We start from the raw sequence: 51465 nt of genomic DNA on the forward strand, positions 1-51465 counted from the left end.
GCCTCCGCAGGCAAGCCGCCCTTTGACTGTCGAAGGTTTCGGCCAGTTGCGGACAATCGGCTACCGCCGAGACCGGCATATCGCTCCGGGTTGCGGCCCGTGAGCGCGAGGCGTCCAGCGCCCGGTCGAGTGCGAAAATCAGCGCGATCGCGATAGCCAGCAGGACCGCGACCTGGGTTGCGGACAGGCCAGCGGCCTTGGGCCAGATACCTTCGCTTCGTTGCGAAGGGGTGTGTGAACGTGGCATGGATGCTTCTCCACGGTTCGCCCCCCAATGCCTGTTAGCTCGAATGGCGCATCGACGCTGTGAAGTGCTTCACATCGCCGAATGTTTTTTCCGCCCGTGAATAGCGGTGCCGATGATGGTGCAATCAATTGCCGTTCAGCGGAATTCTCGAAGCCGCAATATTCGCGATCGCGTTTAGCATCAATTTTTTGCTCGCCGCGGCGCGTATTTCGCGATTAAGCTGGTCGCCGCTGGTAGAAGAAAAAATTGCAGCGGGGAGTCCATTTTTGACGCGTGCATCCTCTTCCTATCGGCTGGAGCCGTTGCGCCGCGTCGATGCCGGCGTTCTCGACGTCGCCTATTACGAGGCGGGGCCGGCCGACGGTCCGGTCGTGATGCTGTTGCACGGCTTCCCTTACGACATCCATGCTTATGTCGATGTCGCCCCTGACCTGGCGGCGCAGGGTTGCCGCGTCATCGTTCCCTATTTGCGCGGTTACGGACCGACCCGGTTCCGCGACAAGGCGACGCCGCGCTCGGGAGAGCAGGCCGCGTTGGGCGCCGACCTGATCGCGCTGATCGATGCGCTCGGTATCCAGCGCGCGGTTTTCGCCGGCTACGACTGGGGCGGCCGCGCCGCCTGCGTCGGCGCCGCGCTATGGCCGGAGCGCTGCGCGGGGCTGGTGTCGCTCAACAGCTACAATATTCAGGATATCGCCAGAGCCATGGTGCCTGCCAGCGCCGAGCGCGAGGTCCCGCTCTGGTACCAGTATTATTTCCAGATCGAGCGTGGCCGCGCCGGCCTTGCCGCCAACCGGCGCGAGATCGCGAAAATTCTCTGGCAACAATGGTCGCCGAACTGGGCTTTCGACGATGCGACCTTCGAACGCTCGGCCACAGCCTTCGAGAATCCTGACTATGTCGACGTCGTGATCCACAGTTACCGCCATCGCTACGCGCTGGCCGAAGGCGATCCGCAATATGCGGCGCTGGAACGTCAGTTAGCGGCGCAGCCTGCGATTTCCGTTCCCGCCATCACCCTGGACGGAGCCGGCGACGGCGTGTTCCCCGCCAATGACGGCACCGCGACCGCGGCGAAATTTACCGGCCCGCGCAGCCATCGGGTGATCCCGCGCGCGGGGCACAATTTGCCGCAGGAAGAACCGGAAGCGTTTGCGGCAGCGGTGATGGAGTTGATCAAGTCGTAGGAAAAAATTGACCACCGTCATCCGCGAGATAGTTCGGCAGGCGGGCGCCTGCGTGGTGGGACGACAAATTCTTGCCGGAGACGCGGAGACCGGACGACGAATCTCAATCCCGCCGCGGGCTGATCTTCCAGGTCACCGCGATGATGGCGGCGGTGATCAGGCCGCTGATCAGGCCGGCGATCGGCATTGCCAGCGCCAGCACGGCGGTGGCGGCCCAGCCGATCGAGGAGAAGGCTTCGGCGAAGGTGGCGAACCGCGACGAGGTCTGGCGGCGGCGGAACTGGCTGCGCCTTACCTGCACACGGAACCAGTGCTGGATCGCGGTCGCCGATCCCGCCGCGACGATGATGCCGAGCGTGGTGACAGCAGCTTGCAGCGGCGCGGCATAGGCCAGCGCCATCAACAGCGGCGCGAAGATCAAGGCGATCGCGATCAGCACCACCTCGATCTTGGCGCGGGTGACGCGTGACGCCGGCAACGGCGCGGTTGCCACCAGGTCGGGGGCGTCCTCGCCCGAAATCGTCAGCCAGGCGAGGCCGCCCGCGAGCTGACCCGCGGCCATCACGATGACAGGCGTGATCAGCACGAGGGCGGCGTCGCTGTCGGCGAAGCTTTTCCACAGCAGCAGCGCTGGCGGCACCAGATAGAGGAGCTGCATCAGGCTCTGCGACAGCAGCCAGGGATCGCGCTTCAACAGCACGAATTCCTTCCAGCGCAGCGCCTGCTGCCGCGAACCGGCGCGAAACGCCTTTGCGCTGAAACCTTGCCGGGTGGTCGCGGGGTTGGCCGAAGCGCTGACGACGGTATCGGCGAAGCGCGGCGAGAAGATCGCCATGACAGCGCCGAGCAGCACGAGGCTGCCGGCCAAAAGACACAGCAGCGCTTCGCCGTCGCCAAGCGCGGCGCGCGCCGGCCACCAGACGACGCTGTCGAGCGCCGGCGCGAAGACCGCCGCGCTGTCCGACGTCAGCACCGCGAACCGCGCCAGCGTGCCGTAGGACAGGATCGCGGCAATCTGTAACGCAATGACGAAACCGGCACCGATCACGGCGGCGAGGATTTGCGCCACCAGCCGGGTGCGGCTCGGGCCGATCAGGCGAAACAGCACGACCGTGACCGCGATCGCGACCGCCGCGGCGCTCAGGCCAATGGCGACGACCACGCCGAACGCGGCAAGCCAGCGCCAGCCGCCTCCGATCACGAGAACATCGACGAACGGCGACGACAATAGAAGCGCCATCGCCGTGACCTGAAGCGCGATCGCCGCGATGCGAACCGAAAACACATTGGCCAGGGCGACCGGCGACGACATGATCAGATCGAGATCGGCGCGGGCGTAAAATACCCGCGTCACCGATTCGATGGCCTGCGACAGCATCAGCGCCCATGCCAGCAGGATGGTCGCAGTGATGACGATCAGGGTGGATTTATCCAGGGGCTCCTGCAGGTCGGCATACCGGCCGATCACAGCGTAGGCGGGCAGGTGCATGATCGCTGCAAGAACGATCAACCCGAAAATGGCTGTGCGCTTGCGGCCCTTGCGGCCGGCGGTGAGCATCGCCAGCCCCTCACGCCATGCCAGCCGGATTTCGTGCCGGGCAAACCAGGTCAGATCCGCTGACGAGCTCATGCCGCGGCGGCCTCGGTGTCGACCAGCGCGATGAACATGTCCTCGAGGCTGGTGTCGTTGCGCCCGTTCTGCTGGCGCAATTCGCTCAGCGTCCCCTCGGCGATCAGCCGGCCCGATGCGATCACCCCGATCCGGTCAGCCATCCGTTCCGCCACTTCCAGGATATGCGTGGTCATGATCACGGTGCAGCCCGATCGCACCCGGTCGCCGAGCAGGCCCTTGACGTGGCGCGCCGATACGGCGTCGAGCCCGGTGAGCGGCTCGTCGAGGATGATCAGGCGCGGGTCATGCACCAGGGCTCCTGCCAGCGCCACCTTCTGGCGCATGCCCTTGGAGAAACCCTCGCAGCGCTCGTGCAGATGCGGTTCGAGGCCGAGCGAAACCAAAAGATCGCGCGCCGATGGTTCGGAAACCGCGGGGTCGATGCCCCACAGCCCGGCGACGAAGGCGAGATATTCCAGCGGGGTCAGCTTGTCATAAATCATCGGCTCGTCCGACACCCATGCCGTGATCTGCTTGGCGGCGACGGGATCGGCCAGCGCGTCGATACCGAGCACCGAGACCGAGCCGGCATCGGGCCGCAGCAGGCCGGCCACCATTCGCAGCGTCGTGGTCTTGCCGGCGCCGTTGGGCCCGAGCAGCGCATAAAACTCGCCGGTTCGGACGGTCAGATCGAGCGCATCGACCGCGAGGCGGTCAAAACGCTTCGTTAACCCTCGTAACGCCAGCGCGGATTCGTCGGGCTTCATGTCGGGGCGACCCTGCCGTTGCATCGGATCGCACCATGGACCGAAGAACTTTCGGCGCGGTGAATCGAGGGCGGCAAATCCCGCCGGTGCGCGGTCTGCCCGTGACTGTGCAAAGGCGGTTGCCCGGGACTGCGGCATTTGTCCGCAACCGGCCCGCCGGGACGGCAGCCAGCGTTAAGTTGACAGGGATCAGTGCTTTGGGCTGTATACGGCCAGGTGTTCGCGAGTGCTTCGACACTGTCGATGCGGGCAGCGACTAGACACAAGATGCGGCAAAGGTGACCGATAGAGTCGCCGCGCATCGGGGGAGGGATATCTGCAATGCTGGACTTCGTTCAGCAGTTGGTGAGCGGTATTGCGCTCGGCTGCGTCTACGGCCTAATCGCGCTCGGTTTCGTCCTGGTATACAAGGCGACCGAAGTCGTTAATTTTGCGCAGGGCGACCTGATGATGCTGGGCGGATTCTTCGCCTTCACCTTCATCGGCATCCTCGGCCTCAATTACTGGCTTGGTTTCGTCGGCGCGGTCATCGCGATGGCGCTGTTCGGCATGCTGGCGGAGCGGGTCGTGGTGCGCCCGATCCTCGGTTATCCGCAATTCTCCATCATCATGGCGACGATCGGGCTCGGATACTTCCTGCGCTCCATGGCCGGCATCATCTGGGGTACCGACGACCTCAAGATCGAGACGCCGTTCAGCCAGGGCGTGCTGCGGATCGGCAGCCTGGTACTGGCCTATGACAAACTCTCCGTCATCGCGGCGACCATCATCCTGTGCGCGCTGCTGTATCTGTTCTTTAACCGGACCACGCTCGGCACCGCAATGCGGGCGAGTTCGGAGAACATGCTGGCGGCCTATTATATGGGCATTCCGGTCAAACGCGTGGTGTCGATCGTGTGGGCGATCTCGGCGGCGGTGGCGACCGCGGCCGGCGTGCTGCTGGCGCCGATCACCTTCATCCACTCCAATGTCGGCCTGGTGCTGGGGCTGAAGGCCTTTCCGGCGGCGGTGCTCGGCGGCTTCGGTTCGATCCCCGGCGCGGTGGTGGGCGGCGTGCTGATCGGGGTGATCGAGAGCATGGCCGGTTTCTACCTGCCGCAGGGATGGAAGGATGTCGCGCCCTACCTCGTTCTGCTGATCGTATTGCTGCTCAAGCCCGAAGGCCTGTTCGGCCATCACGCGCGCAAGAAGGTTTGAGGATCAGCCATGCGTTTCATGTTCAAGACCGACTATGAAGACGACATCAAGCTGTTTCCGCACGGCGGCTATATTGTCACCTACGGCATTTTGCTGGCGTTCCTGGCGGTAGCCCCCTTCGTTCTCTCCAGTTATCTCGTCAGCCAGATGGTGTTCGTCTTCATCTACGCCACCGTCGGCGTCGGGCTGATGATCCTGACCGGCTTCACCGGGCAGGCATCGCTTGGCCATGCCGCCTTCCTCGCCATCGGCGCCTATACCGCGGGGTATCTGCAACAATACAACGTGCCGTTCCCGGTATATTTCCTGGTTGCGGGCGTGCTGACCGGCACCGTCGGGGCCATGGTCGGGTTCCCGGCGCTGCGGCTGCAGGGCATCTATCTGGTGATTGCGACGATTTCCTTCGCTTTCATCATCGAGGAAATCCTGGCGCGCTGGGAAAGCGTCACCCATGGCAACGAGGGCATGCGGGTCAAGGCGCTGCAATTCCTCGGCACCACGGTGTCGCGCGACAGTCCCTCTTTCTACTTCCTCTGTCTTGCCGTGCTGGCAATCACCATCCTCGCCACGCTCAATTTGCTGCGCTCGCCGACCGGCCGCGCCTTCGTCGCGATCCGAGACAGCGAGACCGCGGCCCGCAGCATGGGCGTCAACGTATCGCTCTACAAGGTCAAGTCGTTTGCGATCTCGGCGGCGATCACCGGCTTTGCCGGCGTGCTGTTCGCCCACAAGCTGTCCTTCATCAGCCCGGAAATGTTCACGCTGCAGCTCTCGATCGAGTTCATCATCGTGATCCTGATCGGCGGCGCCTTCAGCCCGCATGGCGCCGTGCTGGGCGCGATCTTCATCGTCATGATCGATCCGTTCCTGACCTACCTCAAGGACGACGTGCCCGGAATGATCGCCGCCGTGGCCGCGACCTTCGGCGCCGGTGCCGAGATGGCCGCGACGATCAAGACCAATGTGGCCGCGTTCGCTTCCGCCAACGGGCTGAAAGGCGCGATCTACGGGGTCATCATCGTGGTGTTCGTGCTGTTCGAGCCGCTCGGGCTTTACGGACGCTGGCTCAAGATAAAGCTCTTCTTCCAGCTGTTCCCGCTCTACAAGCGCGCCACCTTCAAGCGACAGAAGATTTACGTCAAATCGGAGCGTAACCGATGAGCTACTTCCGCGCCGAAAACCTGTCGCTGCATTTCGGCGGTCTGAAAGCGGTCGACGCGGTCTCCTTCGCCGTGGAGAAGGGCGAGATCCTGTCGATCATCGGTCCCAACGGGGCCGGCAAGAGCTCGATCTTCAACCTGGTGTCGCGGATCTACAATCCGACTTCGGGCCGGATTTTCTTCGAGGACCAGGACATCACCGACGAGCCCGCCTTCGGCATCGCCAAGCTCGGCATCGCCCGCACCTTCCAGAATATCGAACTGTTCGAGAATGCCACCGTGCTGAGCAACCTTCTGGTCGGCCGGCACCGGCACTCCACCACCCAGCTCTGGCAGGAACTGCTGTTTCTGCCGAGCGTACGCGCGAACGAGAAGGTCCATCGCCGCCGGGTCGAGCAGGTGATCGAGTTTCTCGATCTCGAGCCATACCGCGACAAGCTGATCTCGGGGCTGCCCTATGGCGTGCGCAAGGTGATCGAACTGGCGCGGGCGCTCTGCACCGAGCCGAAGCTGATCCTGCTCGACGAGCCGTCGTCCGGGCTGAATGTCGAGGAGACCGCCGACATGTCGTTCTGGATCCGGGACATGAAGACCGAGCTCGGCATCACGGTGCTGATGGTCGAGCACGACATGACGCTGGTGAACCGGGTATCCGACCGCGTGATCGCACTGAACTACGGCAGGGTGCTGGCGATGGGGTCGCCGGCCGAGGTGCAGCGTCATCCCGACGTCGTCGCCGCCTATCTCGGCGCCTAGAGGATGATGCCATGAGCACTTCCGACATCATTCTGAAGCTCAGCAATATCGAGAGCTATTACGGGCCGATCATGGCCATCCGCGGCATCAGCATCGAGGTGCCGCGCGGCAAGATCGTGACCCTGCTCGGCGCAAACGGCGCCGGCAAGACCACGGTGCTGAAAACCATTTCCGGCATTCTCGATCCGCAGAAGGGTTCGATCGAGTTCCTCGGCAAGCCGATCCAGCGCATGGAGGCCGACAAGATCGTGCGGCTCGGCCTCAGCCATGTACCGGAGGGGCGCGAGGTGTTTCCGTTCCTGAGCGTGCGCGAGAACCTGATGATGGGCGCCTATCCGCGCAAGGATCGCGACGGCGTCGCCGGCGACCTGGAACTGGTCTACGGCTATTTCCCGCGGCTTCGGGAGCGGATCGACCAGCCGGCCGGGCAGCTGTCGGGTGGCGAGCAGCAGATGCTGGCGATCGGGCGGGCGTTAATGAACCGGCCGACGCTGCTTTTGCTCGACGAGCCGTCGCTCGGCCTGTCGCCGATCCTGGTCAAGGAGATATTCACGATCATCAAACGGGTCAACGAAGAGCAGGGCATGTCGATCCTGCTGGTCGAGCAAAACGCCAAGATCGCGCTGGAAACCGCCCATTACGGCTATGTCCTGGAAATCGGCCGGGTGGTCATGAACGACACCTGCGAGCGGCTGATGAATTCCCCGGACATTCAGGAATTCTATCTCGGCGCCAAGGAAGAGGGCGCACGGGGCGAACGGCGCTGGAAAAAGAAGAAAACCTGGCGCTGATGCGGGATTGGCTTTTGGGGAAGATTCGGCGTTAAATACGGGTTCTGTCGCGCGGAAAAGACTGGCTGCCAAGGCCGGCACAAGCAGACGGGGCCGAGAGGCGAGAGGGAACGACGTATGACCAGACCCGCAGTGTTGACTGTGGCGGACACGATCGCGAAGAGCTTTCTGTTGGCGGTGGAAACCCGTGGCGACAAGCCCGCGATCCGCGAGAAGAAATTCGGCATCTGGCAACCCACCAGCTGGCGGCAGTGGCAGCAGATATCGAAGGAAATTGCCTACGGATTGCACGCCATCGGCTTCCGGCCGGGCGACGTCGCCTCGGTCGTCGCCAACGCCGTACCGGAATGGGTGTATGCCGATATGGGCATCCTGTGTGCCGGCGGCGTTTCCTCGGGCATCTATCCGACCGATTCGGCGGTCCAGGTCGAATACCTGGTGAACGATTCCTCGACCAAGGTGATCTTCGCCGAGGACGAGGAGCAACTCGACAAGATCCTGTCGTGCCGGGCGCGATGCCCGACCTTGCAGAAGATCGTCGTGTTCGACATGGAAGGTCTTTCCGGCTTCATCGATCCGATGGTGATGTCGCTTGCCGAGTTCATGGCGCTCGGCAGCAACCACATCAACGATCACGCCGCGCTGTGGGACGAGATGATTGCCAGCCGCAGCGCCGGCGACCTCGCCATCCTGGTCTACACCTCGGGCACGACCGGCCCGCCCAAGGGCGCGATGCATTCCAACCGCAGCGTGACCCACCAGATGCGTCACGCCAACGACCTGTTTCCGTCGAGCGACGCCGAAGAACGCCTGATCTTCCTCCCGCTCTGCCATGTCGCCGAACGGATCGGCGGCTATTACATTTCGCTGGCGCTGGGATCGGTGATGAATTTCGCCGAAAGCCCGGAAACGGTGCCGGACAATCTTCGCGAAGTGCAGCCCACCGCGTTTCTGGCGGTGCCGCGGGTATGGGAGAAATTCTATTCCGGCGTCACCATCGCGCTCAAGGATGCGACCCCGCTGCAGAACTGGATGTATCGCCAGGCACTGGGGCTGGGATATCGCCTGACCGAGTACAAATTGCAGGGCGATACGCCGCCGCTGCCGTTGCGTCTCGCCAATCAGGCGGCCTACTGGCTGGTGTTCCGCAACATCAGGCGCATGCTGGGGCTGGATCGCTGCAGGCTGGCCTTTACCGGTGCGGCGCCGATCGCGCCCGACTTGATCCGCTGGTATCTCGCGCTCGGCATCGACATGCGCGAGGTCTATGGCCAGACTGAAAACTGCGGCGTCGCCACCGTGATGCCGCCGGATCGCATCAAGCTCGGCTCGGTCGGCAAGGCCGCGCCCTGGGGCGAAGTGAAGGTTTCCCCCGAAGGCGAGATCCTGATCAAGGGCGACTTCCTGTTCATGGGGTACCTCAACCAGCCGGAAAAGACCGCGGAGACCATCGACGCCAAGGGATGGCTGCATACCGGCGACGTCGGCTCGATCGACAATGAGGGCTTCGTCAAGATCACCGACCGGATGAAGGACATCATCATCACCTCGGGCGGCAAGAACATCACGCCGTCGGAGATCGAGAACCAGCTGAAATTCTCGCCCTACATCTCCGACACCGTCGTGATCGGCGACAAGCGGCCGTTCCTGACCTGCCTCGTCATGATCGACCAGGAGAACGTCGAGAAATACGCCCAGGACCACGACATTCCCTTCACCAATTATGCCAGCCTGTGCCGGGCGCCGGAGATCCAGGCTCTGATCCAGCGCGAGATCGAGACGGTGAACGTCAATTTCGCGCGGGTCGAAACCATCAAGAAGTTCTTCCTGATCGAGCGCCAGCTGACGCCCGAGGACGAGGAACTAACGCCGACCATGAAACTGAAGCGCAGTTTCGTGAACAAGCGCTACGCGGCCGAGATCAACACCATGTATGGCGAGCGCGCGGTGGCGTAAGCGGCGGCGACATCAGGAAAAGGCGAAGGATCTAAAGGCCCCGGCCTTCGCTCAACACGGGCCAAACGAAAGAGGAGACTGCAATGTCGAAATCGTTCAAGGCGCTGGGCCTTGCGGTGGGCGCCCTTGCGCTGACCCATCTGCCGGCCGCAGCGCAAACCAAGGTTACCAATGAAGGGATCTCGCCCACGGAGATCGTCATCGGTACCCACCAGGACCTGTCCGGCCCGATCAAGGTCTGGGGCGTTCCGGTTTCCAACGGCATGAAAATGGCGGTCGAGGAAATCAACGCCGCCGGCGGCATTCACGGCCGCAAGATCAAGCTGGTCCTCGAGGACTCCGGCTACGATCCGAAGCGCGCTGTGCTGGCGTCGCAGAAGATGGTCGAGCGCGACAAGATCTTCGCGATGGTCGGCCCGATGGGTTCGCCCACCGTGCTCGCCGCGCAGGACGTCCTGTTCGATGCCGGCGTGCTGCAGCTGTTCCCGCTGACCGCGGCCGAATTCACCTTCAAGTTCGACCCGGCCAAGCCGCAGGAAAGGCTGAAGTTCAACAACCTGCTGCCCTACGTCGAGAGCACCCGCGCCGCGGTGAAATACATGATCGAGACGAAGAACTTCAAGAAGCCCTGCGTCATGCATCAGGACGACGAGTACGGCAAGAACGTGCTCGACGGCTTCACGCAGCAGGTTACCGCGATGAAGCTGACGCCGGCCTCGATCACCAGCTACAAGCGCGGCGTGTCCGACTTCAGCGCGCAGATAGCCAAGATGAAAGCCGACGGCTGTGACATGGTCGTGCTCGGTACGGTGATCCGCGAGACCATCGGTGCGATGGGCGAAGCCAAGAAGCTCGGATGGGACGTGACTTTCCTCGGCGCCACGCCCACCAACGTGCTCGAAGTGCCGGCACTGGGCAAGGAGACGGTGGAAGGCCTTTATGCCGCGTCAGGCTTCGAAATTCCCTACGAAGACACCGCCAAGGGAAAAGTGAAGGACTGGCTTGCCAACTACAAGAAGATGTTCGGCTCCGACGCCAACACCCAGGCAATCATCGGCTACAATACAGTGACGACGTTCGCGCATTATGTGAACAAGGCCGGCAAGGATCTGACCGGACAGAAGCTGCTCGATGCGCTGGAGTCTGGCGACAAGTTCCAGGATATCTTCAACTCGCCGCCGACCGTGTTCTCGAAGACCAACCATCTCGCCACCACCATCACGCAGGTCCAGCAGATCAAGAACGGCCGCTGGGTGCTGGTGAAGGAAGGCCTGATGTTCTGAGGCTGGCTTCCCGCTAACGACGAAGGGCTGCGCGAGACGATCGCGCAGCCCTTCTGTTTTGTTCTGTCATTCCGGGGTGATGCAAAGCATCGAACTATGGTGCGCAATTGCGACCTGAGAATCTCGGGATTCCTGGTTCGCGCTTGCGCGCGTCCCGGAATGACTTCGTTACTTCGGCCGGATCGCGTCCGCTGTGCCCTGGATGAAGGCCTGGATCTTCACCACATCCGCTTCCGTCAGCTTGCCCGTGAAATCGGGCATGCCCTGGTCGCGGTGCGGACCCTTGAACACGAAGTCTTTCAGGTTCTCGATCGACGCCTTGCCGATATAGGCGAGGTTCCGGACGTTGCCGCCATTGTGGACTCCCGGCACCAAATGACACTGCACGCAGGCGGCGACATAGATCGCGGTGCCTTCGGGCACGTCCTTCGGGTCGTATTTGACGCCGGCGAGCAGACCCTCGGTCTGATATTTCACGAACTCCGGCAGCGGCGCTTTGCCGTCGATCGCGAAGGTATAGACCGTGCCGGGGCTCCGATACTCGGTCGCGCGCACCGCAATTCCGAATACGCCGCCCCAGCCGACCGCAATCGAGACATATTGCTTGCCGTCGATCATGTAGGTCGACGCGGCTGCCACCACGCCGGTGCCGGTCGGACTCTCCCACAGCTTCTCGCCTGTCGTGGCGTTGTAGGCGATAAAGCGTCCGTCAGCCGTCCCCTGGAACACGAGATTGCCGGCTGTCGTCAGTGTGCCGCCGTTCCACGGCGCCACATATTCGGCGCGCCAGACTTCCTTCTGCTTTACCGGGTCCCACGCGAGCAGCCGCCCGAATGGCTTGTTCTTGGGCGGCGTCGCGTCGAGTATGAAGCCGACGTTCCAGCCCGCCGCGGAGGCGAACTTGCCCGGCTCCTGCGCGTTTTGCGTGAGCTTCTTCTCCGGCGTCAGGTTCACCGGCACGCCCTGGGCCGGCAGATAGACGAGGCCGGTCTGCGGATTGAACGACATCGGATGCCAGTTGTGGGCGCCGTACGGGCCGGGAATGCTGTCATAGGCTTCGGCGCCGCGTGCCGCCGCCACTTCGATCGGCCGGCCGTCGGCGCCGTAGCCGGTCGCCCAGTTCACATCGACGAAGTTCTTCGCCGAGATGAACTTGCCGTTGGTGCGGTCGACCACGAAGAAGAAGCCGTTCTTCGGCGCGTGCAGGATGACCTTTCTTGGTGCGCCGTCGATGGTGAGGTCGGCGAGGATCATCGGCTGGGTCGAGGTGTAGTCCCAGTGATCGCCCGGCGTTTGCTGATAATGCCAGATGTACTTTCCGGTGTCGGCATTCAGCGCCACCAGCGAGGCCAGATAGAGATTGTCGCCGCCGGCCGGGCTGCGCAGGTCGCGGTTCCATGGCGAGCCGTTGCCGGTGCCGATATAGACCATGTTGAGGTCGGGATCGAAGGTAATGGTGTCCCACGCGGTGCCGCCGCCGCCATTGATCCAGTATTTGCCGGCGGGATCCCAGGTCTTGGCCGCAGCCGCCATCGATTCGTCCTCGAACGGCTTCGAGGGATCGCCCGGCACCGTGAACCAGCGCCATGCCTGGTTGCCGGTCTCGGCGTCGTAGGCGGTGACGTAACCGCGGACGCCGTATTCCGCGCCGCCATTGCCGATCAGCACCTTGCCGTTGAAGACGCGTGGCGCGCCGGTGATGGTGTAGGAATGCTCCTTGCTGACGACCGTGTCCTTTTCCCAGACCTTCTTGCCTGTCACCGCGTCGAGCGCGATCAGCCGTCCGTCATAGGCGCCGACGAACACCTTGCCCTTCCACAGCGCGACGCCGCGATTGACCACGTCGCAACAGCCCTTGTAGCCCTTCTCCTTGTCGATGCCGGGGTCGAAGCTCCAGATGCGCTTGCCGGTGCGGGCGTCGATGGCGTGCACCACGCTCCATGACGCCGTCACATACATGATGCCGTCGACCACCAGCGGGGTCGCTTCGACGCCGCGCGAGGACTCCAGCGGATAGGTCCACACCAGGCCGAGCTTCTTGACGTTGTCGGTGGTGATCTGGTTGAGCTTGCTGAAGCGCGTCTCGGCGTAATCGAGGCCGATGGTCGGCCAGTCGTTCGAGGTCGCGGTATTGGCCTTGATCGAGGCGCCGTCGACCGTCGAGGTCACGGCCTTGATGTGATCGGGCGAACCCTTGGCGGCGTTCTGGGCGATGGCGCCACTTGCGGAAATCGTCAGGCCTAATGCGATCGTCACGGTGGCCTGTGCAAAGCGTGTCACCGGCCGAACACCGGCATCGCGAATAAAGCGGCGAGCAAAATCAACGCGCGGCGAACGTGTCATCTTTCCCTCCCAAGCGATCTCTAGCGGATCTGCAGGGATGGTATGCCGGTACGAACAATGTCGTCAATCAAAGGTAGAGGCGAAGTGCAAAAGAGAAAATTTCTCTCGCCATAATTTCTGCCATACGAAATGCCAAGCGCATTCGAATGCACTACAATATCGAAGGATGATCCAAATTGCTTCGATGTTAGCGGGCGGTGGAGGCGACGTCACATCGGCGACGTTGCGATCCCGGAATGGCTCATCGCTTCCGAAACCAGGTTGCGATCGCTCAGCACCGGCATCGGCGCTTCCTGGTAGCGTTTGACGCCGTCGCGATCGAGCACGAAACTCGGCCGGTAGTTTCTGACCTGGGCGTCCTCGACCATCGCCATGCGGCGATTGTCCAGCGTCAGCCATTGCCCATTCAGCCTAGCGGCGGCAACGGCGTGATCCTCGCCGCGGATGGTGTCGCGCATGATCACGATGCGCAAATCGTCGGGCGAGACGCCGGCCCGCTGCAGCGCAATGAACTTGGCGATCGCATAGTCTTCGCAATCCCCGGCGCCACGGGTCAGCGTCGCCAGCGGCGAACTCCACACGTCGATCTGCCCATATTGTTCGAGGTCGCCCATCGGCCGGATAGCGAGGTTGATGGCGCGATTGATCTCGCCGAGGCGGGCGCGGCCGTCGCGGCCTCTGGCGACGTCGACGATGGCGAGAAACTGCAGCGCGGCCGGCGAGGCGCAGCGATCGGGATCGCCTTCGCACAGCGCGAGTTGCACCATCTCATCGTCGAGGCGACGCTGCACGCCCTGCCACTTTGCCAGCAATCCGCCACCGGCGAGATGCGATGCAAACAGCCCGAACGGCTCGGCGGATCGTTCGACCGGATCCGGTGGCGCCGCCACATTCCGCGTTCCCGCCGACAGCTCTGCCGCCGGGCCGAACCAGGCCATGCCCAAGGCAAGCACGGCAAGGATGACGGCGCGCGACCCGCGCGAGTGACCTGATTTTCCCATCTGACGCCCCATGTCCGGGCATCGGCGGGGCGTATGTGCCCGCGCGTGACCGGATCGTTTCGACGCAGAGGATGGCCGGGGGGAGCTTTGATTTGGCTTAAAGCCGGCCGAGGCGGGCCGGAAAGCGTGAAACAGGCTGAAATCGGTCTCGCCGGTTTGCCTAAAGTTTTACGGATCGGCGGTCGCGGAGACAAAATCCGCTAGCGAGGGCAGAAAATGCATTCTGAGATTGTCCGGGGAGATCTTCCGCTGGATATGGCTAATGCGGAGGGAAATTCACCGCGTGTAAGCTGGTTCACAATCTTTGCCGGGGAAATGACGCAGTATGCCCGCAAGAATATTTCAGTATCAGTTTGAGGCAAGATCGGACCTGAATTCTATACAATGGACGACGAAAAATGTAGCGTTTATAACTATTTCTGGCGATGATTTACTCGCGAAAACTTGGACCAATACTTCAAGTCTTGGAGATCCCGGAAGAGCAGGCCGTGCAAGGCGGCCTCCCGGAATGAGGTTTGCACAAGCTGGAGATGGTTTCGGATTGTTCCGTCCAGTGATAAGCAGGATTCCATAGACGATATTCTTTGAAAATTAACCATTTACGGTGACGCATTGAACTTCGCCGGTAAATTCGGGTCGGGCACGCCGGATAATTTTTCCAGTGCCGGCTTCAAGATCGACGCGCTGGGACACCAGGGTGGCGGCGATAGCGTTACCATTCCCGATGCGCATCTGTTGTTTTCCGGCGACTATTCGCGGTCCGGCGCCGACCTGATCGTTTCGGATCAGTTGCATCGCGTGGTGGTGTCCAACTACTTCCAGGGCGACAAGCGTCCCACGCTGCTCTCGCCTGATGGCGCGCCGCTCGACCCCGGCTTCATCGAAGCCATGACCGGGCACGTTCAATACGCCCAGGCTGCAAGCACCGCCGCGGCCGCCGCCGCCAAGGTGGTCGGTCATGTCGTCAAGATGACCGGCAGCGCCAGCGTCGTGCGCAACGGCGTCACCGTCGCGCTCAACAACGGCGACACCGTCCTGCAGAACGACGTCGTGCAGACCGGCAGCGGCTCCAGCCTCGGCCTGGTCATGATCGACGGCACCACCTTCAACCTCAGCGCCGGCGCGCGGCTGATGCTGAACGACCTGACCTACGACGCCAGCAGCACCGCGAACTCGTCGCTGTTCACCCTGGTGCAGGGCGCGGCCAGCTTCGTCGCCGGCCAGGTCGCCAAGACCGGTGACATGAAGGTCGGCACGCCCGTCGCCACCATGGGCATTCGCGGCACCGCGGTGATTCTCGACATCTCCGCAGTCGACGGCAAGGTCTCGATCTCGGTGATCGACCAGCGCGACGGCCAGGTTCATTCGGTTCAGGTTTTCAATAGCAGGGGTGTCCTGATCGGAACTGTGACCAGCAACGGCACGACGCTGACGCTGACGCCGATCGCCAATTTCGAAGTGATCGCCCAGGAGAGCAACAAGACCGTCGCGCAGATTGCGCAGGAGTTTGCTATTTTTCGGGAAGCGCTGAGCCTCTACGAGATCCAGAAGGCGATCGATCCGAACCTTCCGCAGCACACCGAAAACAACACTGCCAATCCGCGGCAGTATGCCTCCGCCGGCAGCACCCCGGCCAACCCGCTTGCGCCCGAATACATCCCTGTTTCCGGCAACGCGCCTGCCAGCTCAGGCGATGGTGCGCCTGTTACGGTCGAGCTCAACCTGCCGACGCCGGGCCAAGTGCCGACCGGAATTCCCACACCGCCTCCATCTCCGGGTGCTCCGATCGTGGTCACGGTGGTGATTCCTCCCGCACCGCTGCCCTTCGTGGTCACCCCGCCGACGGTCAACCAAATCTCGGGGCCTGGCGGCGACCATTTCGGCCCCGTCATGAGCGCCGACGGGCAGTTCATCGTCTACGACCCCGATGGCACGATCTTCCTCTACGAACATCAAACCCATACAACGATCACGATCGCCGAAGCGGGCAACGGCTTCAGCTACAGCGGCCAGACCATTAGCGCCGATGGCCGCACCGTCGTGTTCCAGGGCACCGACGGCACCCAATCCTGGGTCTTCATCTACAACAACGATCCTTCCGACACGGCGCATTATCAGCAAACCACCCAGCTCACCGCCGGCGGCGCGCCCGCGGTGTCGGGCGACGGCAGCAGGATCGTCGTCGAGCACGGCGGCAACAGCATCGGAATCTACGATCCCCAGGGCCATGTGATCGCCACCATCACGGCGGCCGCGATCGGCGAAACCGGCGCGGTGTGGCTGCCGGCGATCAGCGCCGGCGGCCAGATGATCGCGTTCTGGCAGACCGATGCGGCGGAGCCGGGCGGCTCCGGTCAGCTCTTCGTCTATGACCTCGCGACCGGCGCCGCCACCGCGATCGCCGGCACAGCCACCGACGCCGGGATGAGCGCGGCCTCGTTCAGCGCCGACGGGCGCTATGTCGTCTATCAAAGCGACGCGCCGGGCGGCCATTCGGAAATCTATCTCTACGATCTCTCCACCGGACAGGTCGTGTTCCACACCGCCAATGCGTCGGGCGCCAGCTATAATCCGGTGATCAGCCCGGACGGCAATTTCATCATCTTCGCCAGCGACGCCCAATTCGCGGGCGACGGCAATGCCGTCACCGATACCTATCTCGTGGATATCAGCGATCCCGCCAATCCCGTCTACACCAGGGTTTCGAACCTCGCCAACGGCAACCAGCCCGACGCCGTCGCCAATCTGGGCGCGACGATCAGCGCCGGCGGTCTGTACATTGCGTTCGCCAGCAGCGCCGCTCCCGGCACCGGCGATATTTTTCTCGCCGACCCGACCTCGGGCCGCAGCGCGATCATCCAGGAACGCGCCAGTTCGCCTGCTATCCTCACCGCTGCAGGCGTCATCGAGCTGACCGGCGACAACAACGGCGCCACGCTCAGCGTGGCGAATCCGAACGGCCGATTCACCGCATCGTTCAATGCCAATGGCGACATTGTCTGGAATTTCAGCGAGCCGAAGTCTGATTTCGCAGCACTACTGCCCGGCCAGAAAGTGACGCAGGATTTCATCATCCTGCTGACCAATGACAGCGGCACGATGCAGATTCCGGTCCGGGTGGTGGTCTACGATGCGGATCTGCCGGTGACGGTGGCGGTGGCCAACCCCGGCACCATCGCCGGCGACAACAACGACAATGTTCTGACCGGCACCGCCGGCAACGATATCCTGCAGGGTTTCGGCGGCAACGATACGCTCATCGGCCTGACCGGCGTTGACCGCGCGGTCTACACCGACGCAACCAGCGGCATCACCGTCAATCTCGCGGCGGGAATGGTGACCGGGCAAGGCGTCGGCACCGACACGCTGCAGTTTGTGGAAGCCGTGCAGGGCAGCAACTTCGCCGACACCTATTCCGCGACCGGCTTTACCGGCTCATCCGGCCTGCCGGGCGTGCCTGTCGGCTTCAATTCCTTCGAGGGCATGGCCGGCGACGACATCGTCACCGGCAACGTCAATGTGCAGGGCCAAGCGCTGACGCGGATTTCCTATGCCAGCGCCAGCGCGGCGGTGACGGTCGACATGGCCACGGGCACCGCGACCGGCAATGCCTCGGTCGGAACGGACCACTTCACCAATGTCAGCACGGTGATCGGATCCCGTTTCGGCGACGCCCTGCGCGGCAGCGACAACGAAGACGGCAGCTTCGAACAGTTCGACGGCCGCGGCGGCAACGATACGATCGATGGCCGCGGCGGCTATGATTTCGCCGCCTACAACAACGACCCCGCCACCCGGTCGGGCATCACGGTCAACCTCGCTGCCGGTAGCGTGGTTGGCGACGCCTCGATCGGCAGCGACATTCTGTACAGCGTGGAAGGTGTGCGGGGCACCCACTTCGCCGATACCTACAATGCCGTGGGGTTCAATGGCGCCAGCACCAACGCCGGCTCATTGGGGTTCTTCAACAGTTTCGACGGCCAGGACGGCAACGACAGCATCACCGGCAACGGCAACACGCGGATCCAGTATTCGCAGTCGACAGCGGCCGTGTTCGTCGACCTCGCCAATACCGCTGCCGGCGGTACCGGATTGGCGCGCGACAGGGCCGACGCGCTCAATCTGACGAACCTCGATCTCGCATCGGTCGGGATCGATGTCATCTATGGCGGCGTCAACGCCGTGATGGGCTCGATGTTCGGCGACACGCTGCTCGGCAGCGCCAACAACGAACAGTTCATGGGCCTCGCCGGCGACGATTTCATCAATGGCCGCGGTGGATTCGACATCGCGCAATACAACAACATGACCCACACCACGGGCGGAATCAGCGTCGATTTCACGCTGGGCACCGTGACCGGCGATGCCTCGACCGGCACCGATACGCTGCGTGGAATCGAAGGCGTTCAGGGCACCAATTTCGCCGACAGCTTTGATGCGACCGGATTCGGCAATTCCGACCACCTCGATGCCGCGCTGTTCAACGTCGGCAACAACGGCACCTATAATCAGTTCGAGGGACTGGCCGGCAACGACACCATCACCGGAAACGGCAACACCCGCGTCATCTATTTCAATGCGGAGGCGGCTGTCACGGTCGATATCGCAGACGGCACCGCCGACGGCGATGCCTCGGTCGGGCACGACGTTTTCAGCGGCGTCAACGGGGTCGGCGGCAGCGATTTCGCCGACATCCTGCGGGGCAGCAACAACGCGCAGGGAACGATCGAACAGTTCGACGCGCGGGGCGGCGACGACACCATTGACGGCCGCGGCGGGTTTGACCAGGCGATCTATTCCAATGACCCGAACGTTACCACGGGAATTACCGTCGACATGTTCGCCGGCACCGTCGATGGCGACGCCTCGGTCGGCCACGACACTCTGGTCTTCATCGAGTCGGTGATCGGTACCCGGTTCGGCGACATTTACGATGCGCTGAATTTCGTCGGCTTCAACGAATTCCAGGGCCTCGGCGGCGACGACCAGATCACCGGCAACGGCACGACCCAGCTCGGCTATTACAACGCCACTTCGGGCGTGACGGTCGACATGAAGCTGGGAACCGCCGATGGCGACGCCTCGGTCGGCCACGATATTTTTGACGGCGTCAATCAGGTCCGCGGCTCGAGTTTCGGCGATAATTTCACCGGCGACGACGATAACAACATTCTCGACGGCCTTGGCGGCAACGATAGGCTCGACGGCAGCGGCGGCGACGACGACCTGTACGGCGGCGCCGGAGCGGACACCTTCGTCTATACGACGGGCATCGACACTGTTCACGACTTCAACCGCAGCGAGGGCGACCGGATCGACCTCACCGGCGTGGCGGGTGTCCATTCGCTCGCCGATCTCGCCGATCTGATCGCGGTTACCGAAGGCAACAACACCCTCATCGACTTCGGCGAACGCGGCACGCTGGACTTGCGCGGCGTCACCACGCTGGTCGAAAGCGATTTCATCTTCGCAGCACCGCCCGTCAATGCAGCGCCTGACTTCACAGGTAACGATCTCGAGGCGACCTACACGGGCGCAGCTGTCGCGATCGCGGGTGATGTCACGGCGAGCGACATCGACAGCGACGACTACGACGGCGGGTCGCTGACCGCGACCGTGACTGCGGGAGGCAGCGAGGGCGATACGCTGTCGATCGCGGAGAGCGAATACATCCAGTTCGCGATTTCCGGCAATGTCGTGAGCTACGATTCCGACGGGGAAGGCGGTGACGCCGACTTCGTCAGCATCGGTACACTGACCAACAATTTCAACAGCCTCACGATTGCGTTCAATGACAACGCCACCGACGATGCCGTTGCCGCGCTGACGCAGGCGATCCAGTTTTCCAACGCCAAGTCGAATGTCGCGCCCGGCACCAGGACCGTGACCTTCACGCTCGACGATGGCGGCGGCACCGCCAATGGCGGTCACAACACCGATTATTTCACCGCCACGGTCGACGTCGAGGCGGACGGCCACCCCGCCACCTTCGGTGGCGACACCACGGGTGAGGTGACGGAAGACGACACCACCATTCCCAGCGGTTCGATCCACGGGCATGATTTCGATGACGGCACGCTGACAGTGCAGGATGCCGACAGCGGCGAGAGCTATTTCCAGGCGGTAGCCCCGACGGCGCTGGTGGGCACTTACGGCGACTTCACCTTCGATCACACCACCGGCGATTGGACCTATGCGCTTGTCCATGTGCGCGTCGATGGCCTGGCCGCAGGTGAGGTTCAATACGACACGCTGATGGTGACGTCGGCGGACGGCACGACGCAGGATATTGTCGTCACCGTCAACGGGGCCAACGAGAAGCCGGAATTCACGGCCGCCAATCCGGCGGCGACGTTCGCTGCCGGTGGCGGATCGGTGGCTGTCGTCAGCGGTGTTTCGGTCAGCGATATCGACAGCGACGATTACGGCGGCGGCTCGTTGAGCGCGACGGTATGGAACAGCAGCAGTGGCGACAGGTTGTCGATCGGGGGCAACGCATTCATCTCGGTTGCTGCTGTCGCCAGCGGCCAGGTTGTCATGTTCGATGCCGACGGCGGCGGCGCGGGTCTGGCCGTTGAAATCGGCACGCTCTCGGACAACGGCGACAGTCTGACGGTGTACCTGAACGACAACGCCACCGATGACGCGGTCGACGCGCTGGCTGAGGCTATCCGGTTCGAGAACAATAATTCCTACCCCGATATCGGTCTCCGCACCGTGACTTTTGCGCTCAACGATGGCGATGGATCCGACGCTTTCGAGGCCACGGTCGATGTCGTCGCGCCGCCCTCCAATCAGGCGCCGGTCGCAGGCCCCGACAATGTCCTCGTCCGCCCCGACTACCTCGCTATTGCCAGCACATTGATCACCAACGATAGCGACCCCGACGAGCACCCGTTCGTGATCTCCGGTGCTGCGTACGGAGAGAACGAGGCGACGCTGGACGACGGCATCTACACGATCGAGGGACAGTATGGAACGCTGAAGCTGTTTGCCACTGAGCACGAATCGGTGACGTTCGGGGGATTCGAGAACTTCCACGTCTATGCCGGCAACTTCATCTATGCGATCGGCCAGGACGCCAACGACGAGCCGATTCCCGGCGTTCCGATCTACGACCTGCAGCCGGGTCAAACCCTATCGGAAGAGTTTACCTACACCATCACCGACAGCTATGGCGCGATCTCGTCTCCCGCCACTGTCACGGTGACGTTCGAGCCGTCGCTGGTCGATCTCAGGGTGCACACGACGGAGGGTTACGACACCACGACGCTGTGGAATGATCTTTATAACGGTACCATCACGGCGATCGACGAAACGCACATTACCGTGGTGAATGATGGTCGAACGATTGAGATCGACGCCAAGGATCTGATGTTCACTCTGGGCAGCGGTGAATATTCCATAGACAGCGGCCTCATCAAGGGCTTCCATGTCACCGGTCCGTCGGGCCCGTTGTTCGACGCGGTGCGATACAATCTTCCGGCGGGATTGCTCGACGCAGCGGTGGACAGTCACGACTCCACCGAGTTCGACAATATGCTGGCCGAGTATGGCCATGACAGCCACGGCAGTGTCGGCGCCGATGTGCTGCGCGGCGGCGACCTCGTCGATTATTTCGATACTGGGGGCGGCGCTGATACCATCGTCGCGGGCGGCGGCAACGACGTCGTTACCATCAGTGACAACGCTGCGTGGAATATCGATGGCGGCGACGGAGTCGACACCGTCAAGCTGTCCGGCGCGTTCAATCTGGCCGCTGGTCCCGAGGGTCAGAATCTGACCAGCATCGAAATCGTCGATCTGAACACGACCGATGCCAACGCCGTGATCGTCGAACCGGAAGACGTCTTCGAACTTAACGCAGATGGTGTGGTCCGGATACTGGGCAATTCCAGCGACAACGTGGTGCTCGCCGGCCATTTCACCGGGCATCCGGATGGTCAGTGGTTCCCGATGGCCACGGAAATATTCTATCAGGGAGATAATGCGACCGCCGGCGTGTCGTTCGACATGTATGAGTACAAGGACGGCGAGGAAACCCTGGCGACGCTCTATGTCGAGCACGGCGTTCCCGTCGACAGCGGCCCGGTCATCCTGAGCAACAGCCTGCAGACGGCCGGCGACGAATTCGGCGGCGCGACCGTAAGCCAGCTTTCGGTGTTGGACTTCTACACCGAAGGGCTGACCATCTCTGCCGTGGCCGGCGACGGCACCCTGGCGCCGGCCGGGTCGATATCGGGGCTCGACCTTGTCGACGACGGCGACGATGCCACGTTCGCGGGCACGGGGACACTTGAGGCCATCAACGAGATGCTGGCGGATGGAATCACCTACGCGCCCGACCTGGACACGCCGCCGCTGACCGACATGGTGACGGTGACAATCGACGACGGCCACGACACCGACAGCCTCCATTTCATCTTCAATGTGACCGGGGAAAATCCGACTCTGTTCGGCACGCAGGGCAAGGATATCATTTACGCGACCGAGGGTTATGACCAGTTCGTGTTCGCGGCGACCAATGGCTCCGGTCGCGACACCATCATCAATTTTACGCCGGGGCAGGATCAGATCGAACTGGACTACGTCGCCTTCGATCCCGGTGAGGAAAATGGCTTCACCAGCTGGCTTGCGAATCACGCTACTGCTACCGCCATTGGTGCCGACGTTCTCATCGACCTGAATGTGGACGGTGAGCACCCGAACCAGGATACGATCCTGTTGAGGAACGTTTCACTTCTCAACCTGAGTGCCAACGATTTCATCCTGCCTTCCGGCGGCGTCGGCAACTGACGCCGGAATCCGGCTCATGTCGTGATGCGGGCAAGATCCTCGCGATCCTACCCCACCCGCGGAATCCCCATCCGATCGACCTCCGCCAGCACCGCTGCTAGGTCCTGATGGCCCGCCCCGAAATGCCCCTTGCGTTCGCCCAGTGGCACCGTGTGCCCCGCCGCCAGCCGGTAATGCCGGTCGTGCACCAGGCACCGCGCGCGAATCAGCGGCCACAGCAGCAGGCCGAGCATGCGCTGGTCGTGGCCGTATTTCGCCGTCGGCCCGCTGATAAAATAACGCCGCATCAGTTCGGCGATCTCGATGCCGCAGTCGGCGCGACCGTCCCAGGTGCCGCCCATCATCAGTTCGTTGTGCATGACGTGGTCGCGCATGACGTGAAACGGATAGCCGCTGTCGATCCATTGCCGAACGGCATCGGCTTCGGCCGCGGATACCCTGGCATCGCAATCGCGTACCAGAAAATACCCGACCGTCGGGTCGTCCATGACCAGGAAGCGCTGGAACAGGCCTACCCCCGGATATTCGTCCGCCATGTTCCTGAGCTCGGCGCCGTTGTCGCGCAGGAAGGCGATGCAGGCCGGCGACACCGTCGCGTCGACGTAAAAGCGGCAGGTCCAGTCCGGATACACCTTCCGGCAGAGCACCAGATTGATCATGGCGCCATAGGCGTAGAAGAGCTGTGGCCCCCACAGCGAAAACGAAATCATCTTTCGTCCGGTGGGTGGCCCGGCCGGCTCCTTCAGGGCGAACGGCAGCGGGTTGCGGCAGGCCTCGGCGTCGCGCAGGTCGAGGGCGCGCTGGCCATGGCGGATCGCCTCTTCGGTCTTGCCGGCATAGAAATGCGCGACCTTGAGGGTGTCGAGAATGGTTAGGTCTTCGCCGTGCTGGGCGATGTAGGCTTGCGCCTGCGCGATCGTCTCGTCGAAGCGCTTCATATTCGAAAGCGTCGCGATCCGGGCTTTCTGCAACCGCGCCATGCCGGGCTGGCGGCGGTTCAGCTCCTCGGCCAGCGCCAGCGCCGGCGTCCAGTCGCGCTTCTGGAAGAACGCATCAAACAGCAATTCCCTGGCCACGAGATCGTCGGGATCGCTGACGGTGATCGCGCAGAGCTGGACGATTGCCTTGTCGTTGTCGCCGGCCCGGAGCAGCGCGCGAATGGCGTCGTGGCGCGGCGCTACTGGCGGAAGGGTGCCGCTCACAAGGTTGGACATATTCCCGCAGGGCCCCGAAGCTTCGAATATCGCACCACCCAGCATATAGCCGATTTATGCGCAGGTTATAGGGGCGTCCGGGAATCCGGCATCTGGTGCCGCAATCCCCTGATGTGATACCCAAACGGGATGAAGCGGCTGAGGGTATTGCGGCGCTGGTTCAAGCGCAGGTTCGGGATTGCCAGGCTGGTCTGCCTTGCGATCCTGATCGGGCTGGCGGCGCTGCGCGTCGCCGATCCCTTTGCGGTCGAGGAGCTCAGGGTCAGGACCTTCGATGGCTTCCAGGCCATCGAGCCCCGGGTGAAGACGGCAAGGCCAGTCAGCATTGTCGATATCGACGAGAAGAGCCTGGCGAAGCTCGGCCAGTGGCCCTGGCCGCGAACCCGGGTCGCGGAACTGATCGACAAGCTCACCGCCCTCGGCGCCGTCGTGATCGCCTTCGATATCGTGTTCGCGGAGCCCGACCGGCTCAATCCCGGGATCGCGGCCGACACCATCCCCAATCTCGACGAGGAAACCAGGGCCAAGCTGCGCGCGCTGCCGAGCAACGACCAGATTCTGGCGGCTGCGCTCAAGCGCTCCCGCGTGGTGCTGGGCCAGTCCGGCTTTCCCTATGTGCTCGGCGAACTCGACAAATCATTGCCGGTGACGGGGCTGGCGATGCGTGGCGAGGAGCCGCAGCCATTCCTGATCGATTTCCAGGGGCTGCTGCGCAACGTCCCGGTGCTGGAGCAGGCGGCCGCCGGGCGGGGCCTGTTCACCATCAAGAACGAGCGCGACGGCATCGTGCGGCGGGTGCCGATGATCATGCTGGCGCAGGGCGCGACCATGCCGTCGCTGAGCTTCGAAATGCTGCGGGTGGCCTCCGGCGCCGGCACGATCCTGACCAAGGCCGACAAGGCCGGCCTCCAGAGCGTCGCCGTCTCGGGCTTCGAGGTCCCGACCGATCGCAACGGCCAGGTCTGGGTGCATTTCGCGCGCCGCGATCCGTCGATCTACGTCTCGGCGCTGGATGTGCTGGAAGGCCGCGTGCCGCCCGAGAAGATCGCGCAGAAGCTGGTGCTGATAGGAACCTCGGCGGTCGGATTGCTCGACGTCAAGACCACGCCGATCGATCCCGTGATGCCCGGCGTCGAAATTCATGCCCAGGTGCTCGAAGGCGTGCTGACCCGAACCGTGCTGTCGCAGCCCAATTGGGCGATATCGGCGGAGTTTTTCTTCGCGCTCATTCTCGGGCTTCTGGTGATCGCGTTTGCGCCGAACTTCGGACCGGTCACCCTGGTTGCGGTCGGCGCCCTGTTTGCGACGGTGCTGATCGGGACCTCCTGGTATTTCTACACCCAGCATCGTCTGCTGATCGATTTCACCTATCCTCTGATTTCGACCAGCTCGATTTACCTCACTTTGGTGTTCTCGAGTTACGTCCGGGAGCAGAAGCAGCGCCGGCAGATCCGCTCGGCCTTCGGCCAGTACCTTTCGCCGGCGCTGATCGAGCAACTCGCCCAGTCGCCGGAAAAGCTCCAGCTCGGCGGCGAGGAGCGCGAGATGACGATCATGTTCTCCGACGTTCGCGGCTTCACCACCATCTCGGAATCGTACAAGCACGATCCGCAGGGGCTCACGGCGCTGATGAACCGGTTCCTGACGCCGCTGACCAACGCCATCCTCGATCGCAAGGGCACCATCGACAAATACATGGGCGACGCCATCATGGCGTTCTGGAACGCGCCGCTCGACGACAAGGAGCACGAGATCAACGCCTGCGAGGCCGCCCTCGACATGCTGGAGCGAATCGTAGAACTCAACCAGGAGCGCGAGATCGAGGCACAGGACGGCGGCCACGTCTATATCCCGATCAATGTCGGCGTCGGCCTCAACACCGGCGTCTGCGTCGTCGGCAATATGGGGTCGAATCTGCGCTTCGACTATTCGGTGCTGGGCGACAGCGTCAATCTGGCGTCACGGCTGGAAGGGCAGTCCAAGGAGTACGGCTTTCCGATCATCATCGGCTCGAAGACCGCGATGGCGGTGAAGGACCGGTTTGCGATTCTCGAACTCGACTTCATCATGGTCAAGGGCAAGAAAGAGCCGGAGGTTATCTATGCCATAGCCGGCCGCGAGGACACCGCGCAATCCGAAACGTTCCAGCGATTGCGCAACCTGACCATCGAGATGTTGGCGTGCTACCGCAGCCGCGACTGGGACGGCGCGCTGGCGGCGATCGAACGCGGCCGCAAGACCGACGACGTCCAGGCGCTGGAATACCTGTACGGCTTGTACGAGGCGCGAATCCGCCTCTACCAGGAAAACCCGCCGCCAGCGGACTGGAACGGCGCGTTTGCGCTGCTGACGAAATAGCGCCCTCTTGTCATCCCTGCGAAACCATTGCGAAACCAGGGACGTCACGGCTTTACGGTGAAACCAGGTGTTGGATATCTTGACCCTTCCATTCGGTGGCAAGGCCGGGCATGTCCGCCATCGAAATTCCGTGGCGCACTTCAGTCTCGGCTTGCGCCGGTGCGGTGAACAAACCGGTGCTTACCGCGAGTGCCGCCGCAGCAATAAGCATCGAATTTCGGGCGCGCATGAACCAAACTCCGTTGAGGGGAAGCCGGTTGTGCATTGCAAACTTGATGCCAGAATAGGTATTCATTGCATCGCCGGTGTCGCGCAGTCATAACGAATTGTGCGTCAAATCGCCCTTCGGAGAATATTCGCTTCCCTTGGCATGCGCGTTGCATGAAATTGCATCAGAAATAGTCATCAAAAACGAGAAGGAGTTGCTGGGATGCGTGCCTTAAAATCTTGGAAGTACCGGGCTGCCACATTCGCCGTGCTCGGAGTCGGCTTGGTCGCCGCTTTCCCGCAGGCAGTCCAGGCGCAAACCACCCTGCGCATTGGCATGACCGCCGCCGATATTCCGCGCACGCTGGGCCAGCCGGATCAGGGTTTTGAAGGCAACCGCTTCACCGGCCTCACGATGTATGACGGCCTGACGCTGTGGGATCTCTCCTCCGCCGACAAGCCGAGCGTCGTGATTCCCGGGCTTGCGACCGAATGGAAGGTCGACGATGCCGACAAGAAGAAGTGGACGTTCAAGCTTCGCCCCGGCGTCAAATTCCACGATGGCTCGCCGTTCAACGCCGACGCCGTGGTCTGGAACGTCGAAAAGGTGCTCAAACAGGATGCACCCCATTTCGATCCGAGCCAGGTCGGCGTCACCGCGTCGCGGATGCCGACGCTGGCTTCCGCCCGCAAGATCGACGATCTCACGGTGGAATTGACCACCAAGGAGCCCGACAGCTTCCTGCCGATCAATCTGACCAACCTTTTCATGGCGAGCCCCTCGAAATGGCAGAAGCTGTTCGAGACGGCGGAAGGCGCTGACGCCAAGGCCAAGTCTCAGGCCGCCTGGGCCGGCTTCGCGCGCGACGCCTCCGGCACCGGGCCATGGAAGATGTCGAAATTCACGCCGCGCGAGCGGCTCGAACTGGTGAAGAATGAGGCTTACTGGGACAAGGCGCGCGTTCCCAAGGTCGACAGGATGCTGCTGTTGCCGATGCCCGAGGCCAACGCGCGCACCGCCGCCCTGCTTTCGGGCCAGGTCGACTGGATCGAGGCGCCGGCGCCGGATGCCGTGAAGGAAATCAAGCAGCGCGGCTTTCAGCTCCAGACCAACGAGTCGCCGCATGTCTGGCCGTGGCAGTTCTCGCGTGTTGAGGGCTCGCCCTGGAACGACATTCGCGTTCGCAAGGCGGCCAATCTCTGCATCGACCGCGAAGGGTTGAGGGACGGCCTGCTGGCCGGCCTGATGGTGCCGGCGACCGGCACCTTCGAACCCGGTCATCCCTGGCGCGGCAAGCCGACCTTCCAGATCAAGTATGACAAGGCGGCGGCGCAGAAGCTGATGCAGGAAGCCGGCTTCGGACCGACCAAGAAGCTGACGGTGAAGACCCAGACCTCGGCATCCGGCTCCGGCCAGATGCAGCCATTGCCGATGAACGAGTATCTGCAGCAGGCTCTGGGCGAATGCTATTTCGACGTGCAACTCGACGTCATCGAGTGGAATACGCTGTTCACCAACTGGCGCCGCGGCGCCAAGGATCCCACCGCCAACGGTGCCAACGCCACCAACGTCACCTATGCGGCGATGGACCCGTTCTTCGCGCTGGTCCGCTTCCTGCAATCGTCGATGGCGCCGCCGGTTTCGAATAATTGGGGCTTTATCAACAACCCCAAGTTCGATGAGCTGGTGACCAAGGCGCGCCAGACCTTCGAGCCGGCGGCGCGCGATGCGGCGCTGGCTGAACTGCATGCGGCCTCGGTCGACGACGCGGCGTTCCTCTACGTCGCCCACGACGTCTCTCCGCGCGCCATGAGCCCCAAGGTCAAGGGATTTGTGCAACCGAAGAGCTGGTTCGTGGACTTCTCGCCGATCACGATGGCGCCGTGATTGGCTGACTCTGCGCTTTCTACTCTCTCCCCTGTGGGAGAGGGTGGATCGAATGCGCTTGACGCATTCGAGACGGGTGAGGGGTCTTTCTCTGCGGATGCAGACCCCTCATCCGGCGCGGACTGCGCATAGCCGATGCAAGGCATCGGGGTCCTTGGAGACGACTGCCGCAGGCCGCCTACGGCCACCTTCTCCCACAAGGGGAGAAGGGAAGAAAAAGGTGACTTGTGCTCGTCTATATCGCCCGCCGTATTATCTATGTGATTCCCATCGTCATCAGTGTGGCGCTGGTGTGCTTTCTGCTGGTGCACATCACGCCCGGGGATCCTCTCGTCGCGGTTCTGCCGGCTGACGCCTCGCAGGAACTGGCGGCGCAATTGCGCATCGCCTACGGCTTCGACCGCCCGCTGCCGGTGCAGTTCGGCATCTGGGTGTGGAAGGCGCTCCATGGCGATCTCGGCAATTCCATCGCCACCGGGCGTCCGGTGCTTTCGGAAGTCATGCGCGCCGTCGGCAACACCGTGACGCTGGCGATCGCGGCCGCGCTGATCGGCTTCACGCTCGGATTGTTCTTCGGCCTGCTCGCCGGCTATTTCCGCGACACCTGGATCGACAAGGTCGCGACCTCGATCGCGATCGCCGGCGTCTCGGTGCCGCATTACTGGCTCGGCATGGTGCTGGTCATCATCTTCTCGGTGCAGCTCAACTGGTTGCCCGCGGTCGGCGCCGGCCCCGGCGGCTCCGGCGCCTGGGGCTGGGACTGGGAACACCTGCGCTATCTGATCCTGCCCGCGATTACCACGTCGGTGATTCCGATGGGCATCGTCACCCGCACTGTGCGCGCGCTGACTGGCGATATTCTTTCGCAGGACTTCGTCGAGGCCCTGCGCGCCAAGGGGCTGCGCGAGATCCATGTGTTCCGCCACGTCATCAAGAACGCCGCACCGACCGCGATGGCGGTGATGGGTCTGCAGCTCGGCTACATGCTGGGCGGCTCGATCCTGATCGAAACCGTGTTTTCCTGGCCGGGCTCGGGCCTGCTGTTGAATTCCGCGATCTTCCAGCGCGACCTGCCGCTGCTGCAGGGCACCATCCTGGTGCTGGCGCTGTTCTTCGTGTTTCTCAACCTGATGGTCGATATCACGCAGGCGGCGATCGACCCGCGTATCAAGCGGAGCTGATGCGGTGAATATCCATCCAAGGATCACACCATGAGCGCGATGACAGACACGGCCCTGCAGGTCGCGCCCGCCACCAAGGCGCGGGGCTACTGGGCCACGGTCGGCCGCCGCATCGCGCGCGACAAGGTCAGCATGGTCTGCGCCTTCATTCTCGCGCTGATCTTCCTCTCCGCCGTGTTCGCGCCGTGGCTCGGGCTCGCCGATCCCTATCAGGGTTCGATGATCCGCCGGCTCCGCCACATCGGCACGCCGAACTATCCGCTGGGCACCGATGAACTCGGCCGTGACATGCTGGCGCGCCTGATCTATGGCGGGCGCCTGTCGCTGCTGGTCGGCATATTGCCTGTCATCCTCGCCTTCATGATCGGGACCTCGCTCGGCCTCGCCGCCGGCTATGTCGGCGGCAAGCTCAATACCGTGATCATGCGCACCATTGACGTGTTCTACGCCTTCCCCTCGGTGCTGCTGGCGATCGCGATATCGGGCGCGCTCGGCGCCGGCATCGTCAACTCGATCGTCTCGCTGACCATCGTGTTCGTGCCGCCGATCACCCGCGTGGCCGAAAGCGTCACCACCGGCGTGCGCAATATGGACTTCGTCGAGGCGGCGCGCGCCTCCGGCGCCGGCGCCTTCACCATCATGCGGGTGCACATGTTGGGCAACGTGCTGGGACCGATCTTCGTCTATGCCACCGGCCTGATCTCGGTATCGATGATTCTGGCCGCCGGCCTGTCGTTCCTCGGCCTCGGCACCAAGCCGCCGGAGCCGGAATGGGGCCTGATGCTGAACACGCTGCGCACCGCGATCTACGTCAATCCGTGGGTGGCGGCGTTGCCCGGCGCCATGATCTTCGCGGTATCGATCTGCTTCAACCTGCTCAGCGACGGCATGCGCAGCGCCATGGACATCCGGAACTGACACCATGAACGAAATCGCCACAGTCGAAACGCTGGAGAAGGTCGAGGACGTCGGCGGCACCGCACAGCCGCTGCTGCAGGTGAATGGCCTGACAAAACATTTCCCGGTGCGCGGCCATCTGTTTGCGAAGCGCAAGACGGTGCGCGCGGTCGACGACGTCTCGTTCTCGATCGCCAAGGGCGAAACGGTCGGGATCGTCGGGGAATCAGGCTGCGGCAAGTCGACCACCGCGCGGCTGTTGATGCATTTGATGACACGCGATGCCGGCGATATCATCTATGACGGCCTGCAGGTCGGGCGCGCGCTGTCGCTGCGCGAGCTTCGTCGCGGCATGCAGATGGTGTTTCAGGACAGCTACGCCTCGCTCAACCCGCGGCTCACCATCGAAGAGTCGATCGCGTTCGGCCCCAAGGTGCACGGCATGGCGGATGACGCCTCGCGCGTGCTGGCGCGCGAACTGCTCGGCAAGGTCGGCCTGCGGCCGGAACATTTCGCGAACCGATATCCGCACGAGATTTCCGGCGGCCAGCGCCAGCGCGTCAATATCGCGCGCGCGCTGGCGTTGTCGCCGCGGCTGGTGATCCTCGATGAAGCCGTCTCGGCGCTGGACAAGTCGGTCGAGGCGCAGGTGCTCAATCTCTTGGTCGATCTCAAGCGCGAATTCGGGCTGACTTACCTCTTCATCAGCCACGATCTCAACGTGGTGCGCTACATGTCCGACCGCGTACTGGTGATGTATCTCGGCGAAGTGGTGGAGCTCGGTCCGGTCGACCGGGTGTGGGACGCGCCGGCGCATCCCTATACCCGGGCGTTGCTGGCGGCGATGCCGTCGTCCGATCCCGACAACCGCACCGAGACGCCGCCGATCTCCGGCGATCCGCCCAATCCGATCGATCCGCCCCCGGGCTGCCGGTTTCATACCCGGTGCCCGTTCGCAGAACCGCTCTGCGGAAACGCCACACCAAAACTCACTGCACTCGATACAATGGGCCATGAAGCGGCGTGCTACATGGCGATTCCAGGGTCCGGGCACAGTCGCGCACCGGCACACGCATGATGATCATGCGTAATAGACAGGGAGCGAACGCGAGATGACAAAACCGACGGCGAAAGAGATCAAGGCGATGGCTGACGTCACGGGCGTGCCGGTCGATGCCGATGTCGCGGGACGCATAGCCCATTCGATGGGGCCGGCGTTTGAGGGTTTCGCGCCGGTTGCCGGCACGCTGCCGTTCGACCTCGAGCCCGCGAGCTTCCAGCTGACGCAAGCGGCAAAGGTTTCCACATGAGCACCGAACCCGCCTTGATGTCGCTGACGGCGGTCGCGAAGGCGATCGCGGGCAAGACTGTCTCGTCGCGTGAGGTGACGCAATCCTGTCTTGAGCGGATCGCGCAGTGGCAGCCCAGCCTCAACGCCTTCATGTCGATCGAGGCGGACAGGGCGCTGGCCGCGGCCGATGCCGCTGACGCGGCGCGGGCGAAGGGCAAGGTGAGCGGTGCGCTGCACGGCGTGCCCTTGGCGCACAAGGATATGTATTACGACGCCGGCCACGTGGTGACCTGCGGTTCGAGAATCCGCCGCGATTTCGTCGCCACCACGACTTCGACGGCGTTGCAGCGACTGAAGGACGCCGGCACGGTTCGGCTCGGCTCGCTGCAGATGGTGGAGTTCGCCTACGGCCCGACCGGCCATAACCCGCATTACGGGCCGGTGCATAACCCTTGGAACATCGATCACATCACCGGCGGTTCGTCGTCGGGTTCGGGCTCGGCGGTCGCGGCACGGCTGACCTTCGCGGCCCTCGGCTCCGACACCGGCGGATCGATCCGGCTGCCGGCGCATTTCTGCGGCGTCACCGGACTGAAGACCACGGTCGGCCGCGTCAGCCGCGCCGGTGCGATGCCGCTGTCGCAGTCGCTCGATACCGTCGGCCCGCTTGCCCAAAGCGCGGAGGATTGCGCCTTGCTGCTCGGCCTGATGGCGGGAGCGGACCCGGCGGACCCCACCGCGATCGCAGGTCCGTTGCCGGATTACATGGCCGCGACGCGAGAACCGATCAAGGGTCTGACCATCGGCGTGCCCACCGCGTTCTACGTCGATGATCTCGATCCCGAAGTCGCCCGCATTTTCGAAGAAGCGCTGGCGGTGCTCAAGCGCGAAGGCGCCAATATCGTTCAGGTCGAGTTGCCCGAGCAGCGCCAGCTCACGGCGGCGTGCCAGTTCGTGCTCGCGACCGAAGCCGCCGCGTTCCACAAGCGCTGGATGATCGAACGCCCCGGCGACTACGGCGCGCAGGTCCTGATGCGGCTGCAGAACGGGCTCGCGGTATCCGGCGTATCCTATCTGGAGGCGATGCGCTGGCGCGGTCCGGCTCTGGCCGCGCACAACGCCGCGGTCGCCGGCGTCGATGCCATGATCATGCCGGTGTCGCCGGTCGCAGCACCCACAATCGCCGAAAGCGACGTCGGCAACAGTCCCGACGCCGAGGCGATGATCCAGCGGCTGACGCGCTTCACCCGCCCGATCAATTACCTGGGATTGCCGTCGCTTTCGATTCCGACGGGCTTCACCAAGGACGGCCTGCCGGTCGGCATGCAGCTGGTCGGCCGTTCGTTCGATGAAGCCATGATTTTGCGGATCGGTGCTGCGTTCCAGCGCGCCACCGACTTCCACGGCCGGGTACCAAAAAAGCGATGAGCAATCTCGTCGAGATCAAGAACCTCAACATTCGTTTCAGCGGCGAGCGGACCGTGCATGCCGTCAATGACCTCAGTCTCACGCTGGGCGAGGGCGAGGTGCTCGGCCTGCTCGGCGAATCCGGTTCCGGCAAGAGCGTCACCCTGCGCGCGCTGATGCGGCTGTTGCCGAAAAAGCGGACGCAGATTTCCGGCACCGTGCAGGTGCTGGGGCGCGATGTGCTGGCGCTGGACGACGAGGAGCTGTCGGCGTTTCGCGGCCAGACCGTCTCGATGATTTTTCAGGAGCCGGCGCTGGCGCTCGATCCGGTCTACACCATCGGCCAGCAGATTTCCGAAAGTGTGATGCGTCACGAGGGCAAGAGCCAGGCCGACGCGACTGCGCGGGCGCTGGAAATGCTGGAGGTGGTGCGGATCCCCTCCGCCAAGCGAAGGCTCGACGCCTATCCGCACGAGATGTCGGGCGGCATGCGGCAGCGCGCCATGATCGCGCTGGCGCTGGCCTGCAAGCCGAAGATCCTGTTAGCCGACGAACCCACCACGGCGCTGGACGCTACCGTGCAGATTCAAATTCTGCTGTTGCTGCGTGAACTGCAGCGCGAATTCGGCATGTCCGTCATTTTCGTCACCCATGATATCGGCGTCGCCATCGAAATCTGCGACCGGGTGGCGGTGATGTATGCGGGCCAGATCGTCGAGCAGGGCAAGCTCAGCCAGATCGTGCGCACGCCGATCCACCCCTACGCACGCGGCCTGCTGGCTTCCACCGTGCACGGCGCCAAGCGCGGCCAGCGGCTGGAAACCATCCCGGGGACGCCACCTTCGCTCGACAAGGCGCCCGTCAATTGCTCGTTCGCGCCGCGCTGCACCTTCGCGCAGCCGCGTTGTATCGAAAGCCTGCCGCCCAATGTGCAAGTGCCGCCGGACCGGATCGCTAGGTGCATTCTGGCCGAGCCGATGGCTGCGATTTAGGCAACGGTTTACATTGTGGTGGGCGGTTTTATTTACCTCGCCTCGCTTGGGGCGAGAGCTTGAGCGGCCTCACGCGTTGACGCGCGGGTCGGCCCATTTTTCGATCTGGGAAGCGCCAATCACCTGCTTGGGCTGATGCGGGTTGAGCGTGCCGGCGCTGGCCGACCAGCCCTTGGCCAGAATCTGCATGGCGAACAGCTTGGCGTCGACCTCCGACCTGAACGTGCGGGTCGATCGCACCACGCCTTCGGCGCTGTCGTCCGTTTTGATGGTCTTGTCCGGCCCGAAGGCCACGTACCAGGTGTCAGGTTGTGTCATGATTTCATAACAACGGTCGCAGCCTAAAGTTCCGATGCGGGATCTGGCGGCTGGCTCATGGCCGAAAAAAGGGCCGCCCCGAAGGACAGCCCCATGTTCTATGTTTGTTGCGTCGGTTTTTACTCGACGATCTCGACGATGCGGCGGGTTCGCGGTTCGACCAGGACGGTGCGGCCATTCACGACGGTGTAGCGATGCTCGCGAACGCCATATTCCTGTGGCACATCGTAATAGGTGACGCCGTCTTCCGGCAGCACGACGCCGACCCGGACGTCTTCGCGGTACTGGTAGGACGGGCGGCGCTGTTCGACCACGTAGCTGCGAAAGCGCGGACGCTCATCGACGCCCAAGACTCCGGCCACACCGCCGACCACGCCACCGACTACACCGCCGACCACGGCGCCGACCGGACCGGCGGCCCGTTCGCCATCGCGCGCGCCGCGCTCGATGCCGCCGGGGACGCCCTGGGCGAGGGCCAGCGAAGGAATGGCGAGAACGGCGACAAGCGCGGCTGTTCCGAAAAATCGGCGGATCATGATAACTCCATGTGATTGGGAAGGTGCATGACAAGCGGCCAGGAGCCACTATGTTCCGTCCCCTGGGGCACTAAATCAGGCTTCCGCGCCCCTCACCCGGTTCCTGCGGGCCGATCGCGCCCTGATCGGCCCGGTCCAGCTCCGTTCGCAGGATGGGCCGGCGCGGCCCGCCACCCCCGCGCGAGTATGCCGATACGTTTAGGTTAACGCGAGCTACATGGACGCTGGCCGCAAACATCGGTAGAACTGAGGCCATTGCACCCCTCGTGAAGAGATCAGATTCGATGGCAGCCGCCCCCGGTGTCCGGCGTTCCGAACTCGGTGATGCGTTGCGCGCCTGCCGCAACGCCTTCATCGGCGTCGGCCTCATGAGTTGCATGATCAATCTGCTTTATCTGACCGGCTCGATCTTCATGCTGGAGGTCTACGACCGGGTCCTGCCGAGCCGCAGCATCCCGACGCTGGTCGGCCTCGTGATCCTGGCCGGTGGATTGTACGTAGCCCAGGGCATTCTCGACCTGATCCGCGGCCGCGTGCTGGTCCGCATCGGCACCTCGCTCGATGAAGCGCTCAATGCCCGGGTGTTCGACACCGTAGTGCGCCTGCCGCTGATGGTAGGCGGCCGCAATGAGGGCCTGCAGCCGCTGCGCGATCTCGATAACGTCCGCTCATTCCTGTCCAGCATGGGGCCGGGCGCGTTTTTCGACCTGCCGTGGCTGCCGTTCTATCTGGCGATCTGTTTCATGTTCCACACCCTGATCGGCGTGACCGCGCTGGTCGGCGCCATCATCCTGGTTACGCTCACCATCATCACCGAATTCATGTCGCGGGCACCGGCGCGCGAGGCCATGGGCCTGGCGTCGCGCCGCAACGATCTGGCCGCCACCAGCCGGCGCAACGCCGAAGTGCTGGTGGCGATGGGCATGTCCAGCCGATTGACAAAACGCTGGAGCGAGGCCAACGAAAAATATCTCGCCGGCAACCAGCGCGCGAGCGACGTTGCGGGAGGTCTCGGCGCCATCGCCAAGGTGATGCGCATGGTGCTGCAGTCGGCGGTGCTCGCGGTCGGCGCCTATCTCGTGATCAACCAGGAAGCCACTGCCGGCGTCATCATCGCGGGCTCGATCCTGAGCGCGCGGGCACTGGCGCCGGTCGATCTCGCGATTGCGCACTGGAAGGGCTTCGTGGCCGCGCGGCAGAGCTGGCACCGCCTCAACAAGCTGCTGGAAGCGCTGCCGGCGCAGGCCGAGCAGACCCTGTTGCAGAGCCCGTCGAAGCGGCTGTCGGTCGAGGGCGTCAGCATCGTGCCCCCTGGCGATCAGAAGATCATCGTACAGGACGTGACCTTTGCGCTGGAAGCCGGCAACGGCCTCGGCGTGATCGGGCCGAGCGGATCGGGCAAGTCGTCGCTGATCCGCGCGCTGGTCGGGGTCTGGCAACCGGTGCGCGGCAAGGTGCGACTCGATGGCGCGGCACTCGACCAGTGGTCGAGCGACGTGATCGGCCGCCACATCGGCTATCTGCCGCAGGATGTTGAACTATTCGCAGGCTCGGTCGCGCAGAACATCTGCCGCTACGATCCCGAAGCCACCTCCGACACCATCATCAAGGCCGCCAAGGAAGCCGGCGTCCACGACATGATCATCAAGATGCGCGAAGGCTACGACACCCAGATTGGCGAGCAGGGCACCGCGCTCTCCGCCGGTCAGGCGCAGCGCGTGGCGCTGGCGCGGGCGCTGTATGGCGATCCGTTCCTGATCGTGCTCGATGAGCCGAACTCCAACCTCGATACCGAGGGCGACGAGGCCTTGAGCCGGGCAGTCCGCGCCTCGCGCGAGCGCGGCGCCATCGTGGTGGTGGTCGCGCACCGGCCGATCGGAATCGAGGCGGTCGACATGCTGCTGGTGCTGAAGGACGGCCGCATGCAGGCCTTCGGCCCGAAGGAAACCGTGCTGGGCCAGGTGCTGCAGCCGCGCGTCGCGCCGCCGTCGCCGATCAAGATCGTCTCCGAAGGGGGAGTTGCCAAATCATGACGGACAAGCCGAAGCGTGGTTCGCAAGCGTCGATCCGGCTGCACATGATCATCGGCCTCTCCGTCATCCTGCTTCTGGTGGGCGGACTGGGTACCTGGGCATCGACGGCGCAGATCTCGGGCGCGCTGATCGCGCCGGGACAGATCGTGGTCGAATCCAACGTCAAGAAAGTGCAGCACCCGACCGGCGGCGTGGTCGGCGAGGTGCGCGCCCGCGACGGCATGTCGGTAAAGGCCGGCGACATCGTGGTGCGGCTCGACGACACCGTCACCAAGGCCGGCCTCGCCATCGTCAACAAGGCGCTCAACGGGCTCTGGGCGCGGGCGGCGCGGCTGGAGGCCGAACAGCGCGGCCTCGACCAGATCACGTTCCCTGCGATGCTGCTCGACCGCCCCAACGATCCCGACGTCCAGAACGTCATGGCCAGCGAAAGCAAGCTGTTCGAGGTCCGCACCACCGGACGCGCCGGACAGAAGTCGCAGCTGCGCGAGCGCGTCGCCCAGCTCAAGGAAGAGATCGCGGGCCTGGCCGCCCAGGAGCAGGCCAAGGACAAGGAAATCGTGCTGGTCGAAAAGGAACTGGTCGGGGTTCGCTCGCTGTTCGAGCAGCGCCTGGTTCAGCTCTCGCGCCTGACCGTGCTGGAGCGCGACGCCGCACGGCTGTCCGGCGAACGGGCGCAATACATCGCCGCAAGGGCGCAGGCCCGCGGCAAGATCACCGAAACCGAGTTGCAGATCATCCAGGTCGACAAGGATCTGGTCAGCGAAGTTTCAAAAGACCTGCGCGAGACCAACGACAAGATCGGCGAATTCGTCGAGCGCAAGGTGACGGCCGAGGACCAGCTGCGCCGGGTCGACATCCGCGCCCCGCAGGACGGCATGGTGCTGCAATCCACCGTTCACACCGTCGGCGGCGTAATCACCGCCGGCGACGCCATCATGATGATCGTGCCGCAGGCCGACGATCTCTCGGTCGAGGCCAAGGTCAATCCGCAGGACATCGACAAGCTGCAGATCGGCCAGAAGACGGTGCTGCGGCTGTCGGCGCTGAATCAGCGCACCACGCCGGAACTGAACGGCGTGGTGTCGCGCGTCTCGCCCGACGTCACCACCGACCAGCGCACCGGCCAGAGCCACTACACCATCCGCGTCTCGATGGCGCCGGCCGAAGTCGCTCGCCTCGGCGAGGTCAAGCTGATCCCGGGCATGCCGGTCGAAGCCTTCGTCCAGACCGGCGACCGCACCCTGCTGTCGTATCTGATGAAGCCGCTGAGCGATCAATTGATGCGCTCGTTCCGGGAGCGGTGATCTAGTCGTCCCTGCGAACGCAGGGACCCATAACCACCGTCGCCAATTGTTGGCGAAAGTCTTCCAACAGCCTTCTTCAATCGAACCGTCACGGCGTATGGGTCCCCGCGTTCGCGGGGACGACGACTCACCGCGACAAATTCCGCAGCAGCAAATTTAGCGCCGCGCTCGCAAAGCTGTGCATGTTGGCGAGCCGGTCGGCGCTGCCGGTCTCCAGCGTGATCACCGCATTCTCCGGGCCGGCGAGTCCCATGCAGCTGTGGCCGGCGGCGTCGCCGTAGCGGTTGCCGGTGGGGCCGGTGGCGCCGGTTTCGGACAGGCCCCAGTCGGTGCCGAAGCGCGTGCGAATCTGGCTCGCCAGCAATTTGGCGTAAGGCTCGGACGCCGAACGGATGCCCTTCATCGCCTCGTCGGGAATATCCATCAACAGCCGCCGGGCGTCGCGGGTGTAGACCACGCCGCCGCCGAGGAAATACGCCGAAGCGCCGGGCACCGCGAGCAGGCTTGCGGAAATCAGCCCGCCGGTCGAGGATTCCGCGACCGCGATGGTCTGCTTCCGTTCGATCAGTCGGGCGGCGATTTTTTCGGCGATTGGGACAAGGTCTTTCATTCGGCTCTCAATTCTGGCGCGGGATGGGCTTCAGCAGCGTCCTGCCGATCTCCTAGCACAGGATTGCATGGCTGCCGACTCGCCGGCCGCCGGCTCCGCCGATGGACGGGGCCCCGCGCGCACTTTATGCTGCGCAGGGATTCAGCGAGCCAACGCCGAATCCGATGGGCGCCACGAGCCAAGAGGAAACCAGAAGTCATGACGTCACCGCTCGCGGGCGGCGTGGATTGCGATCTGCATCCGGCCGTTCCTCATCTGACCAGCCTGTTGCCCTACCTCGACGATTACTGGCGCGACCAGGTGACGACGCGGGGCATGACGGACCTCGTATCGCAATCCTATCCGACCAATTCGCCGATCTCTTCGCGGCCGGACTGGCGGCCTGCGCAGGGCAAGCCGGGATCCAGTCTTGAGGACATGAAGACGCAGGCGCTCGACCGCTTCGGCGTCAGCCAGGGCATCTGCAATCCCCTGTACGGCGTGCAGATGGTGTTTTCCGAGGACATGGCGGATGCATTCTGCCGCGCGCTCAACGACTGGCTGGCCAGGGAATGGCTCGACCAGGAACCGCGGCTGCGCGGCTCGATCGTGATACCCGTGCAGAGCGTCGAGAAGTCGGTGGCGGAGATCGAGCGCTGTGCGAAAGATTCGCGCTTCGTCCAGGTGCTGATGCTTGTGATGGGTGACATGCCGCTCGGCAAACGCGCCTACTGGCCGATCTACGCCGCGGCTGAGAAGCATGGCCTGCCGATCGGCATCCATGCCGGCAGCGCCTACCACAACCCGCCGACCTCGGTCGGCTGGGGTTCCTATCACATCGAGGATTACGTCGCCCAGGCGCAGGCGTTCCAGACCCAACTGACCAGCCTGATCGTCGAGGGCGTCTTCGCGCGGCATCCGAACCTGAAAATGGTGATGCTGGAATCCGGCTGGAGCTGGCTGCCGTCCTATCTGTGGCGGCTGCACAAATTCTGGCGCGGCGTTCGTATGGAAACGCCGTGGGTGGACCGCTCGCCCCAGGAAATTGTGCGCAGCAACATCCGGTTTTCGCTGCAGCCGATCGACGCGCCGCCGGATCCGGCGATCCTCCATCGACTGTTTGACCATATGCAATCGGATGAATTGCTCCTATTCTCGACCGACTATCCGCACTGGCAATTCGAAGGCGACCAGGTGCTGCCCGCGGGGATATCGCCGGATCTCGTGCGCAAGATCATGATCGATAACCCGCACGCGACTTACCCGCGTTTGAAACTGCCGGTGGCGGCGTGATCCCGAAAAAGTGGAATCCGGTTTCGGATAGGATCATGCCCACTAAGAAGGAGACAACGCCATGAACGTCCAGTTCCGCGACCGTCCGGCACCCGGTTCCTCCGTTGAGGTCAAGACCGCGATCGCCGATTGCGACATCCATCCGGCGCGCGCGACCAGGCAGGAATTGTATCCGTTCCTGGCGAAGCGCTGGCATGCCCATCTCGAAACCTGGGGCGTCCATCCCTATCAGGGCATGATGGAAGGCCCGCCCTATCCGAAGGCGCAGCCCAATGCGTCGCGCCGCGATGCCTATCCGCCGGAAGGCGGCCAGCAGGGATCGTCGCTTTCGTTCATGCAGAAGCAACTGCTCGATCCCTACAATGTGGCGCTCGGCGTGCTCAATCCGCTCGGCGCCACCGGACAGGGCATGCGTAATCACGATCTGGCCACGGCGCTCGCGACTGCCATCAACGACTGGCAGATCGCCAAATGGACCAGCCAGGACAGCCGCCTGAAAGGTTCGGTCGTCGTCGCCAACGAGGATGGCGTGTCCGCCGCCGCCGAAATCCGCCGCCGCGCGGGCGACAGGAATTTCGTTCAGGTGCTGCTGCTCAGCCGCAATGTCGAGCCGCTCGGCCAGCGCCGCTACTGGCCGATCTACGAGGCGGCCGAGGAAGCCGGGCTTCCCGTCGGCGTGCACGCCTTCGGCTTCGGCGGCAATCCGATCACCGCCTCCGGCTGGCCGAGTTTTTACATCGAGGAAATGGTCGGCCATTCGCAATGCCAGCAGACCGCCTTGGCCAGCATCGTGCTGGAAGGGGTGTTCGAACGCTACCCGAAACTGAAGATGGTGATGATCGAGGCCGGCTTCGGCTGGGCGCCGTCGCTGTCGTGGCGGCTCGACAAGGTCTTCGAAAAGCTGCACGGCGAGGTGCCGCACCTCAAGCGCAAGCCGTCGGAATATATCCGCGACCACATTTTCTGGACCACGCAGCCGATGGAAGATCCGGAGCGCCGCGACCATCTGTTCGACGTCATCGACTGGATCGGTTGGGACAAGCTGTTGTTCGCCACCGACTACCCGCATTGGGACTTTGACGAGCCGTCGCGGGTGCTGCCGTCCGGCGTCAGCGACGCCAACCGCGAGGCGTTTTATCTGACCAACGCGCTGAAGCTGTACGGTCTCGCATAATGGTTCGTCACGTCATTGCCCCGGTGAACGAGTTGCCGCCGGGCACGCGCAAATTCCTCACCATCGACGAGCGCCCGATCGCGATCTTCAACATCAAGGGCGAGTTCTTCGGCCTCCTGAATCGCTGCCCGCATCAGGGTGCCGCCTTGTGCGAAGGCCCGTTGATCGGCTTGGCTCGGTCTTCCGATCCCGGCGAGATCGAATACACGCGACAAGGTGAAATCCTGCGCTGCCCCTGGCATGGCTGGGAATTCGACATCCGCACCGGGCAGTCGTACTGCGACCCCAGGAAATTCCGCACAAGGTCCTATCCGGTCAATGTCGAACCGGGCACCAATGTGGTGAAGGGGCCGTATGTCGCGGAGACCCTGGCGGTATCGGTGGAGAGCGACTACGTGGTGGTGGATCTGTAGGAACCGGTCGAGCGGTCACAGCGAGCACGATTTAGTATCGGGATTCGCGATGGTCGCCTGACCGGACATCATCCCGCTGACACAAATCGAAGCGAATGACCGTGGACGGACATTGGGTCCGTCCTTAAGTGTTCTCATGACTTCAACGAGCGTCAATCAAAGGCAGATGCTGCTGCCGAAGGTCGACCTTGTGGACAGACAAATGCCAGCGGCCGTCCTCGACGAAGAGCGGAATCAATTCGTGTGCTCCTCGCGCTCGTGAATGATGTTCGCCCTGCCTACCAGCAGATTATCCACGTGCCCTATCCTTTTGGCGTCTTTTCCCGCGTAGGGCATGGAATGCAGCACATAGCGCATGGCGTTCAATCTGGCCCGTTTCTTGTCGTCAGACTTGATGACAATCCAGGGGCAATCGGCGGTATCGGTATGGAAGAACATCGCCTCCTTGGCCTTGGTGTAGTCGTCCCACTTGTCGAGCGAGGCAAGATCGATGGGTGACAGCTTCCATTGCTTGAGCGGGTGCCCCTCGCGCTCCTTGAATCGTCGTCGCTGTTCGTCACGGCTGACCGAGAACCAGAACTTGATGAGGTGAATGCCGCTCCTAACGAGGTTGCGTTCGAACTCCGGAACCTGTCGCTGGAACTCTTCATACTCATTCGGTGCGCAAAACCCCATCACGCGCTCGACACCCGCGCGATTGTACCAGCTGCGATCGAACAGGACAATTTCGCCAGCGGTTGGCAGGTGCTGAACGTAGCGCTGAAAATACCATTGCCCCCGCTCAACCTCGCTCGGCTTCTCGAGGGCAACGACACGGGCGCCGCGCGGATTGAGATGTTCCATGAATCGCTTGATTGCGCCACCCTTGCCCGCGGCATCGCGTCCTTCGAAGAGAAGCACTATTCTCTGGCGTGTCTCTTTCATCCAGTTCTGCATTTTCAAAAGCTCGGTTTGCAGAACGAACTTCTGTTCCTCGTAGTCCTTCCGGAGCATGCGCACAGCGTAGGGATAGGCGCCCGACCGCCAGTCCTTCGAAAGCTGGTCGACGTCTTGTTGCGAGGGCTTCACTCTCTTGCCGGTCAGAAACTCCTGTAAGCGTCGCGCATCGTCGGGAGATGCCCCGTCCAGCATCGCGATCACCGGCTCGCTGTTGGCGTTCAGCATAGGCGGGCCCTTTACCATCGTGTCGAAGGCGGCGAGTTCGGCCTGGATCGCACCCTGGGACGATTGCTCAACCAGAGACCGTTCAATAGGGTTGAGGTCGATATCCCGCCCGGCAGCCAATTTGCCGGGTCGCCCTTTCCTCCGAATAGCCTTCACCATTGGATAGCTCCCCGTGGGAATATATGGTTGGCCGGTTCCGGCCAGACTTGACCTAGATCAAATACCGCAACTCGCCGCGGATTGACCCATGCCCTTGACATGGCACTTAGAGACATTGCCGACGCCCGTAACGATACCCGGTGATCAGGGCAATACGAACTCCATGCCGGCGGCAAGCTCTGAAAATGACCGGAACCCCACTGCCACGCGCGACGCGTGCGGCGTCTTACCGCCAGCCCATTGGCCCCTGGCGATAATACTGGCCGCCACGCGGGGGCGCATATCTGGGCTGGGGCTCCGGATTACGCGGGAACATGAAGCCCAGGAAGTCGCCGTCGCTCGCGACCTGCATATCCAGCGGAGGCGTGCGCGGGCGCGTGATGAAGCCGCCTTGCGGCTGATGGCTCAGCACCGCGACGAATTCGGTACGGTAGTTGGTCTCGACGCTCAGCGGTTCGTCCGAGATGATGATCGAGGATCGCGGCAGTGCGGTCGGCGCGATTCGATCGAGCACCGCCTGCGGGATGGCGATGCGGTCGATTGCGCTCTTGGCATCGTCGGTGTTGTCGATCGTGACCGCGCTCCAGCGCAGGCCCGTTTCGTTGCGCGCCATCGCCGTGAACACATGCGTGCCGATCCGCTTGCCGGGATCGCGGATGGTGACGGGAACCTCGATGGTCGCATCAAATACCTTGCCGCCGCCGTCCGGCGCCGGCTTGTGGGTGTTGCGCCGCACGTACAGCTTCTGGGTGGCGCGGCTGATGTAGATCGAGACCGGCTCGAGGGCGAGCTTCGCCTCGCTGGCCGCCTTGGCGGTGTCGGCCTTCCTCGTCGCGGCCACCTTGGCGGCGTCCTTGGCGGCGGCGGCCGCTTCGAGCTTCGGTTTCGCGTCGACCCTGGCCGCGTCGAGTTGCGTTGCCATGTCCGCGGATTTGGCGGCGGCTTTTTGCTTGAGGTCCTCGGCCCGCGCCTTGGCCTCATCGGTCTTCGCGGCGGCGAGCGCCTTGTCGGCGCCGGCGAGCTCGGCGTCGGCGCGGGCCTTGAGCCCCTCCAGCTTGCGCAGCGCCGCCGTCAGGGTCGCCGTCTCGCGCGGCGCTTTCGCCGCGGCCTTCTTCGCCTCGTCGGCCGCCCTTGCAGCCTCGGCCGCTTCGCTGGCCAGCGCCTCGGCCCTGGCCGGCGCGGCTGCGATGGCCTCCGCCTTCGGCACCAGCAGCGCCGGATGGGAGAATTCGACCGGCTCGGCGTTGTTAGGCGAGATGATCACGCGCATTCCGAGCCGCGTCTTGTCGAACAGTTTCTCGGCGAAGCCAAACGGCATCCGCACGCAGCCGTGCGAGGCCGCATATCCGGGCAGCGGCCCGCCGTGCAGCGCGATGCCGTTCCAGGTAATGCGCTGCATGTTCGGCATCTCGGCATCGTCATACATGTTCGAGCGATGCTCCTTGTTCTTCTCGACGATGGCGAAGACGCCGGCCGGCGTCTCGCGTCCAGTGGTCCCGGTCGATACCGGCGCGCGAAAAATCCAGCCGTCGGCGTCGTAGAGCGTGACCTGCTGGCTCTTGATCGACACGATCGCCATGATCGGCTCGCCTGCCTCGCGTGGCGCCGTCGCCTCGGTGGGTAGCGCGGGGCGCGCCTGTCTCGCCGCGGCGTCGGCAGTCAGCGCAGTCAGTGCGACCATCGCCGCGAGCGTCACCATGGCGGGACGCCGCATCTCCGCGGTGGATCGGGCCGTCGTAAATCGCTTAACCATGCCATGCCCCGGTTGAAATGCCTGTCCGCGCCTGCGTCGGTCGAGTGAGCCTCTCATATAGGACCGCCCACGCAGGAGGAAGCGCGGCTCGCGGCTGAAATGGGGCATATTGCCGATATCCGCGTGGCTGCGGCAAAATAACCCGTCGTCGGGCAAGATTTCCCTTTCGCCGTCGGGCAAATCACTCTTACGACTCCCGCCATCCTGTCCCCTCAGGAAGGGGCGTTGGCCATCGTCACCGAACATCGGGATGGCAGCCTTCGCGGTGCTTTCAACCCTTCGACCGCCTCTCCGCTCAGCATCCGCAAAGTAGTGCTGGCGCGTTGTTTGCAACAAAGCAGGCCTTGGCTGAAGAACGCAACTTCAAAACATTCCTAGCCGGGGGCGGTCCCGCGATTCAGGTAGCGAACGAGGATCAGGCGATTGAGCGCGTCGACGACGTCGGCAAGAGGCCTGTTCGTATCGAGGATGGCCCCATTGGGGAGCGCTGCCACGATTTTCCTGTAGTCGGCCAATTGCCGGGCGATTTCCTCAACAGGCAATTCCTTTTTTCGTTTGTAGATCGTTTCGGCTGGAGCATTGAGGAATACAATGAGATCCGGCTTGGGGATGACCGACCAGATCGTCCTCAGAACCCAAGCAGGTCCATTGTAGCGATAGCGTTTTGCGTCGACCAGGATATCGACGAAGTGCCGATCGTAAAGTACAAGCCCGTTGCGTGCCTTTATCAAGTGGGTGCGCGGATGCGATAGAAACGAAAAGGCGAGCCAGTATCCCGCCTTGATCAGCGACCCGACCAGCGACCGCGCGGGGAGTGCGTGAGGCTGGCTGCTGGCGCCTTCGTTGGGGCGGATCAAGCGGTGTAACGGCGGCACGAACCCCCAGCAAACCGACCGGTCAAAGATCGGCAGAAGATCAGATCCGCCAACAGCATCGGTGACCGAGGACTTGCCTGCGCCGTCAGGACCCAGCACCACGACGGACAGGCCTCTGGGCCTGACGATCCGGCCGAGCCGATCCGCGAGTTTCTTGACCGCATGCGCCAACTGACCACGACGATCCTTTCGGCGCAGGCGGGCAATCAGGTCGTTGCGTAACTGCGAGGTAGCGGCAACAACATCATCCCAGCGATTGTCAGCAAGCGCCCGCAACAGCAGCGCTTTCTCCGCATCGGGCCAGAGACGGGCGACCTCCCGAGCTGCGCCGACGGGATCGGATTGATAGAGCCGGGAGAGACGCTCCGTGCGCGCAATATCGAGCTTTGCCTTCATGATCGAGGTGGCAAGATAGCCTGCGAGCTGGTGGGCCGGTGAAGGTACATGGAAGGCTCCGTGCCGTTGGCGCGCCGCGAGGACATGCCGGCCAGAAACGATGCGCATCCCGTTCAGAGCGTAATCGTGATCCAGGTCGAGCTTTAGAAAAAAGGGCCGGCGCTGTGACGTCTCACCTGCGAGCAGGATCGCGCCGTCGTGGCAGCTGATCACCCGGGCGCCGATGGTGTGGGCGTTGTCCTCGAGCAGCTTGCTCACCCAGCGATCGCTGGCCGAGCTGTCAATGCAGATGTCTACATCGGAGCCCCCAATCTCGGGAAACTTCTCATAACCGTGCAGGACGACGTAGGGAACGCCGGATTCTTCGAGAACATCCAGCGTGGCCGCCAGAGCCGACGCAACCGTTGGAGAATTGCAGTCGACGCGCAGATTGGAGGACGCAATTGCGTCCGAGAGTTGATCAAGCATGGCGCACCAGGTCCGTTTTGATGTTGGCAGAGTGGGTCGGCCTGAGACCGGCAGCATGATACAACGCGATCCATCTCCCGGCGGCCCCGACAAACTCGGCTATCAGGGTGCCATAGGCCGCGCCCAACAAACCGCCTGTGGGAAGCAGCAACAGGATAATCGCAAGGTTGATGAGCGCCGTGAGGCATGTGACCAGAGCGAGATTCGCAGCCTTGTTGGCGCTTGCGAGCGCTATTGCAGCTGGCGCCCCCGCTGCAGCCATCAGAGAACCAACGGCAATAACGATCAGAAGGTGCCGGGTATCGCCAGCCGCGGGATAGAGCGCGGCCATGACCTTTTGGCCGAACAGTGCAATGAGAACGCAAAAGCCGAGCATCAGCCCGACAAGGACCGCGCCGTCGCGAAGCGCGCGGCGTATGACGCCGTGGTTGCCGGTTTGCCGGAAAACCCTGGCCGATTTGGGGATCATGATATTGAACAACCCGTACAGCATCGGATTGGCAAACGCGACAATGCTCAGGCACGCGGCATAGACGCCCGTTGCGCTGGCGCCGAGCACAAGCAGTGCAAGCCAGTGCGTGGTATAGCTCTGCGCCTGCATGGCAAGCTGGTAAAGAATGAGCCAGCGACCCATAGTCCAACTGGACGCCGCGACCTGCGCGGTAGGTATTTTACCGCCTGCCCGGCCCAGGCCCTTGGCTACCAGCCAGCATAAACCTGCTGCAAAATTCGTCGCGGCCAGGACGATGAGTCCGGTAGTTGCGGTCAGCTGGCCGGTCACCGCCAGGCCGACGATACCCGCGAGACCGAGACAAACGACAGGAGCATCGATCAGCACCGCTTCGATGCTGCGCTCGTGGGCAAAGCTGACGCGCCGGCCGAATTCGCGCAGCAGCGCGCCGGGAAGGGCCACAGCGAGCGCCATGACGACTTGCCCGTCCGACAAGCCGCCGACGGCAATAATGGCGATGCCGAACCCGAACACCGCAACAAAGGCCAGCCCCGCGAGCACCAGAGAGAGCCTCAGGCTCGCGATCAGATGTCGCCGAACCGAACCGATTGGCGTGTGCAACTGGACCGTATAAGGACGGGTGATGGCGGCGTCCTGGATCGCCAGGGCGATGGCGATGATCGATAGGGCAACCGCGAACGCGCCGACCTGGGCGAGATCGGCAAAAGCCCCCATAAGCAGCAAAGTGAGGAAAGCCTGCCCGCTGACCGCGCATTGGTCGGCAAAGGCGAGAGTGGTGTTCGATAGCGTGAGCCGCCGCAAGCGTGCCGCCAGACCAGTGGTCGGCGCTGTGGTACCGGAAGTTTGGGCGGTATCGATAAGCATCAGGTGGCCGGCCGGATCAGTCCGGCCAGTCTCACCGTGGCGGATTTGTCACCCGGTCGACGGTCCGGCTCGGATGAGTCGCGGCGGGCAATGCGCTTGAGCAGATCCCAGATTTCAGCGAAACCCGGAGCCGGATCATCGAGGGTGAAGCTGTCCGAATGCTCGCGGCCGACGACCCACCAAATCGGTTGGGCCAAGTAATCCGTCCAGGCTAAAAGGCCCGCGCGGAGGTTCTCGAACCGGCCATGTCGGGTGGCGTTCAGAAGATTCCAGCCGTCCAGCACCGTGTTCCGACTGCGCACGCCGGCTTTGTACGGAACGGGCAGGGAAAGCGGACGATCAAGAAGCAGTTCGCAGAGCGCGCGCGGGAAATCGACCCCCATGCCGACCGGCAATGGAACAGATCCCCAGAGGCGGGCATTGACTTCGAGAAGTATCCACGACCCGTCGGCCGCGTTTCTGCGGAATTCGAACATGCACACGCCATGGATCTGCATGGCGGCACAAATCCTTGTTGCTGCCTCAAGCAGCGCAGGATCGCAGTCCTCGCTGACCCGAAGCGAGCTTGATCCACCCCAGCCTTCCCGAAGTCGCCGGTGTTGAAATGCCTGTATGATCTCGCCTCGGCGGGCCAGCACGGAAACGCCGACGCCGACGCCCCCCTTGAAGTATTTTTCGACGAGATAACGCTCCGGCTCGTTGACGGAGGCCAGGATTGTTGTCAGCTCCTGAAGACTTTCGGCGATATACACCCTGCCCCAGGTGGTAAGATGATCGATGCTGTAGGAGCGCTTGGGCTTGATCACCACGGGCAAGCCGAATCGCGCGATCAGCTCGGACGCCGATTGACTGGACGTCAGCTGCTCTCCGGGCGACACAGGAATATCGAGCGTTTCAGCGAGAGCCTTTGTCTTCGCCTTGTCAAAGAGTGTCTCCATGGCTCGCTGACCCGGTATAGCGAGAATTGCGGGTCCAAGTTCAGCGCGGTGCCGGTCGAGAGGCAGGATGGCGCGATCGCAGCAGGGAATAACGACCTGCAGGTCGTTTTGCGTCACAACAGCCTTAATCTCCGCGAGCCAGGCTTCGGGGTTATCGGAATAGCGCGTCAGGAAGTGCGTCTGCGAAATGTATCGGGATGCGAGGGCGGGTGCGCGCCAGTTGAAAGGCGCCGCATGAACGGCGTAACCGGCTCGCCCCAGGGAGCGCGCAACCGCCAGGAAAATGCGCATGTCATCGCCGACGACGAGAACCCGGCCTCTCGATAGATTGCTCATCTGCATCGCCTTGCATCACCTGGCATGGGTTCGGTCCGCGCCATTTTCTCCGCCACAAAGTCGGACTGATCATAAGCCTTCAGCCCTCGATCCGCGTTCTTATTCAAGGCCATGCTTAACCGCTCGTTAACCGTTCGATAGGGGCTTTCCAGCACGCCTCGCTAAGCGGCCCGAAAATAGTCGCGCAGCCATTTCGCCCTTGGTTTTAGCGCGGCCTTGGCACGCGCAAACCCCACGGCGATCGCTGTCTCAGTCGCCGAGCCGACATAAAGCGTACCCATCGGTACCGACTCATTCCAAAGACCCTGGATGACGTGGCCATCTGCCGTCGTAGCGGCGTCCATGCGCGCAAAGTCCCCCTCGCTGTAAAAGCGTTGAATGACCAGATACTCGAGCACCAGCCCCGGTGCGAAGCTTCGCAAAGGCTCGGAATAGGTGCATTTTGGAGTGAACAGGGTCGATCCGCTGGTGATGTTTACGCTTATTGCGATGGGACGATCGCCGAGAAGCAGCGTATCTATGATCGTGCCGCATCCGTTGCCATCGCTTGTAAAGGCGGCGCGTGCAAAGCCTGCATCATCCCTGTGCGCGAGAAACGCCGTGCCGGCTTTGCCCTTCCAGCCCGCGTTCTCCAGCGCGAGGAAAGCTTCCAGCGCTGACCGGACAGCATCCGGTTTGGTGGCGCGTTCAAGGCGAAGCTCACCTTTTTCGCGAAGTCGACGGATGCACCGCTCCAGTTCCTTCCGTCTCGACTTGCCGAGCACCTCAGTGAGGTGCGCCTCGAAGCCGCCCTGGAGCCTCGTCAGTTGCGGTCGGCTGTAGGTGTTGAACACGGCAAGTGAAAGCCCAAGCTGGCGGGCCACGCGGCAAATCAGATCGTGAAGGCGGCCGTCCAGTTGCAGGTCGGGAAGCTGCCAGCAACCCGGTAGTCGGCCGGCGCCGATCTCCAGCAGCCACGCGCGAACGACGTCCTCGGCGTGTTCGCGATGCACCAATGGCGCTCCACTAAACTGGTAAATGTTGTGCGCGCCACAGGCGGTGCCGAAAAACGTTCGGAACGGGAAGAGTCCGACCAGCTTTCTCTCGTTGAACCAGACTGCGAAGGCGGAGATGCGGTTCCCGGCATCGAGCGTTGACAGTCCGCTCCTCACATAGGCTCGCGCATAGAACGGATTCTCCATCAGCGCATTGGCGCTCAGCAGATCCCAAGGCGCAGCCGGGATTCCATCCAACTCGCGTGCCGACAAAAGGCGCGACTTCAAATTGGACAGGTTTCCGATGGACGCTTCCACGCCGACTGCCTCGCGTCGGGCGTCGGAGTCGGATGCCACCAGCCGCGAGCCGTTTGGAGTTGTACTTAAGTTCGGGTAGGGCACGGCGTACCTACAAAATCTGCATGACGTCAACGAGGGGCCATTTCGCGAGATGACCGGTGCCGACTCCAATAGTACAGGATAACAAATTGTATGCTCACACGACGATGAATCGAGCAATTCTATGAACGTTTGGTTACCGCATTGTTTACGGCAGCATGGCGGGTCTGCTCGATCATCGCTCCCCTCAGGTCTGGTCCTTCGGACGCGCTGTTGGACGGATTTCTCTCAACAAACCAGGCCGATGATTATGGATCCTGTCGAACTCGGGGCATTTAGGCTCCCGACAGCATGATATGGCGCCATTGCATGACAGCCGGGGGCTCTCGTCCATGGCGAACAACCTCCTCGCCGCGTGGTAATTCGAAACAGACCAGCAAGGCAATGAATGCAATCAGTATTGCGATACCCGCCCATAGCAGATTGAAATAGTCGAGTGAGGAGATCTCTCCCGCGGCATGGGGCGAAACGAA

At 63.0% G+C, this 51465-nt stretch carries 39 protein-coding genes; 22 read left to right on the forward strand and 17 right to left on the reverse strand.

The annotated features are described in order from the left end of the window. Nucleotides 1–247: hypothetical protein (locus tag Q8N40_RS24125; protein WP_305713595.1), on the reverse strand; the 247-nt coding region annotated here is incomplete at its 3' end. Between the two features lie 266 nt (nucleotides 248–513). On the opposite strand from Q8N40_RS24125, the gene Q8N40_RS24130 reads away from it, so the two are divergent. After that, entirely contained in the window at nucleotides 514–1434 is a 921-nt protein-coding gene (locus tag Q8N40_RS24130) for an alpha/beta fold hydrolase (RefSeq protein WP_305713596.1), read from the forward strand. A gap of 103 nt (nucleotides 1435–1537) precedes the next feature. Here the strand turns inward: Q8N40_RS24130 and Q8N40_RS24135 are convergent, their stop codons facing one another. Continuing rightward, nucleotides 1538–3064, reverse strand: a complete 1527-nt coding sequence (locus tag Q8N40_RS24135; RefSeq protein ID WP_305713597.1) for a permease — start codon at nucleotides 3062–3064, stop codon at nucleotides 1538–1540. Beyond that, nucleotides 3061–3813 carry an ABC transporter ATP-binding protein gene (locus Q8N40_RS24140; protein WP_305713615.1) on the reverse strand — a complete coding sequence of 251 codons (753 nt, stop codon included), beginning with the start codon at nucleotides 3811–3813 and terminating at the stop codon, nucleotides 3061–3063. The genes Q8N40_RS24135 and Q8N40_RS24140 overlap by 4 nt, the downstream gene beginning before the upstream one ends. Before the next feature lie 321 nt (nucleotides 3814–4134). Here Q8N40_RS24140 and Q8N40_RS24145 point away from each other — a divergent pair, with 321 nt between their 5' ends. The 6 genes from Q8N40_RS24145 to Q8N40_RS24170 all read left to right on the forward strand — a co-directional run bounded on the left by Q8N40_RS24145 (nucleotide 4135) and on the right by Q8N40_RS24170 (nucleotide 10956). Continuing rightward, nucleotides 4135–5010, forward strand: a complete 876-nt coding sequence (locus Q8N40_RS24145) for a branched-chain amino acid ABC transporter permease (protein WP_305320331.1) — start codon at nucleotides 4135–4137, stop codon at nucleotides 5008–5010. 9 nt (nucleotides 5011–5019) lie between these two features. After that, nucleotides 5020–6171, forward strand: coding sequence for a branched-chain amino acid ABC transporter permease (locus tag Q8N40_RS24150; protein ID WP_305320332.1), 1152 nt, complete (start codon nucleotides 5020–5022; stop codon nucleotides 6169–6171). Further along, on the forward strand, nucleotides 6168–6926 hold the full coding sequence (locus Q8N40_RS24155) for an ABC transporter ATP-binding protein (protein WP_305320333.1): 759 nt from the start codon (nucleotides 6168–6170) through the stop codon (nucleotides 6924–6926). Before Q8N40_RS24150 ends, Q8N40_RS24155 begins: the two co-directional genes overlap by 4 nt. 11 nt (nucleotides 6927–6937) lie before the next feature. Next, entirely contained in the window at nucleotides 6938–7717 is a 780-nt protein-coding gene (locus Q8N40_RS24160) for an ABC transporter ATP-binding protein (protein ID WP_305320334.1), read from the forward strand. 117 nt (nucleotides 7718–7834) lie between these two features. After that, complete coding sequence (locus Q8N40_RS24165) at nucleotides 7835–9673, forward strand: long-chain fatty acid--CoA ligase (RefSeq protein ID WP_305713598.1); 1839 nt, start codon at nucleotides 7835–7837, stop codon at nucleotides 9671–9673. 83 nt (nucleotides 9674–9756) lie between these two features. Further along, a complete protein-coding gene (locus tag Q8N40_RS24170; protein WP_305321516.1) occupies nucleotides 9757–10956 on the forward strand; it encodes an ABC transporter substrate-binding protein in 1200 nt (399 codons plus the stop codon). Nucleotides 10957–11124: 168 nt separating this feature from the next. Here Q8N40_RS24170 and Q8N40_RS24175 read toward each other — a convergent pair whose 3' ends face one another. Together Q8N40_RS24175 and Q8N40_RS24180 are read right to left on the reverse strand one after the other, a co-directional pair. Next, nucleotides 11125–13299 (reverse strand): PQQ-dependent dehydrogenase, methanol/ethanol family, encoded by a 2175-nt coding sequence (locus tag Q8N40_RS24175; protein ID WP_371135802.1) that lies wholly within the window; start codon nucleotides 13297–13299, stop codon nucleotides 11125–11127. A gap of 209 nt (nucleotides 13300–13508) precedes the next feature. Further along, nucleotides 13509–14300: a transglutaminase-like cysteine peptidase gene (locus Q8N40_RS24180; RefSeq protein ID WP_305713599.1), complete on the reverse strand. Its 792-nt coding sequence runs from the start codon at nucleotides 14298–14300 to the stop codon at nucleotides 13509–13511. A 612-nt stretch (nucleotides 14301–14912) separates the two neighbouring features. Here Q8N40_RS24180 and Q8N40_RS24185 point away from each other — a divergent pair. Then, complete coding sequence (locus Q8N40_RS24185; RefSeq protein WP_305713600.1) at nucleotides 14913–23096, forward strand: VCBS domain-containing protein; 8184 nt, start codon at nucleotides 14913–14915, stop codon at nucleotides 23094–23096. A gap of 47 nt (nucleotides 23097–23143) precedes the next feature. Here the strand turns inward: Q8N40_RS24185 and Q8N40_RS24190 are convergent, their stop codons facing one another. After that, the gene (locus tag Q8N40_RS24190) at nucleotides 23144–24298 is read right to left on the reverse strand and encodes a hypothetical protein (protein ID WP_305713601.1); all 1155 of its coding nucleotides are present in this window, start codon (nucleotides 24296–24298) and stop codon (nucleotides 23144–23146) included. Between the two features lie 141 nt (nucleotides 24299–24439). Between Q8N40_RS24190 and Q8N40_RS24195 the strand changes: the two genes are divergently transcribed. Continuing rightward, entirely contained in the window at nucleotides 24440–26668 is a 2229-nt protein-coding gene (locus tag Q8N40_RS24195) for a CHASE2 domain-containing protein (protein ID WP_305713602.1), read from the forward strand. Between the two features lie 52 nt (nucleotides 26669–26720). On the opposite strand, the gene Q8N40_RS24200 is transcribed toward Q8N40_RS24195, so the two are convergent. Then, nucleotides 26721–26963: a hypothetical protein gene (locus Q8N40_RS24200; protein ID WP_305320607.1), complete on the reverse strand. Its 243-nt coding sequence runs from the start codon at nucleotides 26961–26963 to the stop codon at nucleotides 26721–26723. A 135-nt stretch (nucleotides 26964–27098) separates the two neighbouring features. On the opposite strand from Q8N40_RS24200, the gene Q8N40_RS24205 reads away from it, so the two are divergent. The 7 genes from Q8N40_RS24205 to Q8N40_RS24235 all read left to right on the forward strand — a co-directional run bounded on the left by Q8N40_RS24205 (nucleotide 27099) and on the right by Q8N40_RS24235 (nucleotide 34531). After that, entirely contained in the window at nucleotides 27099–28763 is a 1665-nt protein-coding gene (locus Q8N40_RS24205) for an ABC transporter substrate-binding protein (protein ID WP_305320606.1), read from the forward strand. 227 nt (nucleotides 28764–28990) lie between these two features. Next, nucleotides 28991–29944: an ABC transporter permease gene (locus Q8N40_RS24210; RefSeq protein WP_305713603.1), complete on the forward strand. Its 954-nt coding sequence runs from the start codon at nucleotides 28991–28993 to the stop codon at nucleotides 29942–29944. Nucleotides 29945–29974: 30 nt separating this feature from the next. Beyond that, nucleotides 29975–30862 (forward strand): ABC transporter permease, encoded by an 888-nt coding sequence (locus tag Q8N40_RS24215; RefSeq protein WP_305713604.1) that lies wholly within the window; start codon nucleotides 29975–29977, stop codon nucleotides 30860–30862. Nucleotides 30863–30866: 4 nt separating this feature from the next. Beyond that, entirely contained in the window at nucleotides 30867–31919 is a 1053-nt protein-coding gene (locus tag Q8N40_RS24220; protein WP_305713605.1) for an ABC transporter ATP-binding protein, read from the forward strand. Between the two features lie 34 nt (nucleotides 31920–31953). After that, nucleotides 31954–32151: a hypothetical protein gene (locus Q8N40_RS24225; protein ID WP_305319431.1), complete on the forward strand. Its 198-nt coding sequence runs from the start codon at nucleotides 31954–31956 to the stop codon at nucleotides 32149–32151. Beyond that, a complete protein-coding gene (locus Q8N40_RS24230; RefSeq protein WP_305713606.1) occupies nucleotides 32148–33560 on the forward strand; it encodes an amidase in 1413 nt (470 codons plus the stop codon). Before Q8N40_RS24225 ends, Q8N40_RS24230 begins: the two co-directional genes overlap by 4 nt. Further along, nucleotides 33557–34531: an ABC transporter ATP-binding protein gene (locus tag Q8N40_RS24235; RefSeq protein ID WP_305713607.1), complete on the forward strand. Its 975-nt coding sequence runs from the start codon at nucleotides 33557–33559 to the stop codon at nucleotides 34529–34531. Before Q8N40_RS24230 ends, Q8N40_RS24235 begins: the two co-directional genes overlap by 4 nt. Nucleotides 34532–34600: 69 nt before the next feature. Here the strand turns inward: Q8N40_RS24235 and Q8N40_RS24240 are convergent, their stop codons facing one another. Beyond that, the gene (locus tag Q8N40_RS24240; RefSeq protein ID WP_305319434.1) at nucleotides 34601–34849 is read right to left on the reverse strand and encodes a hypothetical protein; all 249 of its coding nucleotides are present in this window, start codon (nucleotides 34847–34849) and stop codon (nucleotides 34601–34603) included. Nucleotides 34850–34968: 119 nt separating this feature from the next. After that, complete coding sequence (locus Q8N40_RS24245; RefSeq protein WP_305319435.1) at nucleotides 34969–35385, reverse strand: DUF1236 domain-containing protein; 417 nt, start codon at nucleotides 35383–35385, stop codon at nucleotides 34969–34971. A 284-nt stretch (nucleotides 35386–35669) separates the two neighbouring features. On the opposite strand from Q8N40_RS24245, the gene Q8N40_RS24250 reads away from it, so the two are divergent. Continuing rightward, complete coding sequence (locus Q8N40_RS24250) at nucleotides 35670–37418, forward strand: type I secretion system permease/ATPase (RefSeq protein ID WP_305319436.1); 1749 nt, start codon at nucleotides 35670–35672, stop codon at nucleotides 37416–37418. Beyond that, nucleotides 37415–38725 (forward strand): HlyD family type I secretion periplasmic adaptor subunit, encoded by a 1311-nt coding sequence (locus Q8N40_RS24255; protein ID WP_305319437.1) that lies wholly within the window; start codon nucleotides 37415–37417, stop codon nucleotides 38723–38725. Before Q8N40_RS24250 ends, Q8N40_RS24255 begins: the two co-directional genes overlap by 4 nt. 127 nt (nucleotides 38726–38852) lie before the next feature. Here Q8N40_RS24255 and Q8N40_RS24260 read toward each other — a convergent pair whose 3' ends face one another. Then, the gene (locus Q8N40_RS24260) at nucleotides 38853–39335 is read right to left on the reverse strand and encodes a CinA family protein (protein ID WP_305319438.1); all 483 of its coding nucleotides are present in this window, start codon (nucleotides 39333–39335) and stop codon (nucleotides 38853–38855) included. Between the two features lie 198 nt (nucleotides 39336–39533). Between Q8N40_RS24260 and Q8N40_RS24265 the strand changes: the two genes are divergently transcribed. The 3 genes from Q8N40_RS24265 to Q8N40_RS24275 all read left to right on the forward strand — a co-directional run bounded on the left by Q8N40_RS24265 (nucleotide 39534) and on the right by Q8N40_RS24275 (nucleotide 42194). Next, nucleotides 39534–40607: an amidohydrolase family protein gene (locus Q8N40_RS24265; protein ID WP_305319439.1), complete on the forward strand. Its 1074-nt coding sequence runs from the start codon at nucleotides 39534–39536 to the stop codon at nucleotides 40605–40607. A 61-nt stretch (nucleotides 40608–40668) separates the two neighbouring features. Beyond that, on the forward strand, nucleotides 40669–41781 hold the full coding sequence (locus Q8N40_RS24270; RefSeq protein WP_305319440.1) for an amidohydrolase family protein: 1113 nt from the start codon (nucleotides 40669–40671) through the stop codon (nucleotides 41779–41781). Further along, nucleotides 41781–42194, forward strand: coding sequence for a Rieske (2Fe-2S) protein (locus Q8N40_RS24275; protein WP_305319441.1), 414 nt, complete (start codon nucleotides 41781–41783; stop codon nucleotides 42192–42194). Before Q8N40_RS24270 ends, Q8N40_RS24275 begins: the two co-directional genes overlap by 1 nt. Nucleotides 42195–42428: 234 nt before the next feature. Here the strand turns inward: Q8N40_RS24275 and ppk2 are convergent, their stop codons facing one another. Both ppk2 and Q8N40_RS24285 read right to left on the reverse strand, forming a co-directional pair. Beyond that, nucleotides 42429–43517 carry a polyphosphate kinase 2 gene (ppk2, locus tag Q8N40_RS24280; protein WP_305319442.1) on the reverse strand — a complete coding sequence of 363 codons (1089 nt, stop codon included), beginning with the start codon at nucleotides 43515–43517 and terminating at the stop codon, nucleotides 42429–42431. Nucleotides 43518–43743: 226 nt separating this feature from the next. Further along, the gene (locus Q8N40_RS24285; RefSeq protein ID WP_305713608.1) at nucleotides 43744–45270 is read right to left on the reverse strand and encodes a L,D-transpeptidase; all 1527 of its coding nucleotides are present in this window, start codon (nucleotides 45268–45270) and stop codon (nucleotides 43744–43746) included. Nucleotides 45271–45495: 225 nt separating this feature from the next. On the opposite strand from Q8N40_RS24285, the gene Q8N40_RS24290 reads away from it, so the two are divergent. Beyond that, on the forward strand, nucleotides 45496–45648 hold the full coding sequence (locus tag Q8N40_RS24290; protein ID WP_305713609.1) for a hypothetical protein: 153 nt from the start codon (nucleotides 45496–45498) through the stop codon (nucleotides 45646–45648). On the opposite strand, the gene Q8N40_RS24295 is transcribed toward Q8N40_RS24290, so the two are convergent. The 5 genes from Q8N40_RS24295 to Q8N40_RS24315 form a co-directional block, all read right to left on the reverse strand. Further along, nucleotides 45645–47009, reverse strand: coding sequence for a hypothetical protein (locus tag Q8N40_RS24295; RefSeq protein ID WP_305713610.1), 1365 nt, complete (start codon nucleotides 47007–47009; stop codon nucleotides 45645–45647). The two genes, Q8N40_RS24290 and Q8N40_RS24295, sit on opposite strands and share 4 nt — an antisense overlap. After that, on the reverse strand, nucleotides 47002–48345 hold the full coding sequence (locus Q8N40_RS24300; RefSeq protein ID WP_305713611.1) for a polysaccharide biosynthesis C-terminal domain-containing protein: 1344 nt from the start codon (nucleotides 48343–48345) through the stop codon (nucleotides 47002–47004). The genes Q8N40_RS24295 and Q8N40_RS24300 overlap by 8 nt, the downstream gene beginning before the upstream one ends. Continuing rightward, nucleotides 48345–49619, reverse strand: coding sequence for an ATP-grasp domain-containing protein (locus tag Q8N40_RS24305; protein WP_305713612.1), 1275 nt, complete (start codon nucleotides 49617–49619; stop codon nucleotides 48345–48347). Before Q8N40_RS24305 ends, Q8N40_RS24300 begins: the two co-directional genes overlap by 1 nt. Before the next feature lie 161 nt (nucleotides 49620–49780). Beyond that, nucleotides 49781–50911 carry a GNAT family N-acetyltransferase gene (locus Q8N40_RS24310; protein WP_305713613.1) on the reverse strand — a complete coding sequence of 377 codons (1131 nt, stop codon included), beginning with the start codon at nucleotides 50909–50911 and terminating at the stop codon, nucleotides 49781–49783. Nucleotides 50912–51267: 356 nt separating this feature from the next. Further along, on the reverse strand, nucleotides 51268–51465 hold a 198-nt coding region (locus Q8N40_RS24315), incomplete at its 5' end, for a hypothetical protein (protein WP_305713614.1).

It is taken from the genome of Bradyrhizobium sp. (genome assembly GCF_030693485.1).
Classification (GTDB): Bacteria; Pseudomonadota; Alphaproteobacteria; order Rhizobiales; family Xanthobacteraceae; genus Bradyrhizobium.

Coding starts and splice junctions, on each gene's coding strand:
- Q8N40_RS24135 (WP_305713597.1), bottom strand. CDS start 3,064: ATGAGCTCGTCAGCGGATCTGACCTGGTTTGCCCGGCACGAAATCCGG.
- Q8N40_RS24140 (WP_305713615.1), bottom strand. CDS start 3,813: ATGAAGCCCGACGAATCCGCGCTGGCGTTACGAGGGTTAACGAAGCGT.
- Q8N40_RS24145 (WP_305320331.1), top strand. CDS start 4,135: ATGCTGGACTTCGTTCAGCAGTTGGTGAGCGGTATTGCGCTCGGCTGC.
- Q8N40_RS24150 (WP_305320332.1), top strand. CDS start 5,020: ATGCGTTTCATGTTCAAGACCGACTATGAAGACGACATCAAGCTGTTT.
- Q8N40_RS24155 (WP_305320333.1), top strand. CDS start 6,168: ATGAGCTACTTCCGCGCCGAAAACCTGTCGCTGCATTTCGGCGGTCTG.
- Q8N40_RS24160 (WP_305320334.1), top strand. CDS start 6,938: ATGAGCACTTCCGACATCATTCTGAAGCTCAGCAATATCGAGAGCTAT.
- Q8N40_RS24165 (WP_305713598.1), top strand. CDS start 7,835: ATGACCAGACCCGCAGTGTTGACTGTGGCGGACACGATCGCGAAGAGC.
- Q8N40_RS24170 (WP_305321516.1), top strand. CDS start 9,757: ATGTCGAAATCGTTCAAGGCGCTGGGCCTTGCGGTGGGCGCCCTTGCG.
- Q8N40_RS24175 (WP_371135802.1), bottom strand. CDS start 13,299: ATGACACGTTCGCCGCGCGTTGATTTTGCTCGCCGCTTTATTCGCGAT.
- Q8N40_RS24180 (WP_305713599.1), bottom strand. CDS start 14,300: ATGGGAAAATCAGGTCACTCGCGCGGGTCGCGCGCCGTCATCCTTGCC.
- Q8N40_RS24195 (WP_305713602.1), top strand. CDS start 24,440: ATGAAGCGGCTGAGGGTATTGCGGCGCTGGTTCAAGCGCAGGTTCGGG.
- Q8N40_RS24200 (WP_305320607.1), bottom strand. CDS start 26,963: ATGAATACCTATTCTGGCATCAAGTTTGCAATGCACAACCGGCTTCCC.
- Q8N40_RS24205 (WP_305320606.1), top strand. CDS start 27,099: ATGCGTGCCTTAAAATCTTGGAAGTACCGGGCTGCCACATTCGCCGTG.
- Q8N40_RS24215 (WP_305713604.1), top strand. CDS start 29,975: ATGAGCGCGATGACAGACACGGCCCTGCAGGTCGCGCCCGCCACCAAG.
- Q8N40_RS24220 (WP_305713605.1), top strand. CDS start 30,867: ATGAACGAAATCGCCACAGTCGAAACGCTGGAGAAGGTCGAGGACGTC.
- Q8N40_RS24225 (WP_305319431.1), top strand. CDS start 31,954: ATGACAAAACCGACGGCGAAAGAGATCAAGGCGATGGCTGACGTCACG.
- Q8N40_RS24230 (WP_305713606.1), top strand. CDS start 32,148: ATGAGCACCGAACCCGCCTTGATGTCGCTGACGGCGGTCGCGAAGGCG.
- Q8N40_RS24235 (WP_305713607.1), top strand. CDS start 33,557: ATGAGCAATCTCGTCGAGATCAAGAACCTCAACATTCGTTTCAGCGGC.
- Q8N40_RS24240 (WP_305319434.1), bottom strand. CDS start 34,849: ATGACACAACCTGACACCTGGTACGTGGCCTTCGGGCCGGACAAGACC.
- Q8N40_RS24245 (WP_305319435.1), bottom strand. CDS start 35,385: ATGATCCGCCGATTTTTCGGAACAGCCGCGCTTGTCGCCGTTCTCGCC.
- Q8N40_RS24250 (WP_305319436.1), top strand. CDS start 35,670: ATGGCAGCCGCCCCCGGTGTCCGGCGTTCCGAACTCGGTGATGCGTTG.
- Q8N40_RS24255 (WP_305319437.1), top strand. CDS start 37,415: ATGACGGACAAGCCGAAGCGTGGTTCGCAAGCGTCGATCCGGCTGCAC.
- Q8N40_RS24260 (WP_305319438.1), bottom strand. CDS start 39,335: ATGAAAGACCTTGTCCCAATCGCCGAAAAAATCGCCGCCCGACTGATC.
- Q8N40_RS24265 (WP_305319439.1), top strand. CDS start 39,534: ATGACGTCACCGCTCGCGGGCGGCGTGGATTGCGATCTGCATCCGGCC.
- Q8N40_RS24270 (WP_305319440.1), top strand. CDS start 40,669: ATGAACGTCCAGTTCCGCGACCGTCCGGCACCCGGTTCCTCCGTTGAG.
- Q8N40_RS24275 (WP_305319441.1), top strand. CDS start 41,781: ATGGTTCGTCACGTCATTGCCCCGGTGAACGAGTTGCCGCCGGGCACG.
- ppk2 (WP_305319442.1), bottom strand. CDS start 43,517: ATGGTGAAGGCTATTCGGAGGAAAGGGCGACCCGGCAAATTGGCTGCC.
- Q8N40_RS24285 (WP_305713608.1), bottom strand. CDS start 45,270: ATGGTTAAGCGATTTACGACGGCCCGATCCACCGCGGAGATGCGGCGT.
- Q8N40_RS24295 (WP_305713610.1), bottom strand. CDS start 47,009: ATGCTTGATCAACTCTCGGACGCAATTGCGTCCTCCAATCTGCGCGTC.
- Q8N40_RS24300 (WP_305713611.1), bottom strand. CDS start 48,345: ATGCTTATCGATACCGCCCAAACTTCCGGTACCACAGCGCCGACCACT.
- Q8N40_RS24305 (WP_305713612.1), bottom strand. CDS start 49,619: ATGAGCAATCTATCGAGAGGCCGGGTTCTCGTCGTCGGCGATGACATG.